The following is a 54,988-nucleotide window of genomic DNA, read 5'->3' as shown; positions in this document are numbered from 1 at the left end:
GGGCGAGTCTCGGGTCGGTGGAGGTGATCCAGCCGCAGATTCCCCTACGGCTACCTTGTTACGACTTAAGCCCCCTTGCGAAGCCCAGATTCGACGTTCGTGGAACGCCTCATCCGGACCTCACTCGGGTGCTTTGACGGGCGGTGTGTGCAAGGAGCAGGGACGTATTCACCGCGCGCTTGTGACACGCGATTACTACCGAATCCAGCTTCATGTGGGCGAGTTGCAGCCCACAATCCGAACTACGATCGAGTTTCTGAGATTACCGTCTCCTTTCGGAGTTGGAACCCTTTGTCTCGACCATTGTAGCCCGCGTGTTGCCCAGCACATTCGGGGCATACTGACCTACCGTTGCCCGTTCCTTCCTCCGTGTTAGCCACGGCGGTCCCCCTACTGTCCCCAGCCACTTCGCAGTGCTGCTGGCAAGTAAGGGTGCGGGTCTCGCTCGTTGCCTGACTTAACAGGACGCCTCACGGTACGAGCTGACGGCGGCCATGCACCTCCTCTCTGAAACTCGGACAAGGTCATCAACCTGGTCGTCATTATTACAGTCGATGCTGGTGAGATGTCCGGCGTTGAGTCCAATTAAACCGCAGGCTCCTCCGGTTGTAGTGCTCCCCCGCCAATTCCTTTAAGTTTCATCCTTGCGGACGTACTTCCCAGGCGGTCTGCTTAGCGGCTTCCCTACGGCACAGCACCCACTCGTAGTGGGAGCCACACCTAGCAGACATTGTTTACGGCCAGGACTACCCGGGTATCTAATCCGGTTCGAGACCCTGGCTTTCGTCCCTCACTGTCGGATCCGTCCTCGCGACGTGCTTTCGCCATCGGCGGTCCGTCCAGGATTACGGGATTTCACTCCTACCCCGGACGTACCCGTCGCGCCTTCCGGTCCCAAGCCACGCAGTTTCTACCGGGCGCCCACCTGTTGAGCAGGTGGATTTCCCGATGGACTTGCGCGGCCAGCTACGGACGCTTTAGGCCCAATAAGATCGGCCATCACTTGGGCTGCCGGTATTACCGCGGCGGCTGGCACCGGTCTTGCCCAGCCCTTATTCTGGTACCACCTTACGGTACCGAAAAGCACAGGCGCTATGCCTGTGCACTTGGGATCCCCCTATCGCACTGTCGTGCAGTGTAAAGGTTTCGCGCCTGCTGCGCCCCGTAGGGCCCGGAATCTTGTCTCAGATTCCGTCTCTGGGTTCTCACTCTCATGACCCATACCGATTATTGGCACGGTGGGCCGTTACCCCACCGTCTACCTAATCGGCCGCAGCCACATCCTTCGGCGCCGGAGCGTTTGGCACATCACTCATTCCAGTGGTGATGTGGTATACACTATTAGCCTCAGTTTCCCGAGGGTATTGTGTTCCGAAGGGTAGTTTGGCCACGTGTTACTGAGCTATTCGCCACGAGTCTGAACTCGTGCGACTAGCATGGCTAAATCGGATCCCAATAGCAATGGCCTCCGGCAGGATCAACCGGAATGAATAACCTTCGAGCCTGATTCCCGGCTCGAAGGGGGTGTTGGCGGGTGTCAATCTCGTTGAAGACGAGAGTTGACACACCATTGCATTGGTCTGTGTGGTGTCCGGNATTCCCGGCTCGAAGGGGGTGTTGGCGGGTGTCAATCTCGTTGAAGACGAGAGTTGACACACCATTGCATTGGTCTGTGTGGTGTCCGGTACATCCAACGGCTTGGATGACACCGAACGACCACGGCTCACATCAGATCACCGCTTACGCCGGAGCGCAGGGGGCGTGATCCTCATTGGGTGAGTCGGTCGAGCCGACTCTGCGAAACCGGGCCGAGTTGAACGGCCCGAGTCCGCGGTGCGTTCTTCGCGTATTGACCGAACGGGCTTATACACTTAAGCACGTCGGAACGCTTTGACCGGCCGCGTCAACGGCCGGTCGGTGCCCCTTCGTCGGGGGCGCCTCGCATTTCTTCGAATGCCCGGGTTGTACTTAACCCCGTCGAAGCATCTACGCTACGTCATGCGGTTTCATGGGGCAGTTCACAACGAGTTGATCCATCTGTGAGTGGTGGCGGACGGAGACGGCCGGCGTCAGCGAGCGGTCGGATGGGAACTCGAAGTCGGGAGATATATCAACATAATATCATAGAATCTCAGGCTACGTGAGGTCTCGCGCGTACGCGGGATGAGAGATAATCCGTTTCGGGACGGACCGGTCGTTTATACCACGGGCGTTTATAAGGGAGGGGGACACATATAAAAGCGAACGATGACGAACCCTGCAGACTCGATCGAGATTCAGAACGTTGTTGCATCGACGGGTATCGGCCAGGAGCTCGATTTGGAGGCGCTCGCGGAAGACCTCCCGGGTGCGGATTTCAACCCGGACAACTTCCCTGGCCTCGTGTACCGGACCCAGGAGCCGAAGGCGGCCGCGCTCATCTTCCGCTCGGGGAAGATCGTCTGTACGGGCGCGAAGAGTATCGACGACGTCCACGAGGCGCTCGGGATCATATTCGAGAAGCTGCGCGGCCTCCAGATCCCCGTCGAAGACGACCCGGAGATCACCGTTCAGAACATCGTGTCGAGCGCGGACCTCGGGCACAACCTCAACCTCAACGCCCTCGCGATCGGGCTCGGCCTCGAAGACGTCGAGTACGAACCGGAGCAGTTCCCCGGACTCGTTTACCGGATGGACGAACCCGAAGTCGTCATCCTGCTCTTCGGGAGCGGAAAGATCGTTATCACCGGCGGCAAGCGGACCGACGACGCCGAGGAAGCAGTCGAGGAGATCGTCGAGCGCATCGAAGGGCTCGGCCTGCTCGGCTGAGGTTGAATCGATCGGTCTGTTCGGTTACCACTGGCTCGATAAAAGTCGGTGGTCGGTGTCGAGCCGCCGTCAGTCACCCTCGGGTGGCGGTCGATCAACGTCGGGCGGCCGAGTGCGGTTCGGTTACGCTTCGGCGTCGTCCTCGGTGAGAACCTCTTTGACGACGCTCGGGTCCTCGAGAAGCTGGTGTTTGGTGTAGCTTCCCTCGGCGCTACCGCCGCTGTGTTTCGACTGTTCGATGATGTCGAGGAACGCGTGTTCCTTCAGGAGGTCGCGGACGCGTCGCAGCGAGAGGCTGTCGGAGCCCTCCTGTCGGCAGATGTTCTCGTAGATCTCGTACACGCGACTCGTCCGGAATCCGTCCTGTCGACCGTTCGAAAGCGAGAGCAGCGCGAGCGCCTGAAGCACGTACCGCGAGTGCGGGGTGGAGCCTCGGATGAGCTCCCGGAAGCGATCGGTTTCGGCACGCTCGCGCGCCTGCGTAACGAACTCCTCGCGGACCGTGGGTTCGCCGTTCGCCTGCGCGATCTCGCCCGCGTATCGGAGGATGTCGATGGCCTTCCGCGCGTCGCCGTGTTCGCGCGCGGCGAGCGCAGCGGCGCGGGGGATCGTCGACGGTTCGAGCACGTCGTCGTGGAACGCGTCCGCGCGCGCCTGCATGATCTCTCGTAGCTGATTCGCGTCGTAGGGCGGGAAGACGAACTCGCGTTCACAGAGGCTGGACTTGACGCGCTCGTCCATCCGGTCTTTGTACTGGATCTTGTTGCTGATCCCGACGACACCGAGCTTACAGTCGGTGATCTTCCCGGCCTCGCCCGCGCGGGACAGCTGCATCAGGATGGCGTCGTCGTCGAGCTTGTCGATCTCGTCGAGCAGGATCAGAACGACGTCATACCGCTGGTCGAGGATCCGCCAGAGCCGCTTGTAGTACGTGGAGGTGGAGAGCCCCTTGTCGGGAACGTTGATCCCCGTCTCCTCGGGATCGTTGACGCCCTCGGCGATCGTCTGGACCGCCTGCGTCTCCGTGGTGTCCTGCGCGCAGTCGACGTAGGCGAACGTCGCCGTGACGCCCTCCTCGCTCGCGGTCGAGACGAGTCGCTTGGAGACGTACTTCGCACACAGCGACTTTCCCGTACCAGTCTTCCCGTAGATGAGGACGTTGCTCGGGCTCTGCCCGAAGATGGCCGGATTGACCGCCGTCGCCAAGTCGGCGATCTCGTCGTCTCGGCCGACGATTCGGCCCTCACCCGGCAGGTGACTGATCTCGAGGAGCTCCTTGTTCGCGAAGATGGGGTCCTCCCTCGTGAAGAGGTCGTCCGCTGCGTCCATGAGAGAGACACCGGGTTTCCGGTGAAATGAGTTCTGTTTCGCGGCCGGGTGTGGGGCGCGGTCGTGAGGCGGGGTCGTGGGGCGACCGGAGGACGGGTTGGTCGGTCGAGACACACACCACGTTTCCGGTGAAAATGGGGGTTGGGTGGGAGGGTCGGTTGGGTGGGAGGGTCGGATGGGTGGGATGGTCGGATGGGTGGGATGGTCGGATGGGTGGGAGGGTCGGATGGGTGGGATGGTCGGATGGGTGGGAGAGTTAGGATGGGTGGGAGGGTTGGTCGGTCGAGGGATGACCGAATGGGTTGGTCGGAAGGGGTCTGGAGAGGTAGGTTAAGAGGTGTTAACGGACTGTTCAGGGCAGGACTCTCGGACAACCGAGGTCGACGCGATTAGAACGACAGAGAGCCAACCGGGCGAAACAGACCGAACGGGAAACACGCCACCAGAGTGAACGGACGACGAGAATTCGCACCAATCAGCGGGAGTGAAGCCGGAATGAAACAAGTGCGACACGAGAGAAACACGAGAGCGCGTAAAGGAGACGTTAGTAGATAGCGCCAGACAGCAGAACGACTTGAACAGGGAGACCGAGACCAGCAACGAGGGGGGCGATTGCCAGCCTATTTCACCGGAAATGCGGTGTTCGATGGAGGTGTCAGACGAGTCTATCACGGGGGAGACCACGTTTCCGATGAAACACACTGTATGGCTCGGCGAGCCTTCGCTAATTGGCTTGGCGAACTTTACTCTGGATCAGATAATAAAACCCGTTGTTTTGGATCGGTCAAAGTTCTCGGACAAGATACCCCGCCCACCCGACAACCACACCAACCCAAACCCCGATTTCACCGGAAACACGGTGTGCCTCTCCGCTCGTTTCGTTCACTACTCGTATCGCCCTCAGATCGAACCCGTCCCCACACGCGCTTCTCCCCACACCCAGTCTTCACGGCGCAGCGCTCGGGCTCGGTGACCGACTCAGCGATCGAGGGAGTCGCGAACCTCGTACCGCACGCCGTCTTCACGGAGCCGCGTCGTGTGCCGAGAGAGTTCGTCGGTCGACACGAGCAAGAGTACGTCCAGCCCGCGAAGGGCGGCCTGTGAGACGCCCGTCGCCGACCCGAACCGCACGTCGGGCGGCAGCCCGGTACGGGTCGCGAGGGCATAGGCTTCGGTTCCGCCGACCGCGACGAGGTCCGCCTCTGTGGCGCGGTCTCTGATCACGTCCGGAGAGGGCGGATCGCCTTCGGTCACGGCGGGGACGGGGACGACCGTCACCACGCCCGGATCGTACTCAACGACGCCTTCGAAGTCGGTGACGCCGACCGCCTCTCCCGGCTCGCCGCCCGTGACGACGACCGCCGTCGCGGCCGAACCCCCCTCGGGGACGGCGTGTAACACGCCGTCGCGCATCTCCAGTCCGACGTCGTCCCCCTCTTCGAGCGCGTCGGTCGCCACCGCGGCGTCGACGTCGACGCTCCCCAAGACGTCGTCGGACACCCGAGAAACGAACTCCGAGAGGGCGTCGGTCCGCGTGATGATCCAGTCGACGCCCTCCTTCGTCACCTCGTACCGACCGCGACCGCGCTTCTCCACGAACCCGCCGTCGACCAGATCGCGGACGTAGTCGCTGACCGCCTGCGACGTCACGCCGATGACGTCGGCGATCTCCTCCTGGCTCACCGCCGGCTGTCGCGCGGCGATCTCGACGAGAACCCGGTACCGTGTCGCGTCGCGCCTGTTGTCGAGCACTCGCGGCCCGGTCGATTCGTCCGGATCCTCGCTCGGTCCCATACCAATACTGTCGTAGTCGGAAACAAGTAAAATTGGTGTGCCGAGCGGCGGGGCACGCGCGACGATTATCGACCACCAAGACAGCCTCGACGGACGCTCCCGCAGCCGGGGGACGCTGGGGGAACTACTCCTGCGCGTCCACGACGGCGACGCTGGCCAGGTTGACGATATCTTTCACCTCGTCGCCCCGCTGGAGGACGTGGACCGGCTCGTCCATCCCGACGAGCATCGGTCCGATGGCCTCTGCGCCGCCGAGGCGCTGGAGCAGCTTGTACCCGATGTTCCCGGCTTCGAGGTTCGGGAACACGAGGACGTTGGCGGCCTCGTCGAGCTGGGAGAACTCGTAGGTCCCGTTGAGGATGTCGTCGACGACCGCGGTGTCGGCCTGCATCTCCCCGTCGACCGGGAAGTCGACCGCGTCGTCGGACTGGAGGATGTCGACCGCGTCGCGCGGCTTCCGCGTCCCCTCGTTGTCGACGCTCCCGAAGTTGGAGTACGACAGCATCGCCGCGCGGGGTTCGACGTTGAACCGGCGCGCGAGGTCGGCGGTGTGTCGCGTGACCTCCGCCAGCGTCTCCGCGTCCGGGTCCTGATTGACCGTCGTGTCCGCACAGAAGATGACCCGGTTTTTGAACGTGAGCATGTACACGCCGGCGACGGTGTCGGTGTCGGCCGCGGATCCGACTATCTGGAGCGGCGGCCGGAGCGCGGACGGGTAGTGGTGGGTGAGCCCGGTGAGCATCGCGTCGACGTCGCCGGTCTCGACCATCACGCTCCCCAGATAGTTCGTGTCCCGCTTCACCAGGTCGTCAGCTTCGCGCTTCGTGATTCCCTTGCGCTTCCGGAGCTCGTACAGCCGGTCGCCGTACCCGGAGACGTCCCGGTCGTCGGGGTCGACTACTTCGGGGCGGAACGAGAGGCCGAGTTCGGCCGCGGTCTGCGAGATGGTATCGGCGTCACCGAGAAGCACCGGCTCGGCGATCCCCTGCTCGGAGAGCTGGTAAGCCGCGCGGATCATCTTCTCGTCCGTGCCTTCCGCGAGGGCAATCCGCTTGGGGTCGCTCTTGGCTTTGTTCAACACGACCCGCATCATCTCGCGGGACTTTCCGAGCCGCGCTTCGAGCCGCTCTCGGTACTTCTCTAAGTCGATCTCGGCCCGCGCCGACCCGGACTCCATCGCAGCTTCCGCGACGCGCGGGGCCACCTCGAACAGCACCCGCGGGTCGAGCGGCTTCGGGATGACGTAGTCGGGGCCGAACTGGAGCGGCTCGTCGCCGTACGCCTTCACGACCGCGTCCGGCACGTCCTTGCGCGCGAGGTCGGCGAGCGCCTCCGCGGCGGCCGCCTTCATCTCCTCGTTGATCTCGGTCGCACGCACGTCGAGCGCCCCGCGGAAGAGGAACGGGAACCCGAGCACGTTGTTCACCATGTTCGGGTAGTCCGACCGGCCCGTCGCCATGATCACCGTGTCGTCGCGCGCCTCTTTCGCGTCCTCGTAGGTGATCTCCGGGTCGGGGTTCGCCATCGCGAAGATGATCGGGTCGTCGCCCATCGATCGGACCATCTCCTGGGAGACGATCCCGCCGACGGAGAGCCCGACGAACACGTCTGCGCCCTCCATCGCGTCCGCGAGGTCGCCGCCCTCGACCGGCGTGGCGAACTGGCTCTTGTACTCGTTGACCTCGCCGGCCTCGACGCGCTCCTCGGTGATGATCCCGGAGGAGTCGCACATCGTGATGTTCTCCTTGCGCGCGCCCAGCGAGACGTAGAACCGGGCCGTCGCGATGGCCGACGCGCCGGCGCCCGAGAAGACGATCTCGAGCTCCGAGAGGTCCTTATCGGAGATGTCGACGGCGTTCATCAGCGCCGCGCCGGAGATGATCGCGGTGCCGTGCTGGTCGTCGTGGAACACCGGGACGTCCATCTCCTCGCGGAGCCGCTCCTCGATCTTGAAGCACTCGGGCGCCTTGATGTCCTCGAGGTTGATCCCGCCGAACGTCGGCTCCATCGCCTTTACCGCCTCGCAGAACGGGTCGACGGAGTCGATGTCGAGCTCGATGTCGAACACGTCGATGTCGGCGAACCGCTTGAACAGCACTCCCTTCCCCTCCATGACGGGCTTCGAGGCGGCCGCGCCGATGTCGCCGAGTCCGAGGACGGCCGAGCCGTTCGAGACGACCGCGACGAGGTTCCCCTTCGCCGTGTACTCGAAGACGGACTCGGGGTCGGCCGCGATATCGCGACACGGCGCCGCGACGCCCGGCGAGTACGCCAGCGAGAGGTCTCGCTGCGTGTTCGTGGGCTTCGTGGTCTCGATCGCTATCTTTCCGGGCGGCTCCTGTCGGTGGTACTCCCTCGCGTCGTCGTCCAGTCCCATGTCTCTCTCCATTCGTGAACGGAGTAAAAAGGTATCCGATGGTGTCGAATATACGATTCGACGTTCGACGATCATTCGACAACGCCCCAACGGTACCGAGAGCCCCCGACGACGGGCGCCGACCGACAAATCTCTCCCCCACGACGGGCGCCGACCGACAAATCACTCCCCCGACGACGCACGCCGACCGACGGATCACTCCCCGATCGGCTCCGATTCGTCGCGCGCGACGAGCGTCGATGCCAGCGGCGCCAGGTCGGGATCGATCCCGGCGAGCGTCGAGACCTCGTAGGCGGTCAGGTACGCGCGCGCCACCAGCCGAACCGGGAGCGTCGTGACCACGACGGCGACGACGGCGCAGACGAGAACGGCCGCGAGAGCGATCGCCCCTGCGGTCGTCCCGAACAGCGCCTCGACTCCTCCGAGCGGAACCGCCGCGAGGAGGAGCGCGACGAGGGCCGTCACGGCGACGAGGCCGCCGACGAGCGCGACGGCGACGGCCTGAAGCATCCTGACGCCGGCGGTGAGGACGGCGTGAACCACGAGATAAGCGACGACGTCGCTCCACGAATCGCGGAGCGACGCCCAGACCGCACGCCACCCGGCGAGCACTCCAACGTCGCGGGCGACCATCGCGGGGGCGATGAACTCGAACGTGAGCCGGGACCCGACGGTCCCGAACAGCGCGGCCCCGAACGCGGTCACCCCGAACGCACCGAGCGCGACGGACGCGATCGTCGACGATCCGGGGAAGCCGCCGAGCGAGACGCCGACCGCGCGCAACGCCGCGGGGTCGACGGCGACGACGAGCGCGAGCACGGAGATCCCGGTCGCGACCGCGAGGAGCGTCGAAACGGCGAGCAGCCCCAGCGCCTGCCGGAACCGATCGCGGAACGGCCGCCAGAGTGCGACCTGGTTCGTCGCGAGCGCGTCGTAGAAGGCGAGCCGGAAGGCGATCGAACACGCGACGAGCGCGACTGCGCCGAGCGCCGCGCTGACCGCGATCCCGGCCAGCAGCGCGACGTCGAGTCCGGCGAGCCGCTCGGCGCCCGTACTCACGACGTGCTCGATCCCCGCCGGCACCGACTCTGATTCCGTCGGAGCGAACTCGCTCCAAGCGCCGATCCCGCCGGTCGAGCCGCCGAGCGACGACGAGCCGGTCCACGACGCTCCGGTGCCCCCGCCGGCCATCACGAGCGCGAGGAACGCGAGCTTCGCCCACCGGACCGCCTCGAAGGGAAAGAGGAGCCGCCGCGTCGCGTCGACGGCGCGGTCGAGCGCGTCGACGGCGTGCCAAGTCATACCGACCGTTCGCCGGAGAGCGTGAAATAGGCTGGCAACTGAACGATCGTCTCCCGAGCCTCCACCGTCGACCCGCAGTCGTTTAGGGCGGACGCGACGAACCGCCTCGCATGAAGGTCCGCGGCGAACGCGAGTGCCAGTCCTGCGGCACGCGGTGGTCGTACTACGAGACGGGTTCCGTCGCGTGTCCGAGCTGCGGCGACCTCCGCAGCGTCGGCGTCGACGCCCGCACCGCCCACACCGACACCTCCGCCTCGCTCGACCTCTCCGCCCATCGCGAGCGGTTCGGGGACGCGCCCGAGACCCTCCCCCGATCCGGGGTCGACGACCTCCAGTCCGACCTCCGGGAGTACTGCCGGAAGCGCGGGTTCATCGACGGCGGCCGGCTCGCGCCGCTCGACGAGACGTACCTCGCGGCCCGCGAACTGCTGGAGGCCGTCGACTGCTTCGAGCGACTGCGCGACCCGACCGACGCCGACCGCGAGTACCTCCTCGCGCTGCTCGCCGGCGCCGATGACGGCGACCGACCGCCGGCCGACGAGGTCCCGACCGCGCTCCGCGAGGCCCGGGGGATGGCGGCCGTGCGCGCGGTCGAAGCGTACCGGAGCGACGCGCTCGACTTCCTCGACGAACTCGAAGCTGGCGCCGAGCGGAGCGATGAGAACGCCGATGACGGAAGCGACGCCGAAAACGACGACGCCCCGACGGTCACCGTCGACGGGGAGAATCCGGAAGCGAGGATCGGCCCCGCCCGCGACGCGTTCGAGCGCCTCCGCGACCGCGTCACGCGCGTCGACGCGCTCGGCGGCGACGTGCCGCCCGCGGCCGCGGACGCCCTCGTCGAGGCCGCCGACGCGCTCGGCGCGTACGTCCGAACCGGCGACGAGACGGCGCTAACGAACGCCGACGACCTGATCGACGACGCGAGCGTCGACGACCTCGACCCGGCGGATCGCTGAGACCCACCGGACTCTCTCTTTTGCCGGCCCCGGAGACGCTTACTCCCCGTCCGGCGCGACCACCGCGTTCGAGAGCGTCCCGACCCCCTCGTAGGTGATCTCGACGCGCTCGCCGGGCTCGACGAGCCCGGGGTTCGCGGGACTGCCGAACGCGACGCAGTCACCCGGCTCGAACGTGAACCGCTTCGAGAGGTACGAGACGATTTCGTGCGGGCCGAACAGCATCAGCTCCGTGTTGGCGTCCTGTCTCCTCTCGCCGCCCACGGTCGTCTCGATGTCGAGTTCCGTCGGGTCCACGTCGGTCTCGATCCACGGCCCGAGCGGCGCCGAGCCGTCGAACGCCTTGCGCGCGGTCCGCCCCTGCTGGTCGAGCGCGTCGACGTCGTTCATGACCGTGTAGCCGCGCACCGCGTCCGGGACGTCCTCGGGGTCGAGGTCGCGACAGCGCTCGTCGATCACGGCGACCAGTTCGCCGGCGTACGTCAGCTCGTCGGTCCACTCGGGATACCGGATCGCCTCGCCGTGCGCGAGCAGGCTCGACGGCGGTTTGATGAAGAAGTCCGGCTCTTCGGGCCGCTCGTACTCCATCTGGTCGAGCGTCTCGGCGTAGTTCCGACCGACGCAGTACAGCGCGCTTGGGTCGCACGGCGGGAGCAGTCGCCCGTCGCGACCGACCTCGTAGCGGCCGTCGGCGGCGACGACCGCGCCGTCGACGTAGCGGCCGGCCACGGGGCCGTCGGGGGTGAGCAGTCGAGCGAGTCGCATGTGGGAACGTCTCCGTAGCGGTCCGAAAAGGCGTCGGTGACGGCAGCGCCCGGATCAGTCGCCGTCTGCGTTCGGCTCGTCGCCGTTCGTCTCCGCTTCATCTCCTCCCTCGACGCCGATGACGACGCCCGACCGGATCTCCAGCGCGGTGTCGAACTCCTCCCGGCGACCGCTCCCGGAGCCGATCCGCTCGACCGCGGCCTCGTGGGCGCGAACCACCGCGTCGCGCTCGCGCTCGGAGAGGCCGACGCGGTCGGCCACCGCCTCCCAGTGGTCCGGCTCGACGAGGAACGTCTCGCGCTCCGGCTCGGCCGCGATCCGCTCGTAGCGCCGGCGATACGCGTCGATTCTGGGACCCAGATCGGCTTGGACGCGCGCGAGCAGCGCCGGCACGCGCGCGGCCGGGACGCTCGCGAGAGCCGCCGTCTTCACCAGCGCGGTACCCTCGATCGGATACGACCCCGGGTCCTGTTCGGCGTCGTCGGACATCACCCGCCGGCGCGCATCGCCTTCTGCCGATACTTCGGGAGCAGTTCGGCGAGCACATCGGGGTCGCCGGCGAACTCGGCGGTCACCTCGGTGAGTTTGATCGCGGCCGCCGCGGTCACCTTCTCGGCGCTGAGCGTCACTCGCCAGCCGTCGCCGTCCACGCGGGTCGCCTCCGCGGGGTCGTCGGTCCCGACGAGCTCTCCGCCCAGATTGCGGAGGTAGTGGGCCGCGAGCCGCCGGGAGATGCCGCGGTAGGCCACGGTCTCGCGCTCCCATCCCTCCTCCGCGGGCGAGGGACCGGACGACTCGGCGCTCGCGTCGCCGTCGGCCTCCTCGGCCGCCGTGCCGTGGTCCTCCCCACCCCCGGCCGCCGTACCGTGGTCCTCCCCACCCTCGGCCGCCGCCGTGCCGTCGCTACCGGCCTCCTCCGCAGTCGTCGACCCGTCGTCGCTCATGACCCCCCCGCGACCGGCGGGAACACGGAGAGCCGGTCGCCGTCCGCCATCGGTGTGTCGAGCCCGTCGAGGTGGAGCACCTCGCGGCCGTTCTTCAGGACGTTGATCTGCGGGGCGAGGTCGCCGTCGACGATCAGTCGGCCCTCCATCCCCTCGTACTCCGACTCCAGTTCGCGCAACACGTCGCCGACCGTGGAGCCGTCGGCGAACTCCGCGTTCACCGTCTTCCCGCCGGCGGCCTCGCGAAACGTCGCGAAGAACCGCAGTTCCAGTTCCATACCCGTACGTCGTGTCGCGGCGGCTTAAAAGCGGCCGGCCGCGGAAGGCGACGGCCGCGAAGTGGACGCGTCGCCGGCTACAGGTCCGACAGCCGGATCCCGTCCTCGACCAGCCGGAAGTTGCGCTCGCGGTCGAGGTCGTCGGCGAGCCACTCGTGGTCGTACAGCTGGCCGATGAGTTCGAGGTAGAGGTTGCGCCACGCGATCGCGTAGATGGGCGACTGCCCCCACGCGCGCAGCTCCGGAACGAACTCGTGGTACGTGCTCGCCTGCGACTCCATGCGCTCCACCGCGTCGGCGACGACCTCGGCCGCCTCGTCCGGCTCCGCCTCGTCGAGCGCGTCGTTCAACCGCGACTGGATGCCGGTGATGGCGCGTCGCATGTCTCGTTCGGCGGTCCCCTCCTCCTCCGGGAGCGACTCGACGACGCCCCTCGGCACGCCGAGTTCGATCTCTGGCATGCGATCCCCTCGGGGGAGCGCGGTCAAAAAACCCGCTCACCCGGCAACGACGGGCGCGCCGGAGCGGACGGCGCCGGGAGCGCGGTCCGAAACCGATCGCGACGGGCCGTCGCGGGTCACCGCACCCCGTTCCGAGAGCCACGTTCCGGTCGCGTTCCCGACCGCCTCCCGGCTTGCGTCCGGGGACAGCGACGCGGGATCGTCGCCGGGCTGTGGTCCGTACGCTCCGAATCCGGCGTGGTTGACGCCGTCGAGTTCGACGACCCGAGCGTCCGCCGGGAGGTTCGACCGAGACGCGCGCTCGCGCTCGGCGTCGATCACCCCGTCGGCGCCGCCCACGACCGAGAGCGCGTCGAGGCCGCTCTCGGAGACGTCGCGATCGCAGTACGCGGCGTGGAGGACGAGCGCGTCGTACGCCTCGGCGTTTCCGGCCGCGTGTCGACAGGCCATGGCGCCGCCGAGCGAGTGGCCGCCGACCGCCCACGCGTCCACCTCTGGGTAACGTTCGCGGACGCGATCGGCGCGGTCCGGCGCGAGGACGGCCAGGTTGAGCGGGGCGTCGATCACGACGACGAGCGCGTCGCGATCGGACGCCGCCACGATCTCTGCGGCGGTGGGAACGTAACTCTCGTGTGCCACCCGCCCGCCCGGATAGTAGACGAGCCCGACCGTCGACGACGTCACCGGCCCGTCGCGGACCGCGGTCCCGACCGCCGTCCGATCGACGGAGACGTTCGGGTCGGCCTCGACCGCCGCGACCGCGTCCGCGTCCGGCCCCAGTCCGGCGGCGAAGTACGCGGCGCCGCCGGCGACGACGATCGCGACGAGGAGGACGACCGCACCTCCGACGAGCGCGAGCGTCCGGCGCCGGGGCAGTCGGCGCGCCATCGCGTCGAGGGCGTCCCTCACGGCGTCGGCGCGGCCTTCTGGAGGGCCGTCTCGGCGATGTTACCGCCGTAGTCGGCCGACCGGAGGACGGAGTCGACGACGAGCCCCAGCAGCTGTGCGCGCGTCGGGTCGAGGTCGCGGAGGCGCTCGTCGATGGAGCGCACGCGCTCGTCGATCGCTCTGACGCCGGTCCGCGCCTCGTTGGCTCGGCGGGTCGCGGCGTCGGTGTCGTCGTCGAACAGCGCGTCCATCGCCGCGTCGATCACGTCGACCGCGTCGCCGTGGAGGTCACGCACGGCGTCGACGACCTCGTCGGGAAGCGGCTCGTCGATGTTCAGCGTCAGGTGCGCGATCTTCGTCGCGTGGTCGCCGATCCGCTCCAGCTGGCGAGCGCTGGAGTGGTAGTCGAAACACTCCTCGCGCGGGAGGCCGAGTTCCTCGGCGGCCTTCGGCGTCCGCAGCGTGGCGCGGAAGATCCGCGAGACGACGAGCCACAGCCGGTCGAGGTCGTCGTCGCGGCCGATCACGTCGCGCGCGAGCTCGTGGTCGCGCTCGGCGAGCGCGGTGATCGCGTCGTCGAGCATCGACAGCGAGATCAGCCGCATCCGCGTGACAGCGTTGTGGATCGAAAGCTCCGACGAGTCGAGGAGATCCTGGACGACGACGCGGTCGCGCGTCTCCTCTAACACCTCCAAGCCGACGAGGCTCTGGACCGCGTCCCGGATCGTCGACCGCTGCTCGGTGGTGATCTCCGCCCCCTCCAGTTCGATGACGTCGAACCCGCTGACGTACATCGTCGTCACCGCCCGGCGGAGCGCCTGGCCCGTCAGGTCGGCGATGTCCAGCGTTCCCCGGGTCCGCTCCGAATCGGACCGCGGCGTGAGGAACAGCGAGTCGCCGTCCGGGTGGAACTCGATCTCCGTCCCGGCCTCGACGCCGTTGTCGGTCGCCCACGTCTTCGGAATCGAGACGGTGTACGTCGAGCCGCCGGTGACCTGGACCTTCCGCGTTTCCATACCTCACCCTCGGGAACGGAACACCTTAATTTTGATCAAAATATATACCTCCGTTTTCCTGCGTCTGGGGTTTGATGGAGTCTCTTCTGTGTCGATAGGCGACTGACAAGGGCGATAGCGACGGCATCGTTCGATTCAGAAGTACAAAATATATAGAAGTATATAGTTTGATTTAGACGGTCGCCGGACTCTTTCACACCACCCGGTTGCGGAGCTCGTCGCCGGCGTCAAGCCGCGCGACGTTGTCCGCGAGGATTTCGGCGACGCGCTCGTAGTATTCGGGCGTGTGGCCGGCGTTGTGCGGCGTGATTGTCGCGTTCGAGAGTCCCCACAGCGGGTGGTCCTCGGGGAGCGGCTCCGGGTCGGTGACGTCCAGCGCCGCGCCGCGGATGCGGTTGTTCCGGAGCTCCGTCACCAGGGCGTCGGTGTCGACGATCGGTCCGCGCGCGATGTTGACGAGGACGGCGTCGGGGCGCATCGTCCGGAGCGCGTCGGCGTCGACGAGCCCCCGCGTCGTCTCCGTGAGCGGACAGGCCAGCACGACGTACTCGGCGTCGGTGACGGCCTCGTGGAACTCGTCGAACCCGTACACCTCGTCGGTCGGGCCGCCCTTCTCGGGGGAGTAACGCACGCCGACCGTGTCGACGTCGAACGACGCCAGCCGGTCGACGACGGCCTGCCCGATGGCGCCGAGCCCGACCACGGCGACGGTCGAGCCGTACACCTCCGTGGTCTCGTAGGTGCGCCACTCGCGGCGGGACTGCTGGCGGTACGCCCGGTGGAACTGTCGCGCGTGCGCGATCATCGACCCGACGACGTGCTCGGCGATGTTCGGCCCGTGGACGCCGGACGCGTTCGTCACGGCCACCCCGTGGTCGTCGAGCAGGTCGCGCGGCAGGTGGCCCGTCCCCGCGAACACGCAGGCGAAAAGCTCCAGTTCCTCGGCGGCCGCGAGCAGCTCCTCGTCGATGGTGAGCCCGACGGCGACCCGCGCGGTCCGGATCAGGTCGCGCTCCTCGGCCGGCGTTCGTGCCCGCGCGACCGTCGCGTCGGGGAGTCGCTCGCGGATCGCCGCCGCCAGTTCGTCGGGGCCCAGTCCGTGGATCGTCTGGCGAAGCACCAAGACGTCTGGATCGCTCATGGAGGCAGTCTCGGCGGCACCGATAAAAATGATGTCAGTCGTCAGACGCCGGTCGTGACCGCCCGGACGGTTAGACGCCTACGACAGCGCCGCGTCGAACGCCGCTTGGAGGTCGCCCTTCATGTCGTCGACGTGTTCGATCCCCACGGACACCCGGATGAGCCCGTCGGTGAGCCCGGCAGCGAGCCGCTCCTCGCGCGGGATCGCCGCGTGGGTCATCGCGGCGGGCTGCTCGATGAGGCTCTCGACGCCCCCGAGCGACTCCGCGAGCGTGAACACCTCCGTCTCGCTCACGACCGTCGACGCCTCGTCGAGGGTGCCGTCCAGCTCGAAGGAGAGCATGCCGCCGAAGTCGTCCATCTGCTCGGCCGCGAGCTCGTGGTCCGGGTGCGACTCCAGCCCGGGGTAGTAGACGCGCTCGACCGCCTCGTGTCCCTCCAGCCACTCGGCGAGTTCCATCGCGTTCTCGCAGTGACGGTCCATCCGGACCGGGAGCGTCTTCGTCCCGCGGAGGACGAGGAACGCGTCGAACGGGCCGGGCGTCGCGCCGACGGAGTTCTGATAGAAGCCGAGCCGCTCGTCCAGCTCCTCGTCGTCGACGATCAGGGCGCCGCCGATGGTGTCGGAGTGGCCGCCGAGGTACTTCGTCAGCGACTGGGAGACGACGTCCGCGCCGTGTTCGAGCGGGCGCTGGAGGTACGGCGTCGCGAACGTGTTGTCGACCGCGCAGAGCGCGTCGCGCTCGTGGGCGATGTCGGCGAGCGCGCCGATGTCGTTGACGTTCATCAGGGGGTTCGTCGGCGTCTCGACCCACACCAGCTCGGTCTCGTCGCGCATCGCGTCACGAACCGCGTCGTGGTCCGTCGTGTCGACGAAGCTGGTCTCGATGTCGTACTCGTCGTACACCTGCGTCAGGATGCGGTGCGTCCCGCCGTACACGTCGTCGCCGGCGACGACGTGGTCGCCCGCGGACAGCAGGTTGAGGACGGTGTTGATCGCGCCCATCCCCGAGGAGAAACAGCGGGCGTGACTGCCCGACTCCAGCGAGGCGAGGTTCGCCTCGAGGTCGCTGCGCGTCGGATTCCCCGTGCGACTGTACTCGTAGCCGCGGTGGTCCCCCGGCGCGTCCTGCTCGTACGTCGAGTTCGCGTGAATCGGCGTCATCAGCGCGCCCGTCTCCGGGTCCGGCTCCTGGCCGGCGTGGATCGCGCGGGTCTCGAAGCGGCGGTCGTTGTCGCCGTCGCGCTCGTCGGGTCGGTCGCTCATACCCGACTCTCCGTCACCGACAGCCGTGATTCTTCCCCTTTGGCCCGACCGGAGAACGGTGCGGACCGGCCGGAGAACGGGACGCGTCGCTCGCGGTGTGAGAGTGGATGCTCGGTCAGGGATTTGAACCCTGGTCGTCGGCTGACTTCCGAACCGGCGCCGAGGCGCCGCGTCCGCCGAAAGGCCAACATGATTGGCCGGACTACACCAACCGAGCGCGAACGTTGCTTACGTCGGGGATAATTTAACTCTTCTCAACTCTCCGCAGCGTGAGAGGTCGGCGCACGCGGCCCAGGCCGCGGACGGATCGGGGCCGAGACCTGACACAGGCCGGAGTCGACGGTCTTACTCGTCGATGTTGACCTTCTCGATCTCGACGGCCTCGCGGGGGTCGTCGTTGCGGCCGGTCGGCACGCCGCCGATCTCCTCGACGGTGTCCATCCCGTCGATGACCTGCCCGAAGACGGCGTGTTTGCCGTCGAGGTGCGGGGTCGCGTCCAGCGTGATGAAGAACTGCGAACCGTTCGTGTTCGGGCCGGAGTTCGCCATCGAGAGGATCCCGGGTCCGTCGTGGGTGAGGTCGTCGTGGAACTCGTCGTCGAACTGGTAGCCGGGGCCGCCGCGACCGTTCTCCATCGGGTCGCCGCCCTGGATCATGAAGTCGTCGATGACGCGGTGGAAGACGATCCCCTCGTACAGCGAGTCGCCGCGGACCTCGCCGGTCTTGGGGTCCTCCCACGTGTTGGTATCCCGCGCCGGCTCCGCGTCGGCGGCGGGGTCGTGGCGCGCCAGCCCGAGGAAGTTCTCGACCGTCTTCGGCGCGCGGTCGGCGAACAGTTCGACGACGATGTCGCCGTGGTTGGTCTGGAGCGTCACCTGCGGGTTGTCGGGGTTGGAAACCTCTCGTGCCATGTCCCCAGGGACGGCCGCCCGTCGGAAAACCCTGCCCATCCGGTTCTCCGCGACCTGCGAACGGGGGCGAACGCCGACAGGACTTTGCGGGTGGGCGTTCCGTCACCACGCATGTACGACAACATCCTCCTGCCCGTCGCGCCCGGCGGCGAGGCGAACGACGCGATCCCGCACGCCGCCAGCCTCGCCGAGCGATACGACGCGACGGTCCACGTCATCTCGGCCGCCGACACCGCGGTCGACACGCTCGCCGGCCCGCGGACCGGCGTGTTCTCCGACCGGCTCGCGGAGGCGGCCGAAGAACGGGTGGAAGCGGTGACCGCAGAACTGGAAGCGGCCGGCGTCGAGGCAGTCGGAAGCGTCGTCCGCGGCGACCCGCTGGACGTCATTGAGAACGCGATCGACGACGGGGCCGACATCGTCGTCATGCCGAGCCACACCCGTCGCGGGATCCGCCGGCTGCTCCTCGGGAGCGTCACCGAGAAGGTCGTCCGCGTCGCGTCGGTACCGGTGGTAACCGTTCCGATGGCCGACCCCGAAGAGGCCGGAGGAGAGGCGGAGCCGACCGAGACCGACGAAGACGCGAGCGACGCGACGGACGGCGGCGACGCGTCCGACGCCCAGTGACGGCCGCGTCGAACGATCGCGGGACGGTCACCCGCGCCTTCCGGGTCGCGTACGACGGCCGGGGGTATGCCGGCTTCCAGCGCCAGCCGCACGCCAGCACGGTCGCGGACGCGCTCCTCGAAGCGCTCGCGGAACACGGCGTCGTCGAGCGCGGCGACGGGTCGACCCACGCCACGCCGGTCGGCTACGCCGCGGCGGGCCGGACCGACGCCGGCGTCTCCGCGGTGGCACAGACCGTCGCCTTCGAGGCGCCGACGTGGCTCACGCCCCGCGCGTTCAACGGCCACCTGCCGGGGTCGGTCCGCGTGTGGGCCGCGGCCGACGTCGAGGGCGGGTTCCACGCGACGCACGACGCGGTCCAGCGGACGTACCGCTACCACCTCTACGCGCCCGAATCGGGCTCCGAATCCGGCTCGGACCGCACGCGCCGAGACCCGGAGCACGCGGTCGACGACGACCGGTTCCGGGCGGCGCTCGCGCGGTTCGACGGCGAGCACGACTTCCACAACCTGACCACCGACGAGACGGGAACGGTCCGCGACCTCGACGCGCGGGCGACCCGCGAGGGCGACGCGCTCGTCGTCGAACTCTCGGCGGACGGGTTCCCGCGCGCGCTCGTCCGGCGCGTCGTCGCCGCGGTCCGCGCCGTGGGTCGCGGAACCGCCGACCTCGCGTGGATCGACCGGCTGCTCGCCGCCGAACCGGTCTCGGGCGATCGCGGCGTCGGTCCCGCGCCCCCGGAACCGCTCGTGTTGTGGGACGTGACCTACCCCGACGCGGAGTTCACCGTCGACCGCGAGGCCGCGGAAAGTGCACGCGTCGCCTTCGGCGAGCGACACCGGGACGCTCGCCACGCCGCGGCCGCGACCGGCGCGGTCCGCGACAGGCTGTTCTCGGCGGTCGGCGAGGAGTGAATCGGACTTTCGGACGGCCGCGGCTCGGGCCGCCGCTACGCAGCCGACCCCCCCGCCGCCGTCTCCATGCCGTCGACGCGGACCAGGAGGCTGTTGCCGTCGACGTTCGTCGCGTCGACGACGCCGGAGAGCCGCAGCCCGGTGGCGGGCGTCGGCCCGACGGTGACGTGATCGCCCGCGTCGAAGGGGCCGACCGGGCCGCGGATCACGAGCTCGGCGCGACACAGCTCCGGATTTGCGACGCTCGACAGGTCGATCTCTGCGACCGTGACGTCCTCGACGGGGTCGCCCTCGCGCTCGACCGGCGTCGTCGCGGCGTCCTCAAGGCGCTCGATGCCGAGCGCGTCGTACGCCTCGTCGGTCGGGATGTAGCCGCCGTCCGGCCCGGCGACGCCCTCGACGAGGCCGAGGGTGCTGAGGCTCCCCATGCGGTTCCGCACCGTTCCCGGATTGCGGTCGATCGCGTCGGCGATCTCCCGCCCCTGTACCGGTGCCTCCCGGCCCTCGGAGAGGTTCACGAGCGCGGTAAGCACGCGTTCCTGACTCGAACTCAGCTGAATACGTGACATGGACAAATCGAACTCTATCTAACTAATAAATGTTCGTATATAATCACATTATATGCTTAGAACAATTGTTCTACGACTGATTTCTATTCAAACGTACTCAAATAGGGCGCATTATTTCGGGAGACGAGTTATTCCCTCGTTCAGCGGCATAGAAGCTCAAGTATACCAGATTATTCCGAGTATAATCGTATGTACATCGTAGTTCACGAGTAACTCTACTCTATTCAGCCGTAACAGTACCAATTCCTTATACGATCCACACCGCAAGTATTTACCAGCGCAAACGGAAGCGGCGGCCGACTGATGACGATCCAACGCGACGCTCGCGAACGCCCGCAGAGACGCACCCGCGCCTCCTCACGAGCCGTCGGCGGACAGCCCCATCGGCGGACGATTCGGACGGGGCGGACGGTCCGCGCCGGAGGAGGAAATGGCTGACCCGGAGTCGGCGTTCGATCCGGACGAGGCCGCCGCCGAACGGTCGGCGGAAGGGGCGGTGTCGAACCACGATCGAGACGCCGCCAGCTCTCACCCCCCTCCCGCCTCGCTGCTCCCGGAGCGGGATCTCGCGGTCGAACGCGACCGAGTTCGGTCGTTCGTCGCCGATCGGGTCGACGCCGCGGGCGCCGACGGCGTGGTAGTGAACATGAGCGGCGGGCTCGACTCGACGGTGACGGCCGCGCTCGCAGTCGAGGCGGTCGGCGCCGACCGCGTGTACGGGCTGATTCTCCCGTGTAACAAGGTCGGCGCGCCGCACGCACGCGACGCAGAGGCGCTCGCGGAGGCCTTGGGCATCGACCACGACACGGTTCACCTCCAGCCGCTGTTCGCGCAGTTCGGCGCCGTCGCTCCCGACCGCTTCGACCTCCACGACGAGCCGGTCCGGTCCGGCAACGCCGTCGCGCGCCTCCGGATGGCCGTCGCCTACCTCGCCGCCAACGCGACGAACCGCCTCGTCTGCGGCACCGCGAACCGGAGCGAACTCCTGTTGGGCTACCTGACGAAACACGGCGACGGCGCGGGCGACCTGTTCCCGCTGGGTCACCTCTACAAGACGGACGTGCGGGCGCTCGCGGCCGAACTCGACGTGCCGGAGTTCGTCGTCGAGAAGCCGCCGACCGCGGGGTTTCTCCCCGGACAGCGCGACGCGGACGACCTGGGCGCGCCCTACGGCGTCGTCGACCCCGTCCTCCACCTCGGCGTCGACCGCGGACTCGACCCGGAGTCGGTCGTCCAGCGGATCGAGGCCGCGGTCGCCGACCGGGACGCCGACGACGGCGCCAACGCCGACACAGCCGACGCCGGGAACGAGGCCGGCGAACCCGCCGCGGTCGACCGCGAACTCGTCGCGGACCTGCTCGGACGTCACCGCGCGACGGCGCACAAGCGGCTCCCGCCGCCGACGCCTGAGGCCGACGTGAAGTGACCGAGGAGCCGTGAAGTGACCGAGGATCGGGACCCGGGGCGAGACCGGCCGCTCAGTCCCAGTCGCTGGGCCAGAGGTCGGCGGCGCGCATCCCCGTCTCGAAGTCGGCCTCGCGGAACGCGGCCGCGAGTTCGTCGCGGTCCAGCCGCGGCAGGTCCCGCTCGGGCGCCGCGAACTCGGCGACGAGCAGCGCGATCAGCATCGCGTGTTCGCGGACGTTCCGGTCGTCGACCTTGTCGCGGGTGTCCGCGTGAGTGTGACCCCATCCCCGCCCGCGGTCGCCCGAGTCGCTGTGGAGCTGGAGCGCCGGCACGCCGCGGCGCACGAACGGCCACTGGTCGGAGAACGGGTGTGGCTGCGCGTCGACCGCGATCGGCTGGCGCGTCGCGGTCGACACCGCCTCCGCGACCGACGCGGCCGCCGTGGAGGCGTGCGCGAGCGCGACGAGGTCGCGGAACCGCCCCGCGCCGTCGACGTTGACGACGCCCTTCACGCGGTCGAGGTCGAGGCGGTCCGCGAGGTGCTCCGCGCCGAGCAGCCCGACCTCCTCGGCGCCCACGGCGACGACGTCGACGCCGAGGGGGAGGTCGGCGTCCGCCAGCACTCCGGCCGCGGTCGCGACCGTCGCGATGCCGCAGCCGTTGTCGAGCGCCCCCTCCGCGATGTCGTGGGCGTCGTAGTGGGCGAGCAGCAGGACGCGCTCGTCGGTGTCGGGACCGGCGCGCCCGATCACGTTGCGGCTCTCGCCCGGGGTCGTGGACGCCTCGACCGACAGTTCGGCCTGCGCAACGTCGGCCGCGGCGATTCCGTTTCCGCCGCCGACAGCGTATTCGCGGAGCCACGCGCCGGTCTCCTTCGAGACGCCGATCGCGACCGCCTCGGCCTCCTCGCCGAACGTGAGCGACCCGGTGGGCGGGAGCTGGCCGTCGAGGTGGTTGACGAACACGAACCCGACCGCGCCGGCGTCGATCGCGTAGCCGAACTTCTCCATGCGGTGGACGAACCGCCCGCCCTCCGGCGTGGTCGTCGAGGCGACCGCGATCCGCCCCGCCACGTCGCGCTCGTCGATCTCTCTCGGGGTGCCGTACCCCACGTCGACGAGTTCGCCCGCGACGCTCCCCGACGGCGAGTACGGGAGCGCTAAGGCCTCGAACGAGCGCGTCGCCGGCTCGCCGTCCCGCCCCGAGACGGTCACGTCGAGCGACGCCGACCCGCGCTCCCAGGCCGGGAGCTCGAACGGCTCCGTGCGCACGTCCGCGAGCCCCGCGCGCTCGAAGGCGTCGGCGACGAGGCCGGCGGCCCGGCGCTCACCCTCGCTGCCTGCCATGCGACTCCCGATCGCCGTGAGGTCGGTGAGGAAGCGCCACGGCTCGTCGTCGGTCCAGGTCGCGCCGAGCGCGGGCGCGAGGTCGGCAGCGCGCTCTCGCACGCGGTCGACCGCCGCGGCCGCGTCGGTTCGCGTCGCGTCTGCTGCGTCGTCGGTCATGGGCGTGCCTCCGTCGGTGACGGCTTAAGCGTGTGGCTCGCGGCACCGACGCCTCGGAGTCGGCCGGCGTTCGCCGAAACGCTACGTTCAAGTGGGACGGTCGGGTACCTCGAATCGAGCACCGTTGGTCCAGTGGTAGGACATTAGCTTCCCAAGCTAATAGCCCGGGTTCAATTCCCGGACGGTGCATTCCTGCGGCGAGCAACGTCGCGAGCCGCAGGAATCGGCAGCGGAATTGAACCCTATCAGTCGCGCGCAGCGAGTGAAACGAGCGAGCACGTCTGATTCCGGTTCAATTCCCGGACGGTGCATTTCTGCGACGAGCGAGTCGCGAGTCGTAGGTCTGCCGGAATACCCTCAGACACGGCGAACACCTCCGAAGTCTCAGCCGCTTATTTATAAATAACCGACTGCGGATCGACGACGAACACCGCCAAAGCCCCAGTCGCGAGGGCTCGGTGCGCTCGCTGCGGTCCTCGTCGTTCGCTTCGCTCACTCCTGCGGTCCTTGCGTTGCGCGCCTTCGCCCTCGCGACTGCCCCTTTGAGTCCCTCCCCGCACAGCACCGCCCCGCACCTCACGCCTCCCCAGCCTCGCGGCTCACGCTTCGCGGCGTCGCCGCTCGCGTTCGCCGCGTCCCTCGCGCGTGCGGTTCGCGGCCTTTCGGCCGCTCACCGGCACGCGCCACCGCACAGCGTTCGTTTATAAGCAACCGCGGCTGCGCAATGTGCCGATTTAAATACCACGTCGCCCTGCCCGCTCAGAAGATGTTCGCCTGATCGTACACCGAGATCCCGGTGTCGGTGATGTCGTACGGCTTCGTCTCGCGGGAGTGGTTCGCGTCGCGGATCTTCTGGATCTCGACGGCGAGGCGGGTCTCGCGGAAGTCCGACCCGCGGACGTACTGGAGGACGAACACCGCGTCGGTGAGGTACTCGACGATGCCGTGTCGGGAGGCGTACGGCGTTTCTTCGCTCGCCTCGGAGGTGAGCAGCGTCGTGACGCCCGACTCCTTCAGCGAGCGCGTGAACCCGAACACCTCCGAGCGCCGCTTCGCGGGGTGGTCGTACATCATCTCCAAGAGGGAGACGGAGTCGAGCACCAGCCGGTCCGCGTCGAACTCGGCGATGAGCCGGACGAGGTCGTTGCGGATCGACGACAGCGAGTTGGCCATCTCGATGGGGTCGATGGCGACGACCGCGAGGCGGTCCTCCGCCGCGTGCTCGCGGAACGACCACCCCTTCTCGGTCGCCGTGTCGAGGATCGACTCGCGGGTCTGTTCGAGCGTGATGTAGATCCCCTTCTCGCCCGATTCGAGCGCGTAGTTGAGAAACTGGAGCGCGAACGTCGTCTTCCCGGTGCCGGCCCCGCCGATGACCGAGAGCAGCGACCGGCTGGGGACGCCGCCGAGGATCATGTCGTCGAGCCCCTCGATCCCGATGTCGGTCCGCTCGATTCCGGACTCGAACTCGTCGGGGTCGACGTCGAAGTCGGTCGTCCCTCCGGCGTCGGCATCGTCGCCGAACTCACCGAACCCGAAGTCGTCGTCGCCTCCGCCCGTGCTTCCGCGGTAGCCGCCGAACGGGTCGTCGCCACCGCCTGCCGCTCCGCCGCCCCCGCCGCTCGACTGGCCGTCTGACCCCCCACCGCCCCGACTGCCGCCGAAGGGGTCGTCAGCGCCGAACGGGTCCGTCGCGCCGCCACCGCCGTCGGCGTCCGTTCCGGCGTCGGCCTCCTCCCCGCCACCGCCGCCGAAGGGGTCGTCTTCGCCGAAGGAGTCGAATCCGGAGCCGGCGTCAACGTCGCCGAACGCGTCCGCCGGAACGCCGCCGCTCGCCGCGTCGTCGGTGCCGGACTCGCCGCCTCCGGACTCGCCGCCCCCGGACTCGCCGCCCCCGGACTCGCCGCCCTCCCCGACGTCGCCGGCGAAGGGGTTCCCGTCGCCCGCCTCGGCGCCCGTCTCGTCGGCGGCACCGCCGAACGGATCGGCGAACTCGGCGTCGTCGCTCGCGGCCTCCGTCTCCCCCGCACGGTCGTCCGCACCGGCTTCCGGATCGTCCGCGTCGTCCGCACCGGCTTCCGCGTCTTCCGCGTCGTCCGCACCGGCTTCCGTACCGTCGGAACCGCTCTCCGCACCGTCCACCGGCGGGTCGTCGGACTCCTCGTCGGTCTCGCGGAGCGCGCGTTCGAACCAGTCGTCCTCCTCGCTCATCGTTTCCGCCGCCCGTGGGGGGTCGACATGGACCCAGCAACGCGGCCGAGCGGCTTGAAACTTTCCGGCGAGGTTTCAGATACCGAGAACCCGGCCGGGCGGCCGATGTCCGCACGCTTTTATCCGGGGCTCGGGATGGATTCCGCATGGAAGTGGGCATCGTGGCGCGAAAGGGAAGCGAGCGGGCGGCGTCGCTCGCGGCGACCCTTCGAGACGTCGTCGTCGACGCGGGCGAGAGCGTCTGGCTCGACGAGGAGACCGCCGCGGCGCTCGACGCCGGCGACGACGCCCGACCGGTCGACGCGTTCGGCGACTGCGACCTCGTCGTCGCGGTCGGCGGTGACGGGACCTTCCTTTTCGTCGCGCGCAACGCGGGCGACACCCCGATCGTCGGGGTGAACCTCGGCGAGGTCGGGTTCCTCAACGCCGTCCCGCCGGCGGACGCCGCGACCGCGCTCCGCGCCGAGATCCGTGCGTTCCGCGACGGGGGGCTGGACGTCCGCGAGGCGCCGCGGCTCACAGCGAGCGCCGGCGACTGGACGTCGACGCCGGCCGCGAACGAGGTGGTCGTTCAGGGCGACCGGCGCGGGCCGGGCGGCGGGATCGACTACGAGGTGCGCGTCGACGGGTCCCGGTACGCCGGCGGCCACGCCGACGGGGTCCTCGTGGCCACGCCGACCGGGTCGACCGCGTACAACCTCTCCGAGCGCGGCCCGCTGGTCCACCCGGAGGTCGGGGGGCTGGTCGTCAACGAGATGGTCGCGGACGAGGGGATGCCCCCGCTCGTGGTGGACGCCGACGCGACCGTCACCGTCTCGGTCGCGGACGAGGCGGGCGCGACGGTCGTCAGCGACGGCCGCGACACCGAGGCCCTCGACGGGCCGGTCGAGGTGACCGTCGAGCGCGCCGCGCCGCCGATACGGATCGCGGGCCCGCCCTCGGACTTCTTCGAGGCGCTCGGAAAGCTGTCGTGAGCCGGACGCGCACGCCTTCGGCTCCCGATCGAATGCGCCCACAAAGCGTTTACCGGGCGCCCGCGGACCGAGGAGCGTGAATCGCCGGTCGACGCTCGGGCGGTACGCGGTCGCGGGCGCCGCCGTCGCAGCGCTGGGGGCGCTCGCGCTCGCGGTCTCCCCTGAGGCCGCGCTCTCGCGGCTGCGATGGCTCGCGACGGAGCCGCTCCGCTTCGGGGTCGCCGTCGTCGCGCTCGCGGCCGTGCGGCCCCTCCTCGCGTGGCCGACGACCCTCCTCGCCGTCGCCGTCGGCTTCGGGTACGGCTGGGTCGGGACGCCGTTCGCGCTCGCGCTCGTCGTCGGCACCGCCCTCCCGCCGTACGCGCTCGCTCGGGCGGGGCGGCTCCGAATCCGCGACGGTTCCGAGACGGCCGAAGGCTCGGGCGTCGCCGCCCGGTTCTGTCGTGCCGGCGAGCGCTTCGCGGCGGAGTCCGGCAGCGTGCGCGCCGTGGCCGGCACCCGCCTGCTGCCGCTCCCCTCCGACGCGGTGACGGCCGGGGCCGCGGCCGCCGGCGTGGGGGTCCGACCGTTCCTGATCGGCACGGCGTTGGGCGAGCTGCCCTGGGTCCTCACCGGGGTCGCGGTCGGCGTCTCGCTCGACCGCCTCGCGGCGAGCGGCGGGTCGCTCGTCGACCCGACCGTGATCCTCGGGATGGCCGCGGTCGGCGCGCTGGTGCTCGCCGGACCGCTGTACCGGACGTTCGTGCGGCCGGACGCGACGGCGGCCTGACTCGGCGCGAAATGAACAGCGTCGAAGCGGCGAACGGATCGGAGAAAGCGAAGACCGCCCGTGCGTCGTCGTCGCGCGGGCGATCGTGCGGGTCGTGTGCCTCTGACGGCAAACGGGTGCCTCGACTCGGGAACCGACCGCAACGGCGCGCGCATTCCCCCGGTCCCCGAATCCCGGGAACCGACCCAGCCCTGACCCCGAAGCCGCGGTGCGGTCCGTGCCCGCTCCGCGCGAGCGGCCGGACGCGACCGCGACTCCAACGGGGGACCGAGGGACTGCGGCGTCGCTACGAGCCGTCGGTCTCGTTGTCGCCGCTCGATTCGTCGCCTTCCGAGTCCGTCGACTCCTCGTACTCCACCTCGATACCGCTCGGCACCGGTCGGAGGAGGTAGCGGCCGTTCCCGCGCAGCACCGGCGCGAAGTCCGCGGTGAACGTCGTCCGCGCGTTCTCGCGGATCTCGAACGCCTCGTTGAACTTCAGGGGCGCGTTGCCCGGGAGGTCGACGGTCGCGTCGCTCCCGTCGGTGAGCGTCCCGTCGGCCGACGACACGTCGAGCTGGAGGTACGGGTACTCCCCGGTCTGGAGCTCCCGCTCGTCGATCAGCTTCGTCTCGCCGTTCTGGAGTTCCACGAGGTCGGCCTCCTGAGGCTCGTCGAACTCGAAGTACTCGCGGCCGGCGTCCTCCTCGCCGTCGGTCTCGTCGCCCGCGTCCGTCTCGTTCCCGCTGTCGGCGGACCCGTCGTCGCTGTCGGCGCTGTCGGCGTCGTCGCCCCCGCCGTCCGTGTCGGTCTCGTTGCCAGCCGTGTCCTCATCGTCGTCCGGCTCGGCGCCCTCCGGCCCGAGCCAGAACCCCTCGACGGTGACGACGAGCGACTCGAAGTCGCCGATGTCGGCTGGCTGGTCGGTCACCTGCGTCGCGAGCGTCCCCGTCGCGCGGCCGACGCAGCCGGCGAGGCCGGCCGCGCCGAGCGCGGCGGCGCCGGTCGCCTGAAGGTAGGTCCGCCGGTCGAGCGCGATGCGGTCGGAGGTGCGGTCCGTCACGTTAGGCCCCCTCCTCGTCGGCGTCGGTTCCGTCGTCCGCGTCGCCCTCGCCGGCGCCGTTCCCGGCGACCTCGCTCACGGTCTCGCCGAGGTCGTCGACGCCGCCGTCGAGGAACTCGTTCACGCTATCGAGGATCCCGCCGACGAAGTCCGGCACCTGGTCGGGGAGGTCGCTCGGCGGGCCGGCGTCGCCCGAGGCGTTGTCCGGCCCGGGCGTCGCCGCGACGGCACCGGCGGCCGCGCCGGTCCCGATCAGTACCACCGTGGCCAGCGCCACGAGCAGGGTCGTTCGGAGTGCGTTCATAGCAACTCCCCCTCGGGACCCAACGCCCTTTAATGACGCAAGCCGTTCAGCCGAATTACGCCCAATTTAATTCGGTTTAACGGCCTCGAGAGCCTTTGAAACCCGAATCTCGTTAGATCGATGAGTTGCTTATAAAAGACGGCGAACGGCGAGCGGTTCTCATCGTCGCCCGCGCGGCGGGGTGGCATCCCACTCTCGCGTCGACGTGAGCTCCCGCTCGCGGGGCGGGTCAGATCTCGCTCGCCCAAAAAATAGGACCCCGACCGCGCGGCCGCGTATCGGGGAGCGGACGGAACGAACCTCGGCGGTCCGGAGCGGTTCGGTCCCGTTACGGCTCCAGCCGATTCGGGTCGCGCGGGAACATGATCGCTTCCTTGATGTTGTCGAGGTCGGCGACCTTCTGGACGAGGCGGTCGATGCCGAGCCCGTAGCCGCCGTGCGGGGGCGTCCCGTAGCTCAGCGCCTCGATGTAGAACTCGAAGTTCGCGGTCTCGACGCCCTCCGCCTCCATGACCTCGACCATGCGCTCGACGTCGTGTTCGCGCTGGCCGCCCGAGGAGAGCTCCTGGCCCTTGTAGATGAGGTCGAACTTCCGGGAGGCGATCTCGTCGTCCGGAACGTCTTGCATGTAGTAGAACTTCTCGTCGGGGTAGCCGACGACGAAGAAGGCGGGGTGGCCCTGCTCCTCGAAGTGCTCGCCGAGCAGCTTCTCGCCCTTCGTGTCGAGGTCGGTCGGGTCGTCCGGGAAGTGCCCGTACTCGGTTTCGAGGATGTCGAGCGCCTCGTCGAAGGTGATCCGCGGAAAGTCCTCTTCGGGCACGTCGAGGTCGACGTCGAGCAGGTCGAGCTCGCGCTCGGCGTTCTCGGCGACCTCGCGGAGCGCGTAGCGCAGCGACTCCTCTTGGACGTCCATCACGTCGTCGTGGTCGTCGATGTACGCCAGCTCCACGTCGAACATCGCGATCTCGGAGACGTGGCGGGAGGTCGCGAAGTCCTCGGCGCGGAACGCGGTGCCCGTCTCGTAGACCGCCTCGTAGCCGGAGGCCATCAGCATCTGCTTGTACAGCTGGGGGCTCTGCGAGAGGAACGCGTCCTGGTTGTAGTAGAGGATCGGGAACAGCTCCGCGCCGCCCTCGGCGCCGCCCTTCGAGATCAGGGGCGTCTTGATGTCGACGTACCCCTCCGATTCGAACCACTCCTCCATCGCGGTGATCAGCTCCGAACGGAGCGTGAACACCGCGAGCGTCTCCGGCTTCCGGAGGTCGAGCGCGCGGTTGTCGAGCCGGGTCGAGAGGTCGACCTCGATGTCCTTCGAGATCTCCAGCGGGAGCGGGGAGTCGGCCTCGTCGATGACCTCGTACTCGGTGGGCGCGATCTCGACGCCGCCGGGCGCCTGGTCGCTCTCCAGCGGCTCGCCGACCACGCGGACCACGTCCTCGGCGCCGACGTCCTGGACGGCCTCGAACAGCTCCGGCTCGCGCTCCTCCTTGAAGACGATCTGGATGAGCCCCTCGCGGTCGCGCACGATGAGGAAGACGAGGCCTCCCAGGTCGCGGATCTCGTGGACGTGGCCGGCGATGGCGACCTCGTCCGCGTCCGGTTCGACGTCCGACGTGTGAATTCGCTCGATCATGACGGTGGCTGCTTACGCGCAACTGGTCGGGCGTTCGGCATAGGCCTGTCGTCTCGGCGTCGACGGAACGGCTGGCCCGCGGCCGCTCCGGCGGATTCTCGGGGACTTCCGGACCGAACTCGCCGTGTCATGTGGTCACATAACTAACATAATTTTAATACGAAACCGATACAGGAGGATGATAACGGCGCGTTCCGCGCCGCGGAGACCGATCATGACCCGTTCCACCACCTCGACGCTCGGCCGGTCCGCGAGCGTCGCGTTCCTCGGGTGGATCGGGTATTCGGCTCCGAACTCACGGTCCGTCCGCCCGACCGCGTGACGCGCGTCGGCTGGGGAGGGTTCCCCGCGGGACGGACCATCTCCCGTTCTCTCCAGCCGCCGCTGTCCGTCGCGCGCGTCGAGTCGGACGGCCGTCTCCCTCGCGAGCGCCGCCGCCGCCGGTGGCCCGGCTGCTGACCCCAGTCGGGGGCTCGCCGTCGGCGCGTTCGAGGACGCGGACCGGTCGCTTCCCGGGTTCGGACCGGGACGCCGACCGGCCGCGCCGCGTTCGACTCGCGGCGAGGGCGTATGGCGGCAGCCATCCACACGCCGTCGGTCGAGGCCACGGTGACCGTCCGCGTCTCGCAGGCGGCCGCCGGCGACCTCGTCGCCGGCGCCAGAGCACAGATCGAGCGAATCGACGGCCTCAGCGTCGAAGAGCTCGAAATCGCCGGCCTCCGCCCCGGCCTCAACGACACCACGGTCGAGGCGGTCGCCACCCTCGCGGTCGACGAGGGCGCGGCGCCCGAGGCGGAGTACGACGCCGCCGGGATCGACGCGGCCGACGAGTTCGTCGTCGACCGCGTCCGCGAGCGACTCGCGGACGGCTTCGGCGTCGACCCCGAGCGCGTCGAGCGGGTCGACCCGCCCGACTGACGGGCCGGTCGCGAGGGCGGCCTCCGGCTACTCCTCCGCGAGCCGCTCCCGCACGTCGGCCTCGGCGCGCCGCAGCACCTCCCGGATCGGGAGGCCGGTCGCCTCGGCGACCGCGGCCGCGTCGTCGTACTCCCCGCTGACGTCGTACACCTCCTCGTCGGTCGTCGACGCGACCTTCACTGCCACCTCGTGGTCGGCGCCGTCGACCCGGAGCGTCGCCGTCTCGAACTCGCGCTCCGCGATCCAGCGGTGGCTCGCGCCGGACTGGCGCACGCCGAGCGTCCCCGTCTCCCGGGCGAGCCGCTCCGCGACCGCCTCGGCGTCGGCGGGCTTACAGATCACCTTCACGAGGTGACCGGGCCGCGACTTCTTCATCGTCGTCGGAACGATCGTGACGTCCCGCGCGCCGGCCCGCGAGAGCGTCTCCTGAAGCCCGCCGAGGACCTCCGGCGCGGCGTCGTCGAGGTTCGTCTCGAGGACGGCGATGTCGTCGTGAGCGAGCGATCCGTCGGGGGCGTCAGCGTGAGCGCGGTCCGCGTGCGCGTCGTGTCCCCCGTCGCCGACCAGCGCCCGGAGGACGTTCGGGTGCGCCTCGAAGTCGGCGTCGCCGGCGCCGTAGCCCGCGCGCTCGACGGCGAGGTTCGGGACCGCGTCGACGCCGTCGGCGATCGCGCCGAGGATCGCGGCGCCCGTGGGCGTGAGCAGCTCGCGGTCGATCGGCCCCCCGACGATCCGGAAGCCGGCGCGGGTCGTGATCTCGGTCGTGGCCGGGGCCGGGACCGGGTACGTCCCGTGGCTCATCTCGACCGTGCCCCCGCCGGCGGAGACGGGGGTCGTGACCACGCGCTCCGGGTCGAGGTCCGCGAGGAGCAGCGCGGCGCCGACCACGTCGGCGATCGCGTCGTCCGCGCCCACCTCGTGGAAGTGCGTGTCGTCGAGGTCGGTGCCGTGGACCGACGCCTCCGCGCGCCCGAGTAGTTCGAAGGCGTCGAGCGCGGTCGACTCGACCGCGTCGGGGAGCCCCATCGACTCGACGAGGTCGACCACCTCGCTGTAGCTCCGGTGGACCCCGGTTCCCTCGGCCGATTCGGCGGCGCCGGAGGCGTCCGACTCGTGAGTGTGCTCGTGCTCGGGGCCGTGGCTGTGGTCATGCTCGTGGCCGTGGCTGTGGTCGTGCTCGTGGCCGTGGTCGTGATCGTGACCGTGGTCCGCGTCAGCCTCGACCGCTCCGTCGCCGTCGTCGACGAGCACGTCGACGGTCGTCGCGCGGATCCCGTTCTTTTCCGTCTCGCCGATCTCGTACCGAACCGGGAGGGCGTCGCTCACGGGCGCGAGGACGTCGGGGTCGGCGCCGGCCGCGATCAGCGCGGCGCAGACCATGTCGCCGGCGGCCCCGGTCCGACCGTCGAAGACGAGCGTTCGCATGGTCCGTCCGAGGCGACTGGCGGACAAATACCTCGGGATTGACGCCGCCGAATCGGTCGGATATTCGTTTATAAGTGCCCGGCCAGTGGCCGTTTACTACTTATAAATAAATAAATAACGACGCTGTGCTGAACACCGCCGAAATCCCAGCCGCTTAATTTTAAATAATTGACCACGGATCGACGGAGCGCTCCTCCAAAGCCCCAGCCGCGAGGCGGGCGCACGCTCGCTGCGCTCCTCGCTCGGTCGCTCACTTCGTTCGCTCCCTCGCTCCGGTGCTTGCGTCGCCTGCGCCCGCCTCGCGGCTGCCCCTTTGAGTCCCGCCCCGCACAGCCCCGCAACCGCACCTCACGCCTCCCCAGCCTCGTCGGGCGCGTCCGTCGGGCTCCCTTCGGTCGCCCTCGGCGCGCCCGACTCCCNCCTCCCCAGCCTCGTCGGGCGCGTCCGTCGGGCTCCCTTCGGTCGCCCTCGGCGCGCCCGACTCCCTCGCGCGTGCTGATTCGCGGCCTCCGCTTCGCTCCGGCCGCTCGCAGGCACGCGCCACCGCTCGATTGTCGTTGCTATTTATAAACTCTCCCCGCCGGTCACGAACAGGTACAGTTCGCCGACGACCACGAACGCGACAGCCGCGAGCGCGACGGCGAGGAAGCCACCGATGTTGAGGGCGTACAGCGCGGTGCTGACGAGGGCGCCGGCGACGAGGAAGGCGACCCGCGAGAGGAGCGACCGCATGGGGTCGGACAGAGAGTCGAACACGCCCGAACGTTGCCTCGAACGGGCAAAAGACGTCCGTTGCGACCGAGAGCGAATCGACGGCGAAAACGCACGCTTACGACGGGGTTTTAAGAACGGACGTCCTACCGTGCTATATGATAACACGACATTCCGCGGGCGCCCGGAGCTCGGTGCGAAGCGGCGGCGCCGAGACGGGCAACAGGCTTATTCCCGGACCGGGTCCAGATACGACCATCCCCCGCGAGGAACCATGAACGAAGTCCAACTCGAAGTGGCGAAGGCGTACCCGAACGACTCGGGGCGCGGCATCGCCCGACTTGACCCCGACACCCTGCTGCATCTGAAGCTCTCGCCCGGCGACATCATCGAGATCGAGGGCGCGGAGACGACCGCCGCGAAGGTCTGGCGCGCGGACCGCCAGGACTGGAACACCGACACCGTCCGCGTGGACGGGTTCACGCGACAGAACGCGGACGTCGGCATCGGCGAGCGCGTCACCATCCGGAAGGCCGAGGCCGAGAAGGCCGACAAGCTCGTCTTGGCCCCGCCCGAGGAGGCGTCAGTCCAGTTCGGCTCCGACGCCGCCGGCATGGTGAAACGCCAGATCCTCAAGCGCCCGGTCGTCGAGCGCGACATCGTCCCGGTGATGTCCTCGACGAACCACCCGTTCATGCGGTCGCCCGGCCAGGCGATCCCGCTGATCGCGGTCGAGACGGAACCCGACGGCGTCTGCCTCATCACCGAGGACACCGAGGTCGAGCTGCGCGAGGAGCCGATCTCCGGCTTCGAGAAGACCGGCGGCGGCATCACCTACGAGGACATCGGGGGCCTCCAGTCGGAGATCCAGCGCGTCCGCGAGATGGTCGAGCTGCCGATGAAACACCCGCAGATCTTCTCGAAGCTCGGCATCGAGCCGCCGCAGGGCGTCCTGCTCCACGGCCCGCCGGGCACCGGGAAGACGCTGCTCGCGAAGGCGGTCGCCAACGAGACGTCGGCGTCGTTCTTCTCGATCGCCGGCCCGGAGATCATCTCGAAGTACTACGGCGAGTCCGAACAGCAGCTCCGCGAGATCTTCGAGGACGCGAAAGAGGAGTCGCCCTCGATCATCTTCATCGACGAGCTCGACTCCATCGCGCCCAAGCGCGAGGACGTGACCGGCGAGGTCGAGCGCCGCGTCGTCGCGCAGCTGCTGACGATGATGGACGGGCTGGAGACCCGCGGGCAGGTGATCGTCATCGGCGCGACGAACCGCGTCGACAGCGTCGACCCCGCGCTCCGCCGCCCCGGCCGGTTCGACCGCGAGATCGAGATCGGCGTCCCCGACGAGGTGGGCCGCAAGGAGATCCTCCAGATCCACACCCGCGGCATGCCGCTCTCGGACGACGTGAGCCTCGACCACCTCGCCGACGAGACGCACGGGTTCGTCGGCGCCGACATCGAGAGCCTCACGAAGGAGGCCGCGATGAAGGCGCTGCGGCGCTACCTCCCCGAGATCGACCTCGACGAGGAGGAGGTCCCGCCGAGCCTCATCGACCGGATGATCGTCAAGCGCGACGACTTCTCGGGCGCCCTCAACGAGGTGGAGCCGTCGGCGATGCGCGAGGTGCTCGTCGAGCTTCCGAAGATATCCTGGGACAACGTCGGCGGACTCGAAGAGGCCAAACAGCAGGTCCAGGAGTCGGTCGAGTGGCCGCTCACCTCTCCCGAGAAGTTCGACCGGATGGGCGTCGACGCGCCCAAGGGCGTGCTGCTGTACGGCCCGCCCGGCACCGGGAAGACGCTGATGGCGAAGGCGGTCGCCAACGAGACGAACGCGAACTTCATCTCGGTCAGGGGGCCCCAGCTGCTCTCGAAGTGGGTCGGCGAGTCGGAGAAGGCGATCCGGCAGACCTTCCGGAAGGCCCGGCAGGTGAGCCCGACGATCATCTTCTTCGACGAGCTCGACAGCCTCGCGCCCTCGCGCGGACAGGAGATGGGGAACAACGTCTCCGAGCGCGTCGTCAACCAGCTCCTGACGGAGCTCGACGGCCTCGAGGACATGGGCGACGTGATGGTCATTGGCGCGACCAACCGCCCCGACATGATCGACCCCGCGCTGCTGCGTTCCGGCCGCTTCGACCGGCTCGTGATGATCGGACAGCCCGATCAGGAGGGCCGCGAGCAGATCCTCGACATCCACACCGAGGACACGCCGCTCGCGCCCGACGTGAGCCTCCGCGAGGTCGCCGAGATCACCGACGGCTACGTCGGCTCCGACCTGGAGGGGATCGCACGCGAGGCCGCCATCGAGGCGCTGCGCGACGACGACGACGCCGAGGAGGTCGAGATGAAGCACTTCCGGCGCGCGATGGAGTCGGTGCGGCCGACCATCAACGACGACATCCTCGCGTACTACGAGGACGTCAGAGAGCAGTTCAAGGGCGGCGGCGGCGAGTCGCTCCGCGACACCGGCGGCCGCATCGGGTTCCAGTAACGCGGCCGGCGGTCGCACCTGCCGGGATATTTTGAGTGTCGCCCGCCTACGGCGAGTCATGTCCGACGACGTGACCGTCGACGTGGAGGTCGAAGTGGAGGTCGACCGCGACCAACTGGAGATCGAACGCGACGACGCCGAAGTGATCGAGGCGACCTACGAGGCGAACGGGATCGAGATAGAGGTCGAAGCGGAGGTGGAGTCGTACGGCGGAGGCGACGATTCCGGCGAGGACGACGAACACGACGACGGCGCGAGCGCGGCCGAAGCCGAGGACGGCGAAAGCGGCTACGAGGATTTCGAGTAGCGACTCTCGCCGGTCCCGCCCCGCCGCACCGACCCGTTCCGCTCCTTTTAACCTCGACAGCGACCAAGCGGAGCTATGTCTCAGCCCCGCGTCCCCGGCGGCGACGAGAACGCGCTGGAGCTACCCTGCGGGGAGACGATCGGCGTCGACGACCTGGACCTCGGGATGCGCGAGTACGAGTGCGACTGCGGCGGAACCCACGCGGTCGTGATGGACGTCCACCCCCCCGAGCGGTTCCTCCCGGACTTCCTCGTCGATGTCCTCCGCGAAGCGATCGACACGACCAGCGAGGAGATGCCGGAGTTCGACACGCCGCACCTGCTCGGCGTCGTCTTAGAGGAGTTCCCGGAGGCGGTCGTCTCACACGACGCCAGCGAGAACGCCGACGTGGGGTACGCGATGGTCTGGGTGACCGAGTTCGACTCCCGGCGGCTCCACGAGATCGTCGTCGAGCTCGTCGTCGAGCTGATGGAACACGCCGTCAGCCACGCGGACGACGACGAGGCGCTGTCGGCGTTCGAAGAGGAGATGGTCGAGTTCGACGTGAGCGAGTTCGTCGAGCAGTACCGCGCGGAGCGCGACCTCGAAGCCGAGGACCCGTACGCCTGAGCGGAACCTGACTCGGCTCCCGTCGCGTCTCGGTGAACGGCTCAAACGGCCGAAAACGACCGCGAGAACAGTCGTGTCAGACAACCGTCCGACTCCTGTCTCACTGAACCCTATATGTTCGGAGACCGTACGTAAGACGTATGAGCGCCGGCGAATACGACCGGTTCGACCGGATCCGCGGCGTGCTCGCCGAGGCCGACGAGCCGCTGACGGCGCGGGAGATCCTCGCACTCGTCGAGGAGTGCGACGACTGCGAGGAGATCGACAGCCCGCACCGAGTCGCCACCGTGTTGGGGCGGCGGGCCGAGCGCGGCGAGGTCGAGGTCATCGCGGGCCAGCCGTACCGGTACCGGCTGGAGACCTGACGGGCGGTCGGTACCCGTTCCGGTGCCGCCCGCGTCGAGGATGGGTGCGGGGCCGGCGAGGGTCCGCGAGCGTTTACGGGCTCACGATCAGGTCGAACCGGTAGACGCCGTCGCGGTACTCGACGACGACGTTCCGGAAGTCGACGCGCTCCTCGTAGCTGTCGATCGGTTCGAGGTCCTCGGCAATACCGAGCGCACCGAGGGCCTCGTTGAACTCGTCCGAGGGAGGCGCGCCCTCCCCGTAGCGGCGCGGGTCCTCGGCGATCGCGTCGTCTAACACGCCGCGAGCGCCGTCCGAGAGCCCGACGGAACCGAGATCGCCCTCGACGATCGCGTCTCGCGCGTACTCGTTGAATCCGCCCGGCGAGGCGGCGATCTCGTCGATCGCGTACGTCCACTCCGGAACCTCGACCGTTCGGCGCTCCGCGACCGCCCGGAAGAACTCGTCTTCGTACTCGACGTACTCGAACGGCGGCGACGGGACGAGGGCGCTGGCGTCGGCGTCGAGCCCGTGGTGGAACTCGACGGTCTGGAGCTCGTCGAACTGGGGGTCGCCGAGGAAGCCGTCGTGGCCGGCGTACACGCCGTCGAGCGCCGCGTCGAGCACGCGCTCGTCCTGGTCGGAGAGGTCGAAGGGCGGCTCCGCGACCGCCGCGCCGTCGGGCGGCGTCTCGTCGACCCGGTCAACCGCGAAGTGCCACCGCTCTCGTTCGAGGACGCGCTCCTCCGCGATTCGAACCTCGTAGAAGGTCCCGTCGCGTTCGAGGAACGTCGGCCGCGGGCGCGTCTCGGTCCCCCACTTGTCGCGACCGACGAGCGGCCACTGTCTGACGGTCACTTCGCCGGTCTCGAACAGCTCCGCGAGGGAGGCTTCCTTCGCCTCGGTCGCGAAATCGACGCGGGTCGTGGCGTCGATTTCGGTCGGGTCGGGCCACAGGTACGGCCGACCGATCGACGAGGCGTCGAATTCGTCGCCGATGAGCGCGTACGAATTGAGGCTGCCGGAGCTGAGACAGCCGGCCGTCGCGGCCGTCGCGGCCGTCGCACCGGTGATGCCGAGCAGTCGGAGGGCGCGGCGGCGGGAACAGCGCATATCGGTCCAAGATTTCTGACATCTCGGTAAATCCCTTGTGGTGAGCCTCTCAGCTAACCGATACGGAGAAGCGGTGGGTGAATCATGTGGTATCGTACCGACCACCGTGGCACGTCGTGTCTTGCGAAAATCGCAAACTCACTGCGAGATTCGTACTCTACCGCCGGCCTTATTACGATGAGCGTATTCCGTCCGCGTAATGAGCGAGGACCGGACGATTCTACTTATCGGCAGCGGACCGATTCAGATCGGACAGGCGGCCGAGTTCGACTACTCCGGCGCACAGGCGTGTCGCGCCCTCCAGGAGGAGGGGGCCCGCGTCGTCCTGGTGAACTCGAACCCCGCGACGATCATGACCGACCCCGAGACGGCCGACCGGGTGTACATCGAGCCGATCACGCCCGAGGCCATCGCGGAGGTCATCCGCATCGAGGAGCCCGACGGCGTCATCGCCGGGCTCGGCGGCCAGACCGGACTCAACGTCACCGCCGAGCTCGCGGAGGAGGGCATCTTGGAGGAACACGACGTCGAGGTGATGGGGACGCCGCTCGACACCATCTACGCGACGGAGGACCGCGACCTGTTCCGCCAGCGGATGGAGGGACTCGGTCAGCCCGTTCCGAAGTCGACCACCATCTCGCTGGACGAGGACGAGTCAGTTACCGACTTCGACGAGGAGTACTTCCGCGAGCGCGTTCAGGACGCTGTCGACGCGGTCGGCGGGCTCCCGGTCATCGCGCGCACGACCTACACTCTCGGCGGCTCCGGCTCGGGCGTCGTCGACGACTTCGAGGAGCTCGTCGAGCGCGTCCGCAAGGGGCTCCGCCTCTCGCGCAACAGCGAGGTGCTGATCACCGAGTCCATCTCGGGCTGGGTCGAGCTGGAGTACGAGGTGATGCGGGACGCCGACGACTCCTGCATCATCATCTGTAACATGGAGAACATCGACCCGATGGGGATCCACACCGGCGAGTCGACGGTCGTCACCCCCTCGCAGGTCATCCCCGACGACGGCCACCAGGAGATGCGCGACGCGGCGCTCGAAGTGATCCGCGACCTCGGCATTCAGGGCGGCTGTAACATCCAGTTCGCGTGGCACGACGACGGCACCCCGGGCGGCGAGTACCGCGTCGTGGAAGTGAACCCCCGCGTCTCCCGCTCCTCCGCGCTCGCGTCGAAGGCGACCGGCTACCCGATCGCCCGCGTCACGGCGAAGGTCGCGCTCGGCAAGCGCCTCCACGAGATCGACAACGAGATCACGGGCGAGACGACCGCCGCCTTCGAGCCGGCGATCGACTACGTGGTGACGAAGGTGCCGCGCTGGCCCATCGACAAGTTCGACGACGTCGACTTCGAGCTCGGCACGGCGATGAAGTCCACCGGCGAGGCGATGTCGATCGGCCGGACGTTCGAGGAGAGCATGGTGAAGGCGCTGCGCTCCTCCGAGTACGACCCCGCGGTCGACTTCGGCGAGGTCGACGACGACGAGCTGGAGTCGGAGTACCTCGAACGGCCGAGCCCCGACCGCCCGTACGCGATGTTCGAGGCGTTCGACCGCGGCTACGCCGTCGACGACGTGATCGACCTCACCGGCATCCACCGCTGGTACGTCGAGCGCTTCGAGAAGATCGCCGACGGCACCGCCGCGGCCGCCGAGGGCGACTTCACCGAGGCCGCGATGGTCGGCCGCACCGACGCGGAAATCGCGGCGACCGCGACCGCGGGTGGCGTCGACGCCGACGTCGGCGAAGTCGAGGCGAGCGTCCCCGACCGCACTTATAAACAGGTAGACACCTGTGCGGGCGAGTTCGAAGCGTCCACGCCGTACTACTACTCCGCGCGCCTGCCGGAGTTCCTCCAAGGCGCCGACACCGCTGGCGCGGCGAACGAGGTCCGCGTCGACCCCGACGTCGAGAGCGTCGTGGTCGTCGGCGGCGGCCCGATCCGCATCGGGCAGGGCGTCGAGTTCGACTACTGCGCGGTCCACGCGGTGCGCGCGCTCCGCGAGCTCGGCATCGACGCGCACGTGATCAACAACAACCCCGAGACGGTGTCGACGGACTACGACACCTCCGACGGCCTGTTCTTCGAGCCCATCTCGGCCGAGGAGGTCGCCGACGTGATCGAGACCACCGGCGCCGACGGCGTGATGGTCCAGTTCGGCGGGCAGACCTCCGTCAACGTGGGCGAACCGCTCCAGGCGGAGATCGAGCGCCGCGGGCTGGACTGCGAGATTCTGGGGACGAGCGTCGAGGCGATGGACCTCGCCGAGGACCGCGACCGCTTCAACGTCCTGATGGACGAGCTGGGCGTCGCCCAGCCCGAGGGGGGCACCGCGACGAGCGAGGCCGAGGCGCTGGAGCTCGCCCACGAGATCGGCTACCCCGTCCTCGTGCGCCCCTCCTACGTGCTGGGCGGCCGCGCGATGCGGGTCGTCGAGGACGACGCCGAGCTCGAGGAGTACATCGAGGAGGCGGTCCGCGTCTCCCCCGACAAGCCCATCCTCGTCGACCAGTTCCTCGACGACGCGGTCGAACTGGACGTCGACGCCGTCGCGGACGGCGATGACGTCCTCCTCGGCGGCGTGATGGAACACGTCGAGAGCGCGGGCGTCCACTCGGGCGACTCCGCGTGCATGATCCCGCCGCGGTCGCTGGGCGACGAGACGCTCGGTCGGGTCCGCGAGGTCACCGAGGACATCGCCCGCGCGCTCGACACGGTCGGGCTGCTCAACGTCCAGCTGGCGGTGACGGGCGTCGAAAGCGACGCCGAGAGCGAGGTGTACGTGCTGGAGGCGAACCCGCGCTCCTCGCGCACCGTCCCGTTCGTCTCGAAGGCGACGGGCGTCCCCATCGCCAAGCTGGCGGCCAAGGTGATGACCGACGACCTGACGCTCGCGGATCTCGACGCCGACGAGCAGATCCCCGAACACCGCTCCGTGAAGGAGGTCGTCCTCCCGTTCGACCGCCTGCCGGGCTCGGACCCGCGGCTCGGCCCGGAGATGAAGTCCACCGGCGAGGTGATGGGCACGGCGACCTCCTTCGGCAAGGCGTACGACAAGGCGCAGGACTCCACCGGGAAGCCGATCCCGGAGTCCGGCACCGCCGTCGTCGACCTCTCGGCCGAGGAGTTCCCGGACCCGGGCAGCGAGGCGGGCGAGGCGCTCGTCGACGGGTACGCGGATCACTTCGAGCTGAGCGAGGCGACGGACCTGATCGAGGCGGCCAAGCGCGGCGAGCTCGACCTCATCGTCTCGCGCCAGCGCGACCTGCTGGAGGTCGCCGTCGAGGAGGAGATCACCTACTTCTCGACGCACGCCTCCGCGACGGCGGCGCTCGAAGCCCTCGACCACGCGGGCGACGACCTCGACGTGATGGCGGTCTCCGACCGCCCGAAGCGCGTCGAGCAGTGGGGCGCCGCGGAATAGCGGGCAGAATTACTCGGCTGGAGTGCGCGCTCGCGGACAGGAGCGATTCCGTGATGTTCGAGGCGAGCGCACCCGGTAGCGCCGACGGCCGCACTCCCACGAGCCGGCGCTCCGCATTCGACGTTTTAAGTCCCGACACTTCGTCGGTATGAGTATGTCACGGCAGACGGCGGGAGACGCGATCGCCGTCGTGTCCGTGCTTGTCGTCGTCGTGATCGTTGCCGGCCAGCTCGCCGGGCAGCCGGTCCTTCTCGGGTACGTTACCTCCGGAAGCATGGCGCCGACGCTGGAGGCTGGAGATGGGTTCGTCGCCGTGCCGGCGGCGGCGTCGGGACCCGTCGGGGAAGGGGATGTCGTCGTCTTCGAAGCGACCGAACTCGACGGGGGCGGGACGACGACGCACCGAGTCGTCGGAGCGACGCCGGACGGCTATCTCACGAAGGGAGACAACAACCCCTTCCGGGATCAGGACGGCGACGAACCCCCGGTGACCGAGGATCGGATCGTCGCGACGGCGCTCCAAGTAAACGGAGAAGTCGTCCGAATACCGGGGCTGGGGACCGCGATCACCGGCGTCCGAGACGTGGCCGCAGGCACCGTGGTCGGGGTGACCGGGGCGGTCGGTCTCGACTGGTCGCCGGACCAGCGCGGGCTCAGCGGGCTCTTCATAGTCGTCGGTCTGGCGCTGCTGCTGTTCATCTTCGCCGACGACCTCCGGAACGCCGGTCGACGGGCTCGAAGCCGAGACCGGTCTCGGGGAGACGATGGGCTCGACGCTCGCTGGGTCGCGCTCCTCTTGGCGCTGTTGATACTCGTACCGGCCAACGCCGCGATGATCGCACCCAGCGGCACGCATCACGTGAGCGTCGACGGCGGCGACCTCCCGGCCGGGACGCTCCCGGGCGACCAAGTGGAGAACGAGTTCACCGCGGAGAACAACGGGCTCATCACGATGCTCGTCGTGCTCGAAACGACCCATCCGGAGAGCGGGTTCGACCGGACTCAGCTGGCCGTTCCGCGGGGAGAGTCGGTGACTGCGACGCTGTCGACGACTGCTCCAGGATCCGGAGAACGCACGACGGTCATGGTCTCGGAACACCGGTACTTCCTCGTGGTTCCACCCTCCTTGATCCTTTGGCTCCACTCGATCCATCCGGCCGTCGCGGTCGGCGCATTCAATCTGTTGGTCCTCGGGAGCGTCGCCACGCTGCTGGGGGCGCTCGTCGGTTCGGGGTCGGGGCGCGTCCGAGAGCGGCGACATGGTGCGTCGCTGAGCGTTCAACTGCGGCGGCTGTTCAAATAACTGTTAGCGCGGATCAGTTAGCCTTCGTCCCAGTCCGGCTGAGCTCGAACGAGAAGATATCGACAGAAACGCCGTTACCGTTGGAAGTCGTCTCAAATATCAGATAGAGATTATCGGCATTGTTGCTTATTTTAACATCATCAGTATTGTTGAAATCAACCGTCTTCGACTGGACGTCGGGTCCGCCACCGTTTATCGAAAACTTCTGCGTCCACTCATCTCCGGTCTTATTTTTGAGGTATACATTCCAGCTTCCGTTGCTGTTCTTATAGCTGATATTGAGTTCGTACGTACCACCCGGTTCAACGGACGGCAGGGCGTACCCGACTCGCCCGCCTTTCTTATCGCTCTTGCTTCTTTGCGCGGCTACAGCTGTCGCAAACGTGTCTCCGTCACCGTCGTTGACGCTACCCGGGCTTTCAAGCGCCCCCTTCGGATTGGCCGGCTGCGCCGCGGTTCCCACATCACCGCTATCCCGGTAGTTGTTCGAACTCCCGAAGTCGTAGCAGTCAATGTCGACGAGTCCGGTCGTGCGCGTCGCGGTGATGGTAAAGTCCGAGTTCGACGCGGTGAATTCCAACTCAATCGTGTAGGAGCCGCTGAGTTCGCTCTTGTCGTCGGAACAGCTCACTTCCACCTCGAACGTGTCACTTTCACCGGAGACCGTCGTATCGAGTGCTCCGCCCCCGACGACACGTGCCTCGACCTCGATGTCGTCCGATTCGAAGGCCCCGAGGTTGTCCCGTATCTCGTACACCACCGACGGACTACCAGATCGAACGACGGTCGCGTCGTCGGAGACATCAACGAACTGTAACACGGCGTCTTCGCCGTCGCCCGTATTAACCGTTACATCCCGATTTGAGGTGATCTGCGTCGACCCGCCGGTACCGAACAGCATGAGTCCGCCGCCGCTCACGAGGGAACCGACGGCGGCGCGTCGCGTCCACTTCTTGTTATCGCCCATCTCTGAGCTCCGGCGGTCCCCCGTCGCTACCGAGGTTCATCTCCCGGTTCTGGTGAGCATGGAACGCCGCGGAGGCGGTGAACAACACCGCGATCATCCCGGCCCACGCGAGGCTCGGCACCGATTCCGGAAAGACACCGACCCAGACGGCCGCAACGAGACTCAGCGACACCGCACCGAGGCCGAGGTAGTACTCGGCCCAAGGGATCGAGTCCCCGGGCACGACGTCGACGTACACGTCGAGGTCTCGCGCTTCGGCAGTGAGCTCGATCGTCCCGCTGTCGTGCGTGATGATCCCCGCGCGCTCCATCTTCGGGATGTGGTTCTGCTGTATCGAACTGTACGCGAGGTGCCGCTCCTTGGACGTGATCTCGGAGACCGATTTGTCGTTCTCCCATGCTGCCACCTGTTCGGCGACGTCAGAGAGCTCCGTGCTGCCGTCTTCGTTCTTGATCGCGTGGAGAGAGTAGCGTCTTCGCGGATTGCTTAATATGTCGTAAATCTCGTTTCGCGAAAGAGAAGGCTGGTGATGCTCTCCGGCATCAGCTTGATCGGTGCTCATTGGCGCCTCGTAACCGCTGATAACTGACTGCCAAAGTAAAGAGGCATACTGTTCACTTATGATCTTATAAGTAGTTTGACTACTAAAAAGAAACGCTTCAGACCAGAATAGTTTATACCGGTGCTGACAGGATCGAATTAGCTGTCGCCGTCGATCTTGATTAGCAGGTCCTCCGTCTCCCTACTCGCCTCTCCGGCCTGGACATCGCCACTGAGCGTCACGTTTCCGGAACCGGTGAATCTCGGACTGGTGCTTACGTTATTTCCGTTGACGTTCGTGAGCAGTCCCTCGTCGACATCCCCTTTAGCGAACGTGACATCAGCGTCACCGTTTCTCACGACGCCGAAGAGTTCGGTTTCGCTGAGGTTCGAATTCGGCGGCAGTTTGCGATCTTCCGGTCCGAAGACGATGGTCACGTCGTTGGCAACGAGACTGACGTAACTTCCGTTGGTACTTTCATACGTGTTATCGAGTGTTGGATACAGCGAACGACCGTCGAACTCGTCATCGTTCGCGTCTTTCACCGTGACGAAATCCGACGCGGTATTCACGAGCACGTCAGCAGTACCTGAACTCCCGATGATCTCGTTTGAGATGGTGCTCTCCACATCTCCGATTGTTTGACCATCATCGTATTCGATCCCATCAGCATCTTTAGCAATATCCCCGGAACTCACATTATCAAGCGGATCATCGGCTAAGTGGATAATTCCATCAGCCCGAAAACCACCGCCGATAACATTTACCTCGACTTCGCGCTGCGCCTCGACCGTGGTAAACGCTCCCGACCCGAACGCCGCACCGGTTCCGACCCCGATCATCCCGATGGTCCCCAACACGCTTCTGCGGTTCAGCTTCATTGTTACGTCCATCCATTGGCTAGGTACCCACTTACTATTAGGCCGCGTTAGCCGGGTTCAGGCAGTCTCTGAAGCCGGAAAACGGTTCTAATGCTCTCAGTTAGGCGAGTCAATGCGACGCTGAAGCGGCTAACGCAGTTCACTACTAACACCCCCAGCGACGTACCCACGAGCGTGAGCGAACGGGCCGCGCCGACGGCAGCGACGACGCCGAGTAGCCTCGGCCCTGTCGTCGCGCGGCGAGACCCGACCCGGACGACGAGCTCGGTGGGAACATGAACCGCGCCCTCGTCGTACTCGCGGTGCTCGTCGTCCTGCTCGGCGGCGGCGTGGCGACCACCGGCTCGTTTACCGACGGCGACGAGGTCGCGACCGACTCGGGCGTCTACCTGTCGCCCGCCGACAGCGAGAACGCCGACAGGTACGTCGCGTACGATGACGCCGGAGAGCTGCGGCTCCGCTTCGGATCGGTCCCGCCGGACGCGCGGACGAGCGTCGACGACCTGTTTCTCGTTAGGTTCGCCGGCTACGAGGGCGACGACTCCGCCACGACGGTCGAGATCGACACCGACGCCGAGGGCGTGACGCTGTACCGGATGGACACCGGCGAGCGAGTCACAGGCGGCGAGATAACGCTTGAGCCGGAGGCGTCCGTCACGCTCGGCGCGACAATCCTGCCGACGGTCGGGAGCTACACGGAGAGCGTCCGCTTCACCGTCGACGTCCCCGAAGACGACACCGGATCCGATCCGGGTGACGGCACCGACGGTGGCGACGGGGGTACTGGCGGCGGTGCCGGGAGCGGCGGTGGCGACGGCGGACCGGGCGATAGCGGTGACGGCGACGGCACTGGCGGCGACGACGGCACCGGCGGCAACGACGGTGGGAGCGGGAGTGGCAGCGGCGGCGACAGCGCCGAAGACGGTGACGGTGGGACCGGGAGTGACGGCGGCGACGACGGCACTGGCGACGACGGCACTGGCGGTAGTGGCAGCGGGACCGACGGTGGCGACAGCGGAACGGACGGTGACAGCGACAGCACCGGTGGCGACGCGGACGGCAGTGCGGACGGAGGCGACGACGGGACCGACGGCGGAGACGGCGATTCCGCCGCCGGCGACGAGACTGACGACGGCGAGGCGGAAGGTACCGCCGACGATCTCTCCGACTCGGCAGAGGGCGATCCGACGGCCGAGCCGGCCGGCGGTCAGTTCGAGCTGTTACCCGTCGGGTGGTCCCTGTTCGCGGGCTTCCTCGCCGGGCTCTCGAACTACCTCGTCCAGACCCGAATTAGGGACGTGGTACCGGCGTTGAAGACCGAACGGTCGGAGCGCAGGGCGCGCCTCCGGAGCATCCTCGCCCGCGAGGCGGTGGTCATGCTGGCCGTGATGGCGCTCACCGTGCTAGTGGCGGGCGCGCTCTCCGGCGCCGGAATTACCGGTATCACGCAGTTGATCGTGACGTTGGGATTCTCGGCGATCGCCGGCGGGCTGTCCGGGGCGCGCGGGTTCCCGAGAATCTGAGTTCGCCGTACGCTCGGTCGGATTGTCGTCCTTAGAGCGCCTCAAGCGTCGACCGCTCCACCTCGGTCGCGGGCATCGCCTCGCCGCCGTACTCCGCGACGAACTCGTCGACGTCTCCGTCGTCGCTGAACGGGATCAGGTCCGGCCCCATCGCGCCGATCACCTCGCTGCGCGCGACGACCGTGAGGGCCGTCTCGCGGGCGAACGCCTCGCTTTCGACGTGCGAGGAGAACATCGTGTCGCCGCCCTCCTCGAACACCTCCTGGTCGACCGCCGAGTAGTCGGTGAGGAAGGTCGCGAGCGGCGTCCGTCCCGCGTCCTCGGCGTCGAACCGGTAGGTGTACGTGCAGGTGGCGCTACAGAACTGGGCCGGGCGGCCGCCCTCCGGCTCGTCGTCCTCGAAGTGGACCTGCCCGACCGTCCCGGGATGGTCGGCGACGATCATCCCGCACTGGTCGCAGGCCTGGTCGTCGTCGATCGACACCGGGGCGATCGAGTTCGATTCCCCGCCGGCGCAGCCGGCGACGGCCGCGGTACCGGCGGCGGCGATTCCGGCGAGCAGGCGTCGCCGCGGGACGCTTTCCGAGCGGGAGTGCGCGGGCATCGAGGGGTCGTCTCTCGTCATGGTCGAATTTGGATTACTGGCCTCTTATCCCCTCTGGACGCGTTCAAAGGCACGTTCGAGGAACGAACCAGACGCCCTAAGTCGCCGCCGATCGAAGCGGACGCGTGGCAGTTTTCGACCCCGATACCGCCCGGTCGCGTCGCATCCGACTCGCGGCCGCCGGTCTGGTCGCGCTCGCCGCGGTCGCGACCGTCGGCGCGTTCGCCGCGGACCCGAGCGAGTCGGTCCCCGAACCGGTGCGGTTCGACGACGCGGTCGAGCTGGGGCTCTCCTCGGAGACGGACGCGCTGATGGCCGGGGACGCGACCCTTCCGCGGGTCCAGGTGTTTTACTCGCAGCTCCAGTACGTCGTCGGCTACAACGGGATCGCCTCGTTCGTCGACTCGCGGCGGGACGGCCGGACGGAGCGCCAGTTCGGCTACCCGCTCGTCGCGTACGTCGAGACGTTCGACCACAGGGACCCGGGCACGACCGAGTCGGGGCTGTTCTCCGCGACCGGCGCGGGCGGGTGGACGCCGGTCGGTGAGGCCCGGTACGTCGTCGGAAGCGACGCTCAGGGGCCCTCCGGCGAGGTCGTCGTTCCCCTGTCTCTTATACACATCTCTGATGGCNGGTCGTCGGCTGGGAGGCGGTCAGGACCCGGTCGTTCGACGTCGACTCCGCGGCGACCGTGCGTTCGCTCGCGCCGGAGCGCTGGCGCACGGCGACCGAGCGGCTCGCGGCGGCGGAGCGGCGCGCGGACCGACCGGTCTCCGTCGTCGTCGGCGAGGACGCCCCCACCATCGACGCCGCGGTCGCGGCCGCGCCGCCGAACACGACGGTCCGCGTCCCGCCGGGGACGTACGAGGAGACCGTGACGGTGAACCGGTCCGTGACGATCGCCGGCGCGGGCGCCGGCGGCGAGGGGGGCGACGCCGGCGCGACCCGCGTCGTCGGCAACGGAACCGGGTCGGTGATCACCGTCCGCGCGCCCGACGTGGCGCTCACGGGGATGCGGATCGCGGGCACGGGGAACCGCACCCGCGACCCGGACGCGGCCCGCGAGTCCCGCGACCCGGAGGGCGGGACGTGGGACACGAACATCCAGCTCGGCTACGGCCACGGCGACGCCGGGGTCAAGGCAGTCGGCGCGCCCGGGCTCGTCGTCGACGAGGTCGCCGTCGACACGGACGCGAGCGGTCTGTTGCTGCGGGAGGGGTCGCACGCGACCGCGAGCGGGCTCGTCGTCGACGGGACCGACGAGTGGCAGGAGGGGTTCATGGGCGTCACCGGGATGGAGTCGCGCGTCACCGTCACCGACAGCCGGTTCGAGGGCGGCCGGGACGGGATCTACCTCCACCGCGCGGACGGCTCGATCGTCCGGAACTCGACGTTCGTCGACAACCGGTACGGGACGCACCTCATGTACACCGGCGACGCGCTGGTCGCGGACAACGCCTTCCGGAACGAGCTGTTCGCCGGGATAACCGTGATGACGCGGCCGGCCGGGAACGCGATCGTCGGCAACGACGTCCGCAACTCCAGCGCCGGGATCCAGGCGTCGGGCACGCGGACCTATATCGGCTACAACACGCTGGTCGGGAACGAGCTCGGCTTCTCCACGAGCGCCCGCGGCTCGCTGTACGAACACAACGTCGTCGTCGACAACGAACTCGGGGCGCGCGCGACGACCGTCGTGCCGTCGAGCCGGATCGTCGCGAACGACTTCGTCGGGAACGACGACCACGCCGACGCCGGGGCCGGCGCCCTGCGCGTGTGGGCCGACGGGGACCGCGGGAACTACTGGGAGGGCGCGAACGTCGGCCCGCGCGCGGCCGGCGACCGGGCGTACCGGCCGACCTCGCCGGTCGACGGCGCGCTCCACCGACATCCGAGCGCGGTCGCGGTCCGCGAGTCGCCCGCGGCGCGGCTGCTCGACCGGCTCCGCGGGACCGTCCCCGGCGCGCGCTCCGGGAGCATCATGGACCCCGTACCCGCGGCTACGCCGTACCACCCCGACCGGATCGACGCGGTCACGGGGGCGAACGCCGACGACGGACCGGTTCGGGGCGACTGGCGGTCCGTGCACGGAGCCGCCGGAAACGCGAGCGTGACGCCTTCGGTACGACCGACGGCGACCGCGGAGGGGTCGGCGTGAGCGACCGCGCGCTCGCCGCGATCGACGGCGTCACGCGCGCGTACGGCGGCGTCCCGGTCCTCGACGAGGTGTCGCTGTCGGTCGGAACGGGCGTCACCGCCGTCGTCGGCCCCAACGGCTCCGGTAAGTCAACGCTGCTCGGCGTCCTCGCGGGGGCGGTCGAGCCCACCGAGGGAACCGTCAGTTATCCCGACGGCGCCCCCCGCGAGGGGACCGAAAAGCGCGTCGGCTACCTCCCGCAGCAGGTCCCGTTCCGCGACGGGTTCACCGCGCGCGAGACGCTCGGGTTCTACGCGGCGCTCGTCGACGGCGACCCGGACGCCGCGCTGGCGGCGGTCGGACTCTCCGACGCGGCCGACAAGCGCGTCGAGGCGCTCTCCGGCGGGATGCGGCGGCTGCTCGGGATCGCGCAGGCGACGCTCGGCGACCCGGCCGTCGTCGTCCTCGACGAGCCGACCAGCGGGCTCGACCCCGAGATGCGCGAGCGGGCCTTCCGCGCGGCGGCCCGCGCGGGCGACGACGCCGCGGTCGTCGTCAGCTCGCACGACCTCGAACTGGTCGACGCGCACGCGGACGCCGTCGTCGTCCTCCGCCGCGGACGGGTCGCCGCGGCGGGGCCCCGCGAACGGCTCCTCGACGAGCACGAGGTCGACGATGTGGACGGACTGTACCGCGCCGTCGCCGGCGACGCCGACGCCATCGCACGGGGAGACAACGGCGGCGAGGCGGAGCGCGACGGCGACGAGTCGGTTCACGTCGCGGGGGTGTCCGACCGATGAGCACCCCGTTCGACGGCGTCTGGCTCGTGTTCCGTCGCGAGCTGGTCACGGTGCGGCGGACTCCCGGCTACGCCGTCCTCGCGCTCGGGCTGCTCGTCGTGCTCGGCGGGCTCGTCGCGGTCGGCGGCGGCGGCGCGACCGGGTTCGTGCCCGCGGTCGTCGACCTGCTCTTACCGACCGAGGTGCTGGTCCCGCTGCTCGCGGTCGTGCTGGGGTACCGCGCGCTGTTCGCCGACGCCGCGAGCGGCGAGCTCGCCGTGATCCGGACCTATCCCGTGAGCGCGGCCGAGTACGTCTTCGGCGTGCTGCTGGCCCGGACGGCCGCGCTCGTCGCCCTCGTCGGCGGACCGTTCGCGCTCGTCGGCGCGTACGTCTGGCTCACCGCCGCCCCGGACACGGGCATCTTCGCGACGCACGCCGGCGTCGACTCGCCGGTGCTTTTCGTCCGCTTCGTCGCGCTCGTCGTCCCGTTCGGCGCGGCGTACCTCTCGCTGTCGGCGGCGGTGTCCACGATCGCGACGAGCCGGCGGAGCGCGGTCGCGCTCGGGGTGCTCGCGCTGCTCGCCGGGGTCCTCGGCGGCGACCTCGCGGTGCTCCGGTCGCTGTCGGCGGGGGCGTCGCCGAGCGGGATCGCGGAGTCCATCGCCTTCACCCCCAACGGGGCGTTCAGGGGGCTCGTCTTCGAACACGTGATCGGGGTCGCCTTCGCGCCGGAGGGCGGCTTCGTGGACACCGGCCGCGCCGTGGCCTCGCTCGTCGGCTGGAGCGTCCTTGGGGTCGTCGCGGCGGTCGCGGCGGTCGCCTTCGAGTCGCGCGTCGAGGTCGCCGTCGAGCGCCTCCGCGGGAGGCTCGGTCGGTAGGCGCATCGGCGACGGCGGCGCTCGCTCGGTCCGAGACGGTGCCCGACTCAGTCCGAGGCGGATTCGTCGCCGACGGACCCGGGCGCGTGGGCGTACACGGCGTAGAGGACGAGCGCGGCGATGAGGAAGTCCAGACTGTGCGCGATGAGGTGGTGGGCCGGCATCGGGACGACGCCCAGGACCGTGCCGGCGCCCACGACCGACCGGGCGAGGAGCGCGCCGACGGCGAGGGCGATCAGTCGGTACTGCGCCCGCCGACGGCGACGGTACGCGGCGAGGCTGACGGCGAAGAGGAGGGTCGTTCCGAGCCCGGCGACGATCACGACCGCCAAGATGGGGAGCGACCCCTCTACCGACCACCCGGCGAGCGCCGGTACCGACCCCGAGAGCGACTGCGCCACGGCGGCCCTTGGGACGCGACCGATAAGAAGCCGTTCCCCCGCGACGTTCCCAGACGAGGAGACCGCGCGGGCGCCTTTTATTCCGCGCGAGGGTAGGACGGACAGCCACGAATGTCGGACACCAGATCCCGGATCCGTCGCCACGTCCGCGACACCCCCGGCGTCCACTTCAACCGGATCGGCCGCGACCTCGACATCGCGACCGGGCAGGCGCAGTACCACCTCCGGCGACTCGTCCGCGACGGCGAGCTGGCGGTCGAGCGGATCGGCGGGCGCGCCCACTACTTCGATCCGGCCGTCGACGCGTGGGACCGCCGGACCCTCGCGTTCCTCAGGCGCGAGACGGCGCGCGAGATCGTCGTCCGCCTCCACGCGGACGGCCAGACTCGCCCGGCGGCGCTCGCGGACGACCTCGACCTCGCGAAGAGCACGGTGTCGTGGCACGTCTCGACGCTCGCCGACCACGGGATCGTCGAGAAGTCGCCCGACAGACCGATGACCGTCTCGCTGGCCCGTCCGGAGCGGACGGCCGCGCTCCTCGACGAGGTGTCGCCGTCGCTGCCCGACCGGCTCGTCGACCGCTTCGTCCGCACGGTCGACTCGCTCTTCGACGCCGAGGAGTGACGGCGTCGACGCCGGTCGGGAGGCGGGCCGTCTCGGCTCCGTCACGGGCTGGCCCCGCCCGGAACCGGTCTCGTCCGTTCGCCGATCGCACCAGATCGGTTAGCGGCCTCCGGGCCGTTTCGCCGATATGTACGTTGTCAGCGCCGCGGCGCTCCGTCCGCTCCTCGCCGCCGCCGACCCGGCGACCTGCGAGCCGAGCGGCTCCCTCTACGCGACCGACTCGCTGGGCCTCGGCGTCTTCTTCCTCGTCGGCCTGCTCGGCGGCGCCCACTGTCTCGGCATGTGCGGGCCGCTCGTCACCACCTACGCCGACCGGATGCGGTCCGGAGACGCCGCCGGCGGGCGCGGGCGGAGCGACGACCTCACCGTGCGCCAGGTCCGCCAGCACGCGCTGTTCAACCTCGGCCGGGCGACGAGCTACGCGGTCCTCGGGGGCCTCTTCGGGCTCGCCGGGAGCGTCGCGTTCGTCACGGGGCGGACGGTGACGACCGTCGCCGACGACGTCCACGCGCTCACCGGGATCGCCGTCGGCGGGATGATCGTCGCCGTCGGCGTTCGCTACGCGCTCCGACTCGAGTTCGAGTCCGTCCCGATCCCGGGGTTCGACCGGGGCGCGGCCGCGGTGAGCGAGCGGATCGTCGCCCGCGTCGACGCCTGGGTCGGCGACTGGCGCATCCTCGGACTGGGTGCGGCCCACGGGTTCCTCCCGTGTCCGCTCTTGTACCCCGCGTTCCTGTACGCGTTCGTTCAGGGGAGCGCGGTCGGGGGCGCCGTTTCGCTCGGCGTCCTCGGCCTCGGGACGGTGCCGGCGATGCTACTGTTCGGGACGGCCTTCCAGTCGATGCGCCTCGAAACGCGGCTCCGGTTCCACCGCGTCCTCGGGGTCGCGTTCGTCGCGCTCGGGTACGTCCCGCTCCAGCACGGGCTCGCGACGCTCGGCGTCCCGCTGCCGCATCCGCCGATCCCGTACTACGCGCCGCTTTGAGGGGCGAGCCGCCGAACCGGGTCGCCACCCGCCCGACCTCGCGGGCCGCGTCGCGCCCGTTCGCCGATCGCACCAGACGCGTTATGCGCCGCTCGCTCCATCGGTCGAGCATGAAGCGCCGAACGATGCTCGCCGGCGTCGGGACGGCCGCCGCCGGCTCAGTCGCGGGCTGTACCTCTCGCCTGTTCGGCGGGAGTCCGGACGGCGTCGCGCTCGATCCGCAGGAGGACCAGATCGCGGACAGCGAGGACCTCGCGTACCCCGCGTACGGGCAATCGCTCCCGTCGTTCGAACTCCCGGCCCCGCTCGCGGACGAGACGTTCGACAGCGACGAACTCGACCGGACTGCCCTCGTGACCGGCGTGTTCACCTTCTGTCCCGCGGAGTGCTCGATCCTGCTGCGGCAGTGGGTGACGGTCCAGCGCCGCGTCGCTGACGCGGGACTGACCGACGACGTGTACTTTCTCCCGATCACGTTCGATCCGGAGCGCGACGACGCGGCCGCGCTGCGCGACAACGCCGAGTCGATCGGCGCCGACCTCGACGCCGGCAACTGGCTCTACCTCCGTCCAGAGACGCCCGAACGCGCCAAGGCCGTGGTCGTAGAGGAGCTGGGGATCGGGTTCGAGCGGACCACCGACAGCGACCGCCTCCCCGGATACGACTTCACCCACCTCGTGGTGACGCTGCTCGTCAACCCCGACGGCGTGGTCGAGCGCGCGTACCGCGGCGAGCGGCTCGACCCGGAGCGGGTCGCGAGCGACATCGAGCGGGTCGCGGCCGCCTTCGACGACGAGTGACCGGGTCGGCGTCGGCCGCGCCGCGTCACGCCGCTGAAGGAGGGGAACGCACAAGCCGTCCGCCGCCCTCCCGAGCGGTATGAACGTCGACGTGCTGCTGTACGACGGATTCGACGAGCTCGACGGGGTCGGCCCGTACGAGGTGTTCGACTACGCGCTCGGCTACGCGGCCGAGCGCGACGACGGCGAGGGAGAGTCGGCGAGCGCGGGCCGCGTCCGGTACGTCACGCTCGACGAGCGCGATCGGGTGACCGCGAGCCACGGGACCCGCGTGGGCGTTGACGGGAGCCTTCCCGATCCGGACGCCGACGACGCGCCCGACCTGCTGGTCGTCCCCGGCGGCGGCTGGAGCGCGCGCGACGAGGACGCGAGCGCGTGGGCCGAGGCGCGGAAGGGAGACGTGCCGCGCGCGCTCGCGGCGCACCACGAGGCCGGCACGCGGATCGCCTCGGTGTGTACCGGGTCGATGCTGCTCGCGGAGGCGGGGGTCACCGACGGCCGCCGGGCGGTCACGCACGCCTCGGCGATCGAGGAGCTCCGGGAGTCGGGCGCCGAGGTCGTCGACGCGCGCGTCGTCGACGACGGCGACCTCCTCTCCGCGGGCGGGGTCACCTCCGGGATCGACCTCGCGTTATACATCGTCGAGCGCGAGTTCGGCGAGGCGGTCGCCGACCGGGTGGCGACCGTCATCGAGTACGAGCGGCGGTACGAGGTCGCGGAGTGATCCGAGCGGGACGCGCTCAGTCGTCGCCGTCGTTCGGGAGGGGAACGTCGCCCTCGTCGCCGCCGTCCGCCTCGTCGCCCGTGGTCTCGCCGTCGGCGCCGACGGTGACCACGGTGCAGTCGAGCTCGCCGCGGAGGAACGAGTCGATGTCCGGGTCGGAGAGCAGCTTCTGGACCATCCGCCGCCACCGGCCGGCCTGCTTCGAGCCGATGACGACGACGTCGGCGCCCTCGGCGACGATCTCTTCGAGGATCGTCTCCTCGACGAGGAAGCCGCGGCGGACGACGTAGC

The 54,988-nt window shown here is 69.0% G+C and carries 50 protein-coding genes, 2 tRNA genes, 1 rRNA gene and 1 pseudogene (1 of these 54 cut by a window edge); 23 read left to right on the top strand and 31 right to left on the bottom strand.

The genetic code is table 11. The features are described from left to right. Positions 1-18: 18 nt before the first annotated feature. Positions 19-1,488, bottom strand: a 16S ribosomal RNA gene (locus tag C470_RS15050). A gap of 759 nt (positions 1,489-2,247) precedes the next feature. On the opposite strand from C470_RS15050, the gene C470_RS15045 reads away from it, so the two are divergent. Beyond that, the gene (locus C470_RS15045) at positions 2,248-2,808 is read left to right on the top strand and encodes a TATA-box-binding protein (protein WP_004046033.1); all 561 of its coding nucleotides are present in this window, start codon (positions 2,248-2,250) and stop codon (positions 2,806-2,808) included. Positions 2,809-2,931: 123 nt separating this feature from the next. Here the strand turns inward: C470_RS15045 and C470_RS15040 are convergent, their stop codons facing one another. From C470_RS15040 to C470_RS15025, 4 genes are all read right to left on the bottom strand, one after another. After that, positions 2,932-4,137 (bottom strand): Cdc6/Cdc18 family protein, encoded by a 1,206-nt coding sequence (locus C470_RS15040; protein ID WP_004598511.1) that lies wholly within the window; start codon positions 4,135-4,137, stop codon positions 2,932-2,934. 978 nt (positions 4,138-5,115) lie between these two features. Then, positions 5,116-5,931, bottom strand: coding sequence for a DUF7839 domain-containing protein (locus C470_RS15035; RefSeq protein WP_004598510.1), 816 nt, complete (start codon positions 5,929-5,931; stop codon positions 5,116-5,118). A 124-nt stretch (positions 5,932-6,055) separates the two neighbouring features. After that, a complete protein-coding gene (locus C470_RS15030; protein WP_008368331.1) occupies positions 6,056-8,308 on the bottom strand; it encodes an NADP-dependent malic enzyme in 2,253 nt (750 codons plus the stop codon). A gap of 195 nt (positions 8,309-8,503) precedes the next feature. Continuing rightward, positions 8,504-9,610 (bottom strand): DUF7544 domain-containing protein, encoded by a 1,107-nt coding sequence (locus C470_RS15025; RefSeq protein WP_008368329.1) that lies wholly within the window; start codon positions 9,608-9,610, stop codon positions 8,504-8,506. Between the two features lie 110 nt (positions 9,611-9,720). On the opposite strand from C470_RS15025, the gene C470_RS15020 reads away from it, so the two are divergent. Next, positions 9,721-10,569: a DUF7117 family protein gene (locus C470_RS15020; protein WP_007346070.1), complete on the top strand. Its 849-nt coding sequence runs from the start codon at positions 9,721-9,723 to the stop codon at positions 10,567-10,569. Between the two features lie 39 nt (positions 10,570-10,608). Here C470_RS15020 and C470_RS15015 read toward each other — a convergent pair whose 3' ends face one another. From C470_RS15015 to C470_RS14965, 11 genes are all read right to left on the bottom strand, one after another. Beyond that, the gene (locus C470_RS15015) at positions 10,609-11,334 is read right to left on the bottom strand and encodes a fumarylacetoacetate hydrolase family protein (protein WP_008368326.1); all 726 of its coding nucleotides are present in this window, start codon (positions 11,332-11,334) and stop codon (positions 10,609-10,611) included. 54 nt (positions 11,335-11,388) lie between these two features. Next, positions 11,389-11,823, bottom strand: a complete 435-nt coding sequence (locus C470_RS15010; protein ID WP_008368324.1) for a hypothetical protein — start codon at positions 11,821-11,823, stop codon at positions 11,389-11,391. Further along, positions 11,823-12,278 carry a hypothetical protein gene (locus C470_RS15005; protein WP_008368322.1) on the bottom strand — a complete coding sequence of 152 codons (456 nt, stop codon included), beginning with the start codon at positions 12,276-12,278 and terminating at the stop codon, positions 11,823-11,825. Before C470_RS15005 ends, C470_RS15010 begins: the two co-directional genes overlap by 1 nt. Next, positions 12,275-12,556 carry a ubiquitin-like small modifier protein 1 gene (locus C470_RS15000; RefSeq protein WP_004598503.1) on the bottom strand — a complete coding sequence of 94 codons (282 nt, stop codon included), beginning with the start codon at positions 12,554-12,556 and terminating at the stop codon, positions 12,275-12,277. The genes C470_RS15005 and C470_RS15000 overlap by 4 nt, the downstream gene beginning before the upstream one ends. 77 nt (positions 12,557-12,633) lie before the next feature. Beyond that, positions 12,634-13,017 (bottom strand): hypothetical protein, encoded by a 384-nt coding sequence (locus tag C470_RS14995; protein WP_004598502.1) that lies wholly within the window; start codon positions 13,015-13,017, stop codon positions 12,634-12,636. A gap of 36 nt (positions 13,018-13,053) precedes the next feature. Next, a complete protein-coding gene (locus C470_RS14990; RefSeq protein WP_049908787.1) occupies positions 13,054-13,926 on the bottom strand; it encodes an alpha/beta hydrolase in 873 nt (290 codons plus the stop codon). Continuing rightward, on the bottom strand, positions 13,923-14,921 hold the full coding sequence (locus tag C470_RS14985; RefSeq protein ID WP_004598500.1) for a phosphate signaling complex PhoU family protein: 999 nt from the start codon (positions 14,919-14,921) through the stop codon (positions 13,923-13,925). The genes C470_RS14990 and C470_RS14985 overlap by 4 nt, the downstream gene beginning before the upstream one ends. Before the next feature lie 193 nt (positions 14,922-15,114). Then, the gene (locus C470_RS14980) at positions 15,115-16,062 is read right to left on the bottom strand and encodes a D-2-hydroxyacid dehydrogenase (protein ID WP_008368317.1); all 948 of its coding nucleotides are present in this window, start codon (positions 16,060-16,062) and stop codon (positions 15,115-15,117) included. A 78-nt stretch (positions 16,063-16,140) separates the two neighbouring features. Further along, a complete protein-coding gene (locus C470_RS14975; protein WP_004598498.1) occupies positions 16,141-17,328 on the bottom strand; it encodes a cystathionine gamma-synthase in 1,188 nt (395 codons plus the stop codon). Between the two features lie 108 nt (positions 17,329-17,436). After that, positions 17,437-17,545: transfer RNA gene (locus tag C470_RS14970), tRNA-Glu, on the bottom strand. 128 nt (positions 17,546-17,673) lie between these two features. Next, positions 17,674-18,240: a peptidylprolyl isomerase gene (locus tag C470_RS14965; protein ID WP_004598497.1), complete on the bottom strand. Its 567-nt coding sequence runs from the start codon at positions 18,238-18,240 to the stop codon at positions 17,674-17,676. A 111-nt stretch (positions 18,241-18,351) separates the two neighbouring features. On the opposite strand from C470_RS14965, the gene C470_RS14960 reads away from it, so the two are divergent. After that, positions 18,352-18,867: a universal stress protein gene (locus C470_RS14960; protein WP_004598496.1), complete on the top strand. Its 516-nt coding sequence runs from the start codon at positions 18,352-18,354 to the stop codon at positions 18,865-18,867. Continuing rightward, positions 18,864-19,781: a tRNA pseudouridine(38-40) synthase TruA gene (gene truA / locus C470_RS14955; protein WP_007997318.1), complete on the top strand. Its 918-nt coding sequence runs from the start codon at positions 18,864-18,866 to the stop codon at positions 19,779-19,781. Before C470_RS14960 ends, truA begins: the two co-directional genes overlap by 4 nt. A 35-nt stretch (positions 19,782-19,816) precedes the next feature. On the opposite strand, the gene C470_RS14950 is transcribed toward truA, so the two are convergent. After that, entirely contained in the window at positions 19,817-20,350 is a 534-nt protein-coding gene (locus C470_RS14950; RefSeq protein WP_049897987.1) for an Rrf2 family transcriptional regulator, read from the bottom strand. Positions 20,351-20,780: 430 nt separating this feature from the next. Between C470_RS14950 and nadE the strand changes: the two genes are divergently transcribed. Beyond that, positions 20,781-21,776 (top strand): NAD(+) synthase, encoded by a 996-nt coding sequence (nadE, locus tag C470_RS14945; RefSeq protein ID WP_007997316.1) that lies wholly within the window; start codon positions 20,781-20,783, stop codon positions 21,774-21,776. A gap of 52 nt (positions 21,777-21,828) precedes the next feature. Here nadE and C470_RS14940 read toward each other — a convergent pair whose 3' ends face one another. Next, entirely contained in the window at positions 21,829-23,262 is a 1,434-nt protein-coding gene (locus tag C470_RS14940) for a M28 family metallopeptidase (RefSeq protein WP_008368313.1), read from the bottom strand. Positions 23,263-23,380: 118 nt separating this feature from the next. Between C470_RS14940 and C470_RS14935 the strand changes: the two genes are divergently transcribed. Then, positions 23,381-23,451: transfer RNA gene (locus tag C470_RS14935), tRNA-Gly, on the top strand. A 570-nt stretch (positions 23,452-24,021) separates the two neighbouring features. Here C470_RS14935 and C470_RS14930 read toward each other — a convergent pair. Next, on the bottom strand, positions 24,022-25,473 hold the full coding sequence (locus C470_RS14930) for a KaiC domain-containing protein (protein WP_008368311.1): 1,452 nt from the start codon (positions 25,471-25,473) through the stop codon (positions 24,022-24,024). 146 nt (positions 25,474-25,619) lie between these two features. On the opposite strand from C470_RS14930, the gene C470_RS14925 reads away from it, so the two are divergent. Beyond that, complete coding sequence (locus tag C470_RS14925) at positions 25,620-26,447, top strand: NAD(+)/NADH kinase (protein WP_004598490.1); 828 nt, start codon at positions 25,620-25,622, stop codon at positions 26,445-26,447. Between the two features lie 76 nt (positions 26,448-26,523). Then, positions 26,524-27,216, top strand: a complete 693-nt coding sequence (locus C470_RS14920; protein WP_007346059.1) for a VTT domain-containing protein — start codon at positions 26,524-26,526, stop codon at positions 27,214-27,216. 286 nt (positions 27,217-27,502) lie between these two features. On the opposite strand, the gene C470_RS14915 is transcribed toward C470_RS14920, so the two are convergent. From C470_RS14915 to aspS, 3 genes are all read right to left on the bottom strand, one after another. Then, entirely contained in the window at positions 27,503-28,258 is a 756-nt protein-coding gene (locus C470_RS14915; RefSeq protein WP_008368309.1) for a DUF4382 domain-containing protein, read from the bottom strand. Between the two features lies 1 nt (position 28,259). Continuing rightward, a complete protein-coding gene (locus C470_RS14910) occupies positions 28,260-28,562 on the bottom strand; it encodes a hypothetical protein (protein WP_004598487.1) in 303 nt (100 codons plus the stop codon). A 328-nt stretch (positions 28,563-28,890) separates the two neighbouring features. After that, positions 28,891-30,195, bottom strand: coding sequence for an aspartate--tRNA(Asn) ligase (aspS, locus tag C470_RS14905; RefSeq protein ID WP_004598486.1), 1,305 nt, complete (start codon positions 30,193-30,195; stop codon positions 28,891-28,893). A gap of 570 nt (positions 30,196-30,765) precedes the next feature. On the opposite strand from aspS, the gene C470_RS14900 reads away from it, so the two are divergent. Next, the gene (locus C470_RS14900; RefSeq protein ID WP_008368306.1) at positions 30,766-31,113 is read left to right on the top strand and encodes a hypothetical protein; all 348 of its coding nucleotides are present in this window, start codon (positions 30,766-30,768) and stop codon (positions 31,111-31,113) included. A 27-nt stretch (positions 31,114-31,140) separates the two neighbouring features. On the opposite strand, the gene larC is transcribed toward C470_RS14900, so the two are convergent. Both larC and C470_RS14890 read right to left on the bottom strand, forming a co-directional pair. Further along, positions 31,141-32,538, bottom strand: coding sequence for a nickel pincer cofactor biosynthesis protein LarC (gene larC / locus C470_RS14895; protein ID WP_008368304.1), 1,398 nt, complete (start codon positions 32,536-32,538; stop codon positions 31,141-31,143). A 564-nt stretch (positions 32,539-33,102) separates the two neighbouring features. Next, positions 33,103-33,294 (bottom strand): hypothetical protein, encoded by a 192-nt coding sequence (locus C470_RS14890; RefSeq protein WP_049908786.1) that lies wholly within the window; start codon positions 33,292-33,294, stop codon positions 33,103-33,105. Between the two features lie 229 nt (positions 33,295-33,523). On the opposite strand from C470_RS14890, the gene C470_RS14885 reads away from it, so the two are divergent. From C470_RS14885 to C470_RS14870, 4 genes are all read left to right on the top strand, one after another. After that, entirely contained in the window at positions 33,524-35,746 is a 2,223-nt protein-coding gene (locus C470_RS14885) for a CDC48 family AAA ATPase (RefSeq protein ID WP_004598482.1), read from the top strand. Positions 35,747-35,804: 58 nt separating this feature from the next. Next, positions 35,805-36,053, top strand: a complete 249-nt coding sequence (locus C470_RS14880) for a hypothetical protein (RefSeq protein WP_004598481.1) — start codon at positions 35,805-35,807, stop codon at positions 36,051-36,053. Positions 36,054-36,128: 75 nt separating this feature from the next. After that, positions 36,129-36,662 carry a DUF5815 family protein gene (locus tag C470_RS14875; RefSeq protein ID WP_008368301.1) on the top strand — a complete coding sequence of 178 codons (534 nt, stop codon included), beginning with the start codon at positions 36,129-36,131 and terminating at the stop codon, positions 36,660-36,662. 140 nt (positions 36,663-36,802) lie between these two features. After that, positions 36,803-37,027, top strand: a complete 225-nt coding sequence (locus tag C470_RS14870) for a hypothetical protein (protein ID WP_004598479.1) — start codon at positions 36,803-36,805, stop codon at positions 37,025-37,027. A 73-nt stretch (positions 37,028-37,100) separates the two neighbouring features. On the opposite strand, the gene C470_RS14865 is transcribed toward C470_RS14870, so the two are convergent. Next, positions 37,101-38,120: a hypothetical protein gene (locus C470_RS14865; RefSeq protein WP_008368299.1), complete on the bottom strand. Its 1,020-nt coding sequence runs from the start codon at positions 38,118-38,120 to the stop codon at positions 37,101-37,103. A 199-nt stretch (positions 38,121-38,319) separates the two neighbouring features. On the opposite strand from C470_RS14865, the gene carB reads away from it, so the two are divergent. Together carB and C470_RS14855 are read left to right on the top strand one after the other, a co-directional pair. Next, positions 38,320-41,547 carry a carbamoyl-phosphate synthase large subunit gene (gene carB, locus C470_RS14860; RefSeq protein ID WP_008368296.1) on the top strand — a complete coding sequence of 1,076 codons (3,228 nt, stop codon included), beginning with the start codon at positions 38,320-38,322 and terminating at the stop codon, positions 41,545-41,547. Between the two features lie 154 nt (positions 41,548-41,701). Next, positions 41,702-42,850 carry a signal peptidase I gene (locus C470_RS14855; RefSeq protein ID WP_008368293.1) on the top strand — a complete coding sequence of 383 codons (1,149 nt, stop codon included), beginning with the start codon at positions 41,702-41,704 and terminating at the stop codon, positions 42,848-42,850. Positions 42,851-42,863: 13 nt separating this feature from the next. On the opposite strand, the gene C470_RS14850 is transcribed toward C470_RS14855, so the two are convergent. The 3 genes from C470_RS14850 to C470_RS14840 all read right to left on the bottom strand — a co-directional run bounded on the left by C470_RS14850 (position 42,864) and on the right by C470_RS14840 (position 45,251). After that, positions 42,864-43,817 (bottom strand): hypothetical protein, encoded by a 954-nt coding sequence (locus tag C470_RS14850; protein ID WP_008368292.1) that lies wholly within the window; start codon positions 43,815-43,817, stop codon positions 42,864-42,866. After that, entirely contained in the window at positions 43,807-44,379 is a 573-nt protein-coding gene (locus C470_RS14845) for a DUF7344 domain-containing protein (RefSeq protein WP_008368290.1), read from the bottom strand. Before C470_RS14845 ends, C470_RS14850 begins: the two co-directional genes overlap by 11 nt. A 137-nt stretch (positions 44,380-44,516) precedes the next feature. After that, positions 44,517-45,251 (bottom strand): hypothetical protein, encoded by a 735-nt coding sequence (locus C470_RS14840; RefSeq protein ID WP_049908784.1) that lies wholly within the window; start codon positions 45,249-45,251, stop codon positions 44,517-44,519. Between the two features lie 263 nt (positions 45,252-45,514). Here C470_RS14840 and C470_RS14835 point away from each other — a divergent pair, with 263 nt between their 5' ends. Beyond that, on the top strand, positions 45,515-46,762 hold the full coding sequence (locus C470_RS14835) for a phage holin family protein (RefSeq protein ID WP_008368286.1): 1,248 nt from the start codon (positions 45,515-45,517) through the stop codon (positions 46,760-46,762). 31 nt (positions 46,763-46,793) lie between these two features. Here the strand turns inward: C470_RS14835 and C470_RS14830 are convergent, their stop codons facing one another. Next, positions 46,794-47,387: a nitrous oxide reductase accessory protein NosL gene (locus tag C470_RS14830; protein WP_004599595.1), complete on the bottom strand. Its 594-nt coding sequence runs from the start codon at positions 47,385-47,387 to the stop codon at positions 46,794-46,796. A gap of 104 nt (positions 47,388-47,491) precedes the next feature. On the opposite strand from C470_RS14830, the pseudogene C470_RS14825 reads away from it, so the two are divergent. The 3 genes and pseudogenes from C470_RS14825 (at position 47,492) to C470_RS14815 (ending at position 51,163) form a co-directional block, all read left to right on the top strand. Further along, positions 47,492-49,524, top strand: a pseudogene (locus C470_RS14825) (NosD domain-containing protein). After that, the gene (locus C470_RS14820) at positions 49,521-50,303 is read left to right on the top strand and encodes an ABC transporter ATP-binding protein (protein ID WP_008368283.1); all 783 of its coding nucleotides are present in this window, start codon (positions 49,521-49,523) and stop codon (positions 50,301-50,303) included. The pseudogene C470_RS14825 and the gene C470_RS14820 overlap by 4 nt, the downstream one beginning before the upstream one ends. Continuing rightward, positions 50,300-51,163 (top strand): ABC transporter permease subunit, encoded by an 864-nt coding sequence (locus tag C470_RS14815; RefSeq protein WP_008368281.1) that lies wholly within the window; start codon positions 50,300-50,302, stop codon positions 51,161-51,163. The genes C470_RS14820 and C470_RS14815 overlap by 4 nt, the downstream gene beginning before the upstream one ends. Positions 51,164-51,210: 47 nt before the next feature. Here the strand turns inward: C470_RS14815 and C470_RS14810 are convergent, their stop codons facing one another. Beyond that, positions 51,211-51,564 carry a DUF7471 family protein gene (locus tag C470_RS14810; RefSeq protein WP_004598472.1) on the bottom strand — a complete coding sequence of 118 codons (354 nt, stop codon included), beginning with the start codon at positions 51,562-51,564 and terminating at the stop codon, positions 51,211-51,213. Between the two features lie 111 nt (positions 51,565-51,675). Here C470_RS14810 and C470_RS14805 point away from each other — a divergent pair, with 111 nt between their 5' ends. From C470_RS14805 to C470_RS14790, 4 genes are all read left to right on the top strand, one after another. Then, positions 51,676-52,188: a winged helix-turn-helix transcriptional regulator gene (locus C470_RS14805; RefSeq protein ID WP_004598471.1), complete on the top strand. Its 513-nt coding sequence runs from the start codon at positions 51,676-51,678 to the stop codon at positions 52,186-52,188. A 127-nt stretch (positions 52,189-52,315) separates the two neighbouring features. After that, entirely contained in the window at positions 52,316-53,173 is an 858-nt protein-coding gene (locus tag C470_RS14800; RefSeq protein ID WP_008368279.1) for a sulfite exporter TauE/SafE family protein, read from the top strand. A gap of 110 nt (positions 53,174-53,283) precedes the next feature. Continuing rightward, on the top strand, positions 53,284-53,973 hold the full coding sequence (locus C470_RS14795; protein ID WP_008368277.1) for an SCO family protein: 690 nt from the start codon (positions 53,284-53,286) through the stop codon (positions 53,971-53,973). Between the two features lie 79 nt (positions 53,974-54,052). Further along, positions 54,053-54,697: a DJ-1/PfpI family protein gene (locus C470_RS14790; protein WP_008368275.1), complete on the top strand. Its 645-nt coding sequence runs from the start codon at positions 54,053-54,055 to the stop codon at positions 54,695-54,697. Between the two features lie 16 nt (positions 54,698-54,713). On the opposite strand, the gene C470_RS14785 is transcribed toward C470_RS14790, so the two are convergent. Next, positions 54,714-54,988, bottom strand: partial view of a universal stress protein gene (locus tag C470_RS14785; protein ID WP_004598467.1) — the 3' portion only. The gene runs 202 nt beyond the window's last position; the window shows 275 of its 477 coding nt (coding positions 203-477); its start codon lies off the right edge, out of view — the gene reads right to left on this strand; the stop codon is at positions 54,714-54,716.

Origin of the sequence: Halorubrum distributum JCM 13561, assembly GCF_000337395.1 — an archaeon.
Lineage (GTDB): Archaea > Halobacteriota > Halobacteria > Halobacteriales > Haloferacaceae > Halorubrum > Halorubrum distributum.
Note: the sequence above shows the minus strand (reverse complement) of the source record. Positions and strands in the feature narration are given on the sequence as shown.

Bases quoted from the DNA above. Each gene is read 5' to 3' on its own strand.
- larC (WP_008368304.1), bottom strand. From the start codon at position 32,538: ATGCGAACGCTCGTCTTCGACGGTCGGACCGGGGCCGCCGGCGACATG.
- C470_RS15035 (WP_004598510.1), bottom strand. From the start codon at position 5,931: ATGGGACCGAGCGAGGATCCGGACGAATCGACCGGGCCGCGAGTGCTC.
- C470_RS14910 (WP_004598487.1), bottom strand. From the start codon at position 28,562: ATGAACGCACTCCGAACGACCCTGCTCGTGGCGCTGGCCACGGTGGTA.
- C470_RS14880 (WP_004598481.1), top strand. From the start codon at position 35,805: ATGTCCGACGACGTGACCGTCGACGTGGAGGTCGAAGTGGAGGTCGAC.
- C470_RS15010 (WP_008368324.1), bottom strand. From the start codon at position 11,823: ATGTCCGACGACGCCGAACAGGACCCGGGGTCGTATCCGATCGAGGGT.
- C470_RS15000 (WP_004598503.1), bottom strand. From the start codon at position 12,556: ATGGAACTGGAACTGCGGTTCTTCGCGACGTTTCGCGAGGCCGCCGGC.
- C470_RS14795 (WP_008368277.1), top strand. From the start codon at position 53,284: ATGAAGCGCCGAACGATGCTCGCCGGCGTCGGGACGGCCGCCGCCGGC.
- carB (WP_008368296.1), top strand. From the start codon at position 38,320: ATGAGCGAGGACCGGACGATTCTACTTATCGGCAGCGGACCGATTCAG.
- aspS (WP_004598486.1), bottom strand. From the start codon at position 30,195: ATGATCGAGCGAATTCACACGTCGGACGTCGAACCGGACGCGGACGAG.
- C470_RS14925 (WP_004598490.1), top strand. From the start codon at position 25,620: ATGGAAGTGGGCATCGTGGCGCGAAAGGGAAGCGAGCGGGCGGCGTCG.
- C470_RS15005 (WP_008368322.1), bottom strand. From the start codon at position 12,278: ATGAGCGACGACGGGTCGACGACTGCGGAGGAGGCCGGTAGCGACGGC.
- C470_RS15030 (WP_008368331.1), bottom strand. From the start codon at position 8,308: ATGGGACTGGACGACGACGCGAGGGAGTACCACCGACAGGAGCCGCCC.
- C470_RS15025 (WP_008368329.1), bottom strand. From the start codon at position 9,610: ATGACTTGGCACGCCGTCGACGCGCTCGACCGCGCCGTCGACGCGACG.
- C470_RS15045 (WP_004046033.1), top strand. From the start codon at position 2,248: ATGACGAACCCTGCAGACTCGATCGAGATTCAGAACGTTGTTGCATCG.
- C470_RS14845 (WP_008368290.1), bottom strand. From the start codon at position 44,379: ATGAGCACCGATCAAGCTGATGCCGGAGAGCATCACCAGCCTTCTCTT.
- C470_RS14875 (WP_008368301.1), top strand. From the start codon at position 36,129: ATGTCTCAGCCCCGCGTCCCCGGCGGCGACGAGAACGCGCTGGAGCTA.
- C470_RS14995 (WP_004598502.1), bottom strand. From the start codon at position 13,017: ATGCCAGAGATCGAACTCGGCGTGCCGAGGGGCGTCGTCGAGTCGCTC.
- C470_RS15020 (WP_007346070.1), top strand. From the start codon at position 9,721: ATGAAGGTCCGCGGCGAACGCGAGTGCCAGTCCTGCGGCACGCGGTGG.
- C470_RS14885 (WP_004598482.1), top strand. From the start codon at position 33,524: ATGAACGAAGTCCAACTCGAAGTGGCGAAGGCGTACCCGAACGACTCG.
- nadE (WP_007997316.1), top strand. From the start codon at position 20,781: ATGGCTGACCCGGAGTCGGCGTTCGATCCGGACGAGGCCGCCGCCGAA.
- C470_RS14790 (WP_008368275.1), top strand. From the start codon at position 54,053: ATGAACGTCGACGTGCTGCTGTACGACGGATTCGACGAGCTCGACGGG.
- C470_RS14805 (WP_004598471.1), top strand. From the start codon at position 51,676: ATGTCGGACACCAGATCCCGGATCCGTCGCCACGTCCGCGACACCCCC.
- C470_RS14865 (WP_008368299.1), bottom strand. From the start codon at position 38,120: ATGCGCTGTTCCCGCCGCCGCGCCCTCCGACTGCTCGGCATCACCGGT.
- C470_RS14980 (WP_008368317.1), bottom strand. From the start codon at position 16,062: ATGAGCGATCCAGACGTCTTGGTGCTTCGCCAGACGATCCACGGACTG.
- C470_RS14930 (WP_008368311.1), bottom strand. From the start codon at position 25,473: ATGAGCGAGGAGGACGACTGGTTCGAACGCGCGCTCCGCGAGACCGAC.
- C470_RS14900 (WP_008368306.1), top strand. From the start codon at position 30,766: ATGGCGGCAGCCATCCACACGCCGTCGGTCGAGGCCACGGTGACCGTC.
- C470_RS14870 (WP_004598479.1), top strand. From the start codon at position 36,803: ATGAGCGCCGGCGAATACGACCGGTTCGACCGGATCCGCGGCGTGCTC.
- C470_RS14815 (WP_008368281.1), top strand. From the start codon at position 50,300: ATGAGCACCCCGTTCGACGGCGTCTGGCTCGTGTTCCGTCGCGAGCTG.
- C470_RS14850 (WP_008368292.1), bottom strand. From the start codon at position 43,817: ATGGGCGATAACAAGAAGTGGACGCGACGCGCCGCCGTCGGTTCCCTC.
- C470_RS14965 (WP_004598497.1), bottom strand. From the start codon at position 18,240: ATGGCACGAGAGGTTTCCAACCCCGACAACCCGCAGGTGACGCTCCAG.
- C470_RS14975 (WP_004598498.1), bottom strand. From the start codon at position 17,328: ATGAGCGACCGACCCGACGAGCGCGACGGCGACAACGACCGCCGCTTC.
- C470_RS14960 (WP_004598496.1), top strand. From the start codon at position 18,352: ATGTACGACAACATCCTCCTGCCCGTCGCGCCCGGCGGCGAGGCGAAC.
- C470_RS14855 (WP_008368293.1), top strand. From the start codon at position 41,702: ATGTCACGGCAGACGGCGGGAGACGCGATCGCCGTCGTGTCCGTGCTT.
- C470_RS14830 (WP_004599595.1), bottom strand. From the start codon at position 47,387: ATGACGAGAGACGACCCCTCGATGCCCGCGCACTCCCGCTCGGAAAGC.
- C470_RS14950 (WP_049897987.1), bottom strand. From the start codon at position 20,350: ATGTCACGTATTCAGCTGAGTTCGAGTCAGGAACGCGTGCTTACCGCG.
- C470_RS14835 (WP_008368286.1), top strand. From the start codon at position 45,515: ATGAACCGCGCCCTCGTCGTACTCGCGGTGCTCGTCGTCCTGCTCGGC.
- C470_RS14840 (WP_049908784.1), bottom strand. From the start codon at position 45,251: ATGGACGTAACAATGAAGCTGAACCGCAGAAGCGTGTTGGGGACCATC.
- C470_RS14985 (WP_004598500.1), bottom strand. From the start codon at position 14,921: ATGGAAACGCGGAAGGTCCAGGTCACCGGCGGCTCGACGTACACCGTC.
- C470_RS15040 (WP_004598511.1), bottom strand. From the start codon at position 4,137: ATGGACGCAGCGGACGACCTCTTCACGAGGGAGGACCCCATCTTCGCG.
- C470_RS14800 (WP_008368279.1), top strand. From the start codon at position 52,316: ATGTACGTTGTCAGCGCCGCGGCGCTCCGTCCGCTCCTCGCCGCCGCC.
- C470_RS14940 (WP_008368313.1), bottom strand. From the start codon at position 23,262: ATGACCGACGACGCAGCAGACGCGACGCGAACCGACGCGGCCGCGGCG.
- C470_RS15015 (WP_008368326.1), bottom strand. From the start codon at position 11,334: ATGCGACTCGCTCGACTGCTCACCCCCGACGGCCCCGTGGCCGGCCGC.